Annotated in this window: 49 protein-coding genes, 1 tRNA gene and 2 pseudogenes (1 of these 52 cut by a window edge); 32 read left to right on the plus strand and 20 right to left on the minus strand. The window is 71.4% G+C overall.

The genetic code is table 11. The features are described 5' to 3' along the window. Positions 1-36: 36 nt before the first annotated feature. Together AB0F04_RS05915 and AB0F04_RS05920 are read right to left on the minus strand one after the other, a co-directional pair. Positions 37-840 (minus strand): sugar phosphate isomerase/epimerase family protein, encoded by an 804-nt coding sequence (locus AB0F04_RS05915; RefSeq protein ID WP_362038188.1) that lies wholly within the window; start codon positions 838-840, stop codon positions 37-39. Between the two features lie 11 nt (positions 841-851). Further along, positions 852-1,049 (minus strand): annotated as a pseudogene (locus AB0F04_RS05920) (MarR family transcriptional regulator); the annotation flags it as partial. A 127-nt stretch (positions 1,050-1,176) separates the two neighbouring features. Between AB0F04_RS05920 and AB0F04_RS05925 the strand changes: the two are divergent. Further along, positions 1,177-1,749: a dihydrofolate reductase family protein gene (locus tag AB0F04_RS05925; protein ID WP_362038190.1), complete on the plus strand. Its 573-nt coding sequence runs from the start codon at positions 1,177-1,179 to the stop codon at positions 1,747-1,749. A 112-nt stretch (positions 1,750-1,861) separates the two neighbouring features. On the opposite strand, the gene AB0F04_RS05930 is transcribed toward AB0F04_RS05925, so the two are convergent. After that, entirely contained in the window at positions 1,862-2,911 is a 1,050-nt protein-coding gene (locus AB0F04_RS05930; protein ID WP_362038191.1) for a LacI family DNA-binding transcriptional regulator, read from the minus strand. Positions 2,912-3,244: 333 nt separating this feature from the next. Between AB0F04_RS05930 and AB0F04_RS05935 the strand changes: the two genes are divergently transcribed. The 4 genes from AB0F04_RS05935 to AB0F04_RS05950 all read left to right on the plus strand — a co-directional run bounded on the left by AB0F04_RS05935 (position 3,245) and on the right by AB0F04_RS05950 (position 7,020). Further along, positions 3,245-4,396: a Gfo/Idh/MocA family oxidoreductase gene (locus AB0F04_RS05935; RefSeq protein ID WP_362038194.1), complete on the plus strand. Its 1,152-nt coding sequence runs from the start codon at positions 3,245-3,247 to the stop codon at positions 4,394-4,396. Continuing rightward, positions 4,393-5,544, plus strand: coding sequence for a dihydrodipicolinate synthase family protein (locus tag AB0F04_RS05940; protein ID WP_362038196.1), 1,152 nt, complete (start codon positions 4,393-4,395; stop codon positions 5,542-5,544). Before AB0F04_RS05935 ends, AB0F04_RS05940 begins: the two co-directional genes overlap by 4 nt. A gap of 32 nt (positions 5,545-5,576) precedes the next feature. Next, a complete protein-coding gene (locus tag AB0F04_RS05945) occupies positions 5,577-6,374 on the plus strand; it encodes a sugar phosphate isomerase/epimerase family protein (protein ID WP_362038682.1) in 798 nt (265 codons plus the stop codon). Positions 6,375-6,615: 241 nt separating this feature from the next. Further along, complete coding sequence (locus tag AB0F04_RS05950) at positions 6,616-7,020, plus strand: hypothetical protein (RefSeq protein WP_362038198.1); 405 nt, start codon at positions 6,616-6,618, stop codon at positions 7,018-7,020. Here AB0F04_RS05950 and AB0F04_RS05955 read toward each other — a convergent pair. Continuing rightward, positions 6,986-7,915, minus strand: a complete 930-nt coding sequence (locus AB0F04_RS05955) for an EamA family transporter (RefSeq protein WP_362038200.1) — start codon at positions 7,913-7,915, stop codon at positions 6,986-6,988. The two genes, AB0F04_RS05950 and AB0F04_RS05955, sit on opposite strands and share 35 nt — an antisense overlap. Positions 7,916-8,029: 114 nt before the next feature. Here AB0F04_RS05955 and AB0F04_RS05960 point away from each other — a divergent pair, with 114 nt between their 5' ends. The 3 genes from AB0F04_RS05960 to AB0F04_RS05970 all read left to right on the plus strand — a co-directional run bounded on the left by AB0F04_RS05960 (position 8,030) and on the right by AB0F04_RS05970 (position 11,879). Beyond that, positions 8,030-8,947 carry a LysR family transcriptional regulator gene (locus AB0F04_RS05960; RefSeq protein WP_362038203.1) on the plus strand — a complete coding sequence of 306 codons (918 nt, stop codon included), beginning with the start codon at positions 8,030-8,032 and terminating at the stop codon, positions 8,945-8,947. 332 nt (positions 8,948-9,279) lie between these two features. Then, positions 9,280-11,109: a glycoside hydrolase family 3 protein gene (locus AB0F04_RS05965; RefSeq protein ID WP_362038205.1), complete on the plus strand. Its 1,830-nt coding sequence runs from the start codon at positions 9,280-9,282 to the stop codon at positions 11,107-11,109. Positions 11,110-11,222: 113 nt separating this feature from the next. Further along, positions 11,223-11,879, plus strand: coding sequence for a hypothetical protein (locus AB0F04_RS05970; RefSeq protein ID WP_362038207.1), 657 nt, complete (start codon positions 11,223-11,225; stop codon positions 11,877-11,879). Positions 11,880-11,908: 29 nt separating this feature from the next. Here AB0F04_RS05970 and AB0F04_RS05975 read toward each other — a convergent pair whose 3' ends face one another. From AB0F04_RS05975 to AB0F04_RS05995, 5 genes are all read right to left on the minus strand, one after another. Next, positions 11,909-13,336: a S28 family serine protease gene (locus AB0F04_RS05975; RefSeq protein WP_362038209.1), complete on the minus strand. Its 1,428-nt coding sequence runs from the start codon at positions 13,334-13,336 to the stop codon at positions 11,909-11,911. Positions 13,337-13,430: 94 nt separating this feature from the next. Continuing rightward, positions 13,431-13,835, minus strand: coding sequence for a Rid family hydrolase (locus tag AB0F04_RS05980; protein WP_362038212.1), 405 nt, complete (start codon positions 13,833-13,835; stop codon positions 13,431-13,433). Between the two features lie 140 nt (positions 13,836-13,975). Next, a complete protein-coding gene (locus AB0F04_RS05985; RefSeq protein ID WP_362038214.1) occupies positions 13,976-14,368 on the minus strand; it encodes a hypothetical protein in 393 nt (130 codons plus the stop codon). Positions 14,369-14,477: 109 nt separating this feature from the next. Next, entirely contained in the window at positions 14,478-18,197 is a 3,720-nt protein-coding gene (locus AB0F04_RS05990; RefSeq protein ID WP_362038216.1) for an ABC transporter ATP-binding protein, read from the minus strand. A gap of 133 nt (positions 18,198-18,330) precedes the next feature. Further along, on the minus strand, positions 18,331-19,182 hold the full coding sequence (locus AB0F04_RS05995) for a serine hydrolase (protein ID WP_362038218.1): 852 nt from the start codon (positions 19,180-19,182) through the stop codon (positions 18,331-18,333). 429 nt (positions 19,183-19,611) lie between these two features. Here AB0F04_RS05995 and AB0F04_RS06000 point away from each other — a divergent pair, with 429 nt between their 5' ends. The 3 genes from AB0F04_RS06000 to AB0F04_RS06010 all read left to right on the plus strand — a co-directional run bounded on the left by AB0F04_RS06000 (position 19,612) and on the right by AB0F04_RS06010 (position 22,105). Further along, on the plus strand, positions 19,612-20,199 hold the full coding sequence (locus tag AB0F04_RS06000) for a hypothetical protein (RefSeq protein ID WP_362038220.1): 588 nt from the start codon (positions 19,612-19,614) through the stop codon (positions 20,197-20,199). 178 nt (positions 20,200-20,377) lie between these two features. Beyond that, positions 20,378-20,983 carry a hypothetical protein gene (locus tag AB0F04_RS06005; protein WP_362038222.1) on the plus strand — a complete coding sequence of 202 codons (606 nt, stop codon included), beginning with the start codon at positions 20,378-20,380 and terminating at the stop codon, positions 20,981-20,983. A 315-nt stretch (positions 20,984-21,298) separates the two neighbouring features. After that, positions 21,299-22,105, plus strand: a complete 807-nt coding sequence (locus AB0F04_RS06010) for an endonuclease (protein ID WP_362038224.1) — start codon at positions 21,299-21,301, stop codon at positions 22,103-22,105. Between the two features lie 40 nt (positions 22,106-22,145). Here the strand turns inward: AB0F04_RS06010 and AB0F04_RS06015 are convergent, their stop codons facing one another. The 3 genes from AB0F04_RS06015 to AB0F04_RS06025 all read right to left on the minus strand — a co-directional run bounded on the left by AB0F04_RS06015 (position 22,146) and on the right by AB0F04_RS06025 (position 25,030). Next, a complete protein-coding gene (locus tag AB0F04_RS06015) occupies positions 22,146-23,837 on the minus strand; it encodes a thiamine pyrophosphate-binding protein (protein ID WP_362038226.1) in 1,692 nt (563 codons plus the stop codon). Then, positions 23,834-24,814, minus strand: coding sequence for an agmatinase (speB, locus tag AB0F04_RS06020; RefSeq protein WP_362038228.1), 981 nt, complete (start codon positions 24,812-24,814; stop codon positions 23,834-23,836). Before speB ends, AB0F04_RS06015 begins: the two co-directional genes overlap by 4 nt. Before the next feature lie 66 nt (positions 24,815-24,880). Beyond that, positions 24,881-25,030, minus strand: a complete 150-nt coding sequence (locus tag AB0F04_RS06025) for a hypothetical protein (protein ID WP_362038714.1) — start codon at positions 25,028-25,030, stop codon at positions 24,881-24,883. 123 nt (positions 25,031-25,153) lie between these two features. On the opposite strand from AB0F04_RS06025, the gene AB0F04_RS06030 reads away from it, so the two are divergent. Together AB0F04_RS06030 and AB0F04_RS06035 are read left to right on the plus strand one after the other, a co-directional pair. After that, the gene (locus tag AB0F04_RS06030; RefSeq protein WP_362038230.1) at positions 25,154-26,644 is read left to right on the plus strand and encodes a helix-turn-helix domain-containing protein; all 1,491 of its coding nucleotides are present in this window, start codon (positions 25,154-25,156) and stop codon (positions 26,642-26,644) included. 117 nt (positions 26,645-26,761) lie between these two features. Next, complete coding sequence (locus AB0F04_RS06035; protein WP_362038232.1) at positions 26,762-27,550, plus strand: phosphatase; 789 nt, start codon at positions 26,762-26,764, stop codon at positions 27,548-27,550. Here the strand turns inward: AB0F04_RS06035 and tesB are convergent. From tesB to AB0F04_RS06050, 3 genes are all read right to left on the minus strand, one after another. Continuing rightward, positions 27,543-28,424 carry an acyl-CoA thioesterase II gene (gene tesB / locus AB0F04_RS06040; protein WP_362038234.1) on the minus strand — a complete coding sequence of 294 codons (882 nt, stop codon included), beginning with the start codon at positions 28,422-28,424 and terminating at the stop codon, positions 27,543-27,545. The two genes, AB0F04_RS06035 and tesB, sit on opposite strands and share 8 nt — an antisense overlap. Before the next feature lie 35 nt (positions 28,425-28,459). After that, on the minus strand, positions 28,460-29,617 hold the full coding sequence (locus tag AB0F04_RS06045; protein ID WP_362038236.1) for an acyl-CoA dehydrogenase family protein: 1,158 nt from the start codon (positions 29,615-29,617) through the stop codon (positions 28,460-28,462). A 216-nt stretch (positions 29,618-29,833) separates the two neighbouring features. Further along, positions 29,834-30,427, minus strand: coding sequence for a TetR/AcrR family transcriptional regulator (locus tag AB0F04_RS06050; RefSeq protein WP_362038238.1), 594 nt, complete (start codon positions 30,425-30,427; stop codon positions 29,834-29,836). A gap of 87 nt (positions 30,428-30,514) precedes the next feature. Between AB0F04_RS06050 and AB0F04_RS06055 the strand changes: the two genes are divergently transcribed. The 10 genes from AB0F04_RS06055 to AB0F04_RS06100 all read left to right on the plus strand — a co-directional run bounded on the left by AB0F04_RS06055 (position 30,515) and on the right by AB0F04_RS06100 (position 43,853). Beyond that, on the plus strand, positions 30,515-32,131 hold the full coding sequence (locus tag AB0F04_RS06055; RefSeq protein WP_362038241.1) for a carboxyl transferase domain-containing protein: 1,617 nt from the start codon (positions 30,515-30,517) through the stop codon (positions 32,129-32,131). Positions 32,132-32,145: 14 nt separating this feature from the next. Further along, complete coding sequence (locus AB0F04_RS06060) at positions 32,146-34,062, plus strand: acetyl/propionyl/methylcrotonyl-CoA carboxylase subunit alpha (protein ID WP_362038243.1); 1,917 nt, start codon at positions 32,146-32,148, stop codon at positions 34,060-34,062. Beyond that, positions 34,059-35,009 carry a hydroxymethylglutaryl-CoA lyase gene (locus tag AB0F04_RS06065; protein ID WP_362038245.1) on the plus strand — a complete coding sequence of 317 codons (951 nt, stop codon included), beginning with the start codon at positions 34,059-34,061 and terminating at the stop codon, positions 35,007-35,009. Before AB0F04_RS06060 ends, AB0F04_RS06065 begins: the two co-directional genes overlap by 4 nt. A gap of 5 nt (positions 35,010-35,014) precedes the next feature. Further along, positions 35,015-36,175, plus strand: coding sequence for an acyl-CoA dehydrogenase family protein (locus AB0F04_RS06070; protein WP_362038247.1), 1,161 nt, complete (start codon positions 35,015-35,017; stop codon positions 36,173-36,175). Positions 36,176-36,558: 383 nt separating this feature from the next. Further along, positions 36,559-37,602, plus strand: coding sequence for an ABC transporter substrate-binding protein (locus tag AB0F04_RS06075; protein ID WP_362038249.1), 1,044 nt, complete (start codon positions 36,559-36,561; stop codon positions 37,600-37,602). Between the two features lie 225 nt (positions 37,603-37,827). After that, a complete protein-coding gene (locus AB0F04_RS06080; RefSeq protein ID WP_362038251.1) occupies positions 37,828-38,682 on the plus strand; it encodes a siderophore-interacting protein in 855 nt (284 codons plus the stop codon). 153 nt (positions 38,683-38,835) lie between these two features. Next, positions 38,836-40,278, plus strand: a complete 1,443-nt coding sequence (desA, locus tag AB0F04_RS06085) for a lysine decarboxylase DesA (protein WP_362038684.1) — start codon at positions 38,836-38,838, stop codon at positions 40,276-40,278. Then, complete coding sequence (locus AB0F04_RS06090; RefSeq protein WP_362038253.1) at positions 40,262-41,539, plus strand: lysine N(6)-hydroxylase/L-ornithine N(5)-oxygenase family protein; 1,278 nt, start codon at positions 40,262-40,264, stop codon at positions 41,537-41,539. Before desA ends, AB0F04_RS06090 begins: the two co-directional genes overlap by 17 nt. Continuing rightward, complete coding sequence (locus AB0F04_RS06095; RefSeq protein WP_362038255.1) at positions 41,536-42,087, plus strand: GNAT family N-acetyltransferase; 552 nt, start codon at positions 41,536-41,538, stop codon at positions 42,085-42,087. The genes AB0F04_RS06090 and AB0F04_RS06095 overlap by 4 nt, the downstream gene beginning before the upstream one ends. After that, the gene (locus AB0F04_RS06100) at positions 42,084-43,853 is read left to right on the plus strand and encodes an IucA/IucC family siderophore biosynthesis protein (RefSeq protein ID WP_362038257.1); all 1,770 of its coding nucleotides are present in this window, start codon (positions 42,084-42,086) and stop codon (positions 43,851-43,853) included. The genes AB0F04_RS06095 and AB0F04_RS06100 overlap by 4 nt, the downstream gene beginning before the upstream one ends. A 154-nt stretch (positions 43,854-44,007) precedes the next feature. On the opposite strand, the gene AB0F04_RS06105 is transcribed toward AB0F04_RS06100, so the two are convergent. Next, positions 44,008-45,573 (minus strand): metallophosphoesterase family protein, encoded by a 1,566-nt coding sequence (locus AB0F04_RS06105; RefSeq protein WP_362038259.1) that lies wholly within the window; start codon positions 45,571-45,573, stop codon positions 44,008-44,010. A gap of 186 nt (positions 45,574-45,759) precedes the next feature. Between AB0F04_RS06105 and AB0F04_RS06110 the strand changes: the two genes are divergently transcribed. Together AB0F04_RS06110 and glmS are read left to right on the plus strand one after the other, a co-directional pair. After that, the gene (locus AB0F04_RS06110; protein ID WP_352098058.1) at positions 45,760-46,017 is read left to right on the plus strand and encodes a hypothetical protein; all 258 of its coding nucleotides are present in this window, start codon (positions 45,760-45,762) and stop codon (positions 46,015-46,017) included. A gap of 12 nt (positions 46,018-46,029) precedes the next feature. After that, positions 46,030-47,847: a glutamine--fructose-6-phosphate transaminase (isomerizing) gene (glmS, locus tag AB0F04_RS06115; RefSeq protein WP_362038262.1), complete on the plus strand. Its 1,818-nt coding sequence runs from the start codon at positions 46,030-46,032 to the stop codon at positions 47,845-47,847. A 178-nt stretch (positions 47,848-48,025) separates the two neighbouring features. Here the strand turns inward: glmS and AB0F04_RS06120 are convergent, their stop codons facing one another. Further along, positions 48,026-48,586, minus strand: a complete 561-nt coding sequence (locus tag AB0F04_RS06120; protein ID WP_362038264.1) for a GPR1/FUN34/YaaH family transporter — start codon at positions 48,584-48,586, stop codon at positions 48,026-48,028. A 115-nt stretch (positions 48,587-48,701) separates the two neighbouring features. Continuing rightward, positions 48,702-49,229 (minus strand): universal stress protein, encoded by a 528-nt coding sequence (locus AB0F04_RS06125; RefSeq protein WP_362038266.1) that lies wholly within the window; start codon positions 49,227-49,229, stop codon positions 48,702-48,704. 306 nt (positions 49,230-49,535) lie between these two features. On the opposite strand from AB0F04_RS06125, the gene AB0F04_RS06130 reads away from it, so the two are divergent. The 6 genes from AB0F04_RS06130 (at position 49,536) to AB0F04_RS06155 (ending at position 54,220) form a co-directional block, all read left to right on the plus strand. Then, on the plus strand, positions 49,536-49,868 hold the full coding sequence (locus AB0F04_RS06130) for a hypothetical protein (RefSeq protein WP_362038268.1): 333 nt from the start codon (positions 49,536-49,538) through the stop codon (positions 49,866-49,868). Positions 49,869-50,245: 377 nt separating this feature from the next. Continuing rightward, positions 50,246-51,490 (plus strand): helix-turn-helix domain-containing protein, encoded by a 1,245-nt coding sequence (locus AB0F04_RS06135; protein ID WP_362038270.1) that lies wholly within the window; start codon positions 50,246-50,248, stop codon positions 51,488-51,490. A 103-nt stretch (positions 51,491-51,593) separates the two neighbouring features. After that, positions 51,594-52,196 (plus strand): oligoribonuclease, encoded by a 603-nt coding sequence (gene orn, locus AB0F04_RS06140; protein ID WP_362038272.1) that lies wholly within the window; start codon positions 51,594-51,596, stop codon positions 52,194-52,196. Positions 52,197-52,312: 116 nt separating this feature from the next. After that, positions 52,313-52,385, plus strand: a tRNA-His gene (locus AB0F04_RS06145). Between the two features lie 96 nt (positions 52,386-52,481). Beyond that, entirely contained in the window at positions 52,482-53,672 is a 1,191-nt protein-coding gene (locus tag AB0F04_RS06150) for an MFS transporter (RefSeq protein WP_362038274.1), read from the plus strand. Positions 53,673-53,692: 20 nt separating this feature from the next. Continuing rightward, positions 53,693-54,220, plus strand: coding sequence for an NUDIX domain-containing protein (locus AB0F04_RS06155; RefSeq protein WP_362038276.1), 528 nt, complete (start codon positions 53,693-53,695; stop codon positions 54,218-54,220). Here AB0F04_RS06155 and AB0F04_RS06160 read toward each other — a convergent pair. Further along, positions 54,177-54,989: pseudogene (locus AB0F04_RS06160) on the minus strand (serine/threonine protein kinase); the annotation flags it as partial. The gene AB0F04_RS06155 and the pseudogene AB0F04_RS06160 sit on opposite strands and share 44 nt — an antisense overlap. Further along, the gene (locus tag AB0F04_RS06165; protein ID WP_362038278.1) at positions 54,986-56,041 is read right to left on the minus strand and encodes a LacI family DNA-binding transcriptional regulator; all 1,056 of its coding nucleotides are present in this window, start codon (positions 56,039-56,041) and stop codon (positions 54,986-54,988) included. The gene AB0F04_RS06165 and the pseudogene AB0F04_RS06160, both read right to left, overlap by 4 nt. A gap of 408 nt (positions 56,042-56,449) precedes the next feature. Between AB0F04_RS06165 and AB0F04_RS06170 the strand changes: the two genes are divergently transcribed. Beyond that, a protein-coding gene (locus tag AB0F04_RS06170; RefSeq protein WP_362038280.1) for an extracellular solute-binding protein crosses the window boundary here: on the plus strand, positions 56,450-56,509 show its 5' end (the start). It continues 1,263 nt past the right edge of the window; only the first 60 of its 1,323 coding nucleotides appear in the window; it begins with the start codon at positions 56,450-56,452; the stop codon falls past the right edge of the window.

A 56,509-nucleotide genomic window follows, 5' to 3' on the forward strand; every position in this document is an offset into this window, starting at 1 on the left:
TTCACCGTGATGGCCCGCTGACCCGGGGCCGGCGCCTCACGCCGAGTCGTTCAGCAGCCTGCTCAGGTGCTCACGCCCGGGTTCCAGGAGGCCGGGCAGCGGCGGCGCCGCCTCGTACCAGCGCTTCTCGTACTCCCAGCAGAGCCAGCCGTCCCAGTTGTGGCGGGAGAGGACCTCCACGCATTCGGCCAGGGGCAGCACGCCCGCGCCGAGCGGCAGGGGCGTGGTGTCCTCGACGGAGGCGATGTCCTTGACCTGGACGTAGCCGAGGTGGGGGGCGAGCGCCGCGTAGGTCTCGGAGGGCTGTTCGCCGCCGAGCCAGGTGTGCATCACGTCCCAGAGGGCGCCGACCTGGCGGTGGCCCACCAGGCCGAGGATCCGCATGGCGTCGGCGGCGGTGCGGTGGGAGTCGTGGGTTTCGAGGAGGATGCGCACGCCCAACTCGTTGGCGTACTCGGCGGCCGTGCCCAGGCGCCGGGCGGCCGTGGCGTCGGCCTCCTCGGGGGTCTGGACGTCCAGGTCGCCGCCGGGGAAGACCCGGACGTACGGGGCACCGAGGTCGCGGGCCAGATCGAGGAGGGAGCGGATCTCGGCCAGGACGGGCACGTCGTCGCCCGGTGCGGCGACCCGGGCGTAGCCCGCCAGGCCGAGGAGCTCTACGCCCGCTCCCTTGAACTCGGCCGCGACGTCCGCCCGTTCGGCGGGGCCGAGGCCGGTGTGGACCGGCTCCTCGGGGTGGGTGCGCAGTTCCACGCCGTGATAGCCGTGGGTGGTCGCGAGCCGCAGGACGTCGGCCAGGGGCAGGCCGGGGACACCGAGGGTGGAGAACGCCAGCTTCATGTGGACGGACCCTACCCGGCACCCCTGCCCGCGACTCCTCTCCGTCGCTCCTGTGTTGCGTCAAGATCCAGCCGCCGGTCCCGGCCGGTCAGGTCCCGGCCGGAGGAACGGTGCGGTTTCTCCGCCACCAGCACGAAACCGTGGCGCCGGCAGATGCGGCGGGCCGCGGCGAGGATGTCGTCGGTCCACAGGACGGCCTCGCGGTAGCCGGCCGCGAACGGGGGCCCAGGCAGGCGACAAGGCACATGATGATCGGGGCGGGAGACGGCCGATGAGTTTCTCCGTGTTCCGCAGTCAGAGGAAGAGAAACCCACACGAGAGACCGAGGAACCCAAGATGCGCACCCTGATCAGCACCGCTTTCATCTCGCTCGACGGCGTCGTGGAGGCCCCGGGCGGGGAGCCCGGTTACCGGAACTCCGGCTGGACCTTCAAGCACACCGAGTTCCTTCCCGAGGCCTTCGAGATCAAGGACCGGGAGCAGAAGGAGGCCACGGCGATGATGATGGGCCGCACCAGCTACGAGGCGTTCAGCGCGGTGTGGCCCGGCATGGAGGACTTCGCCGACTACAAGGTGATGCCCAAGTACGTCGTCTCCACCACCCTCGCCGAGGAGAACCTGGTGTCGAACTGGGGGGAGACGACGATCCTGCGCTCGCTCGACGACGTCGCCGCGCTGAAGGAGACCGAGGGCGGCCCGATCATCGTGCACGGCAGCGCCTCCCTGAACCAGTCCCTCTCCGACGCCGGCCTGATCGACCGCTACCACCTGCTCGTCTTCCCGCTCCTGCTCGGGGCGGGCAAGCGGCTCTTCAGCGCCACCGACAAGGACGCCCAGAAGCTGCGGCTCGTCGAGCACGAGGCCTACGCCAACGGCCTGCAGAAGAACGTCTTCGACGTCGTCCGCTGACGACGCCGATCAGCCGCGATCCGGCCCGTCCGGCCAGCGAGGGGCGAGGCCGCTCAGGCCGAGGCAGGGGTCTGGGGGCCGCAGCCCCGGCAAGGCCAGGACGGCAGTGCCCTCAGGAGGCCCGCGGCACCCCGGAGGACCCGCGCACCATCAACTCCCCCCGCACCGACGCGATCCCCCCGGGCGGTGCCTCCTCGCGCCCCATCGCGATCCGCCCGGCGCGGGCCCCGGCCTCGGCCAGCGGCAGCCGCACCGTCGTCAGCGAGGGCACCGCGTCGATGCTGAACGGCAGGTCGTCGAAGCCCGCCACCGACACGTCCTCCGGGATCCGCAGCCCCGAGTCCCGCAGCGCGGCGCACGCGCCCAGGGCCACGGAGTCGTTCGCCGCGACGACCGCCGTCAGCGACGGGTCACGCCGCATCAGCTCCAGCGTGGCCTCGTACCCGGAGCGCCGGTCGTAGCGTCCGTGCACCGTCCACCGCGGGTCCTCCTCGATGCCGTGCGCGGCCAGCGCGGCCCGGTGGCCCTCCAGCCGGTGCCGTGTGGTCGTCCGCTCCTCCGGGCCGGCGATGTACCCGAGCCGCCGGTGCCCGAGCCCGATGAGGTGCTCGGTCAGCTCCTGTCCGCCGCCGCGGTTGTCGAAGGTCAGCGCGATCGCCCCGGTGTCCGGCGCCTGCGGCCGCCCGCACAGCACGACCCGTGTCCCCGCGTCGGTCAGCTTGCGCACCTTCGCGTCCATGGCCGCCTTGTGCGGCGCGTCCTCGATCGCCCCGCCGGTCAGCACCACGGCCGCCGCCCGCTGCCGCTGCAGCAGTGTGAGGTACGTCAGCTCCCGCTCGGGAGAGCCGCCCGTGTTGCAGACGACCGCGAGTCTCTCCCCGCCCGCACGGCCGCCCGGCCCGCCGATCTCGCCCTGGATCGCGCTCGCCATGATCCCGAAGAAGGGGTCGGCGATGTCGTTCACCAGGATTCCGACCAGGTCGGAGGTGGCGGCGGCGAGGGCACTCGCGGGCCCGTTGAGCACGTAGTCCAGCTCGTCCACGGCCTTCAGCACCCGCTCGCGGGTGGAGGCCGCCACGGGGTAGTTCCCGTTCAGCACGCGCGACACCGTCGCGGGTGAGACCTGTGCGCGGGCCGCCACATCCGCCAGGGTCACCGTCATCTCGTCGTCCTCCGGTCGCGCATCTCGTCTCCGCCCTCGTACACACCCAGACCACCGGCCATGGTTCCGAGCGGAACAGCAGGTAGAGCGCCGCTGCCCCGACGAACCCATGGCCATGGTTCCGAGCAGACCTTAAGCCCCCGACCCCCTGTTGTTCGCCCCCTCGAACAACTCGTCCTGGTCACGGTCTTGTCCGGACCGCGGTTCAGAGGCTAGCTTCTTCCTGTATAGAAAGCGCTTGCTGCATCGCTCACCAGTCCACGGCCGACTCGACGGGCCGCCTGTGAAAGGTGAGGCGTACGCGGCGCGACGACCGCGTACGAAGGGAACGACGTGACACGCAAGACGGTGCGTATCGCCATGAACGGTGTGACCGGGCGCATGGGCTACCGCCAGCACCTGGTCCGCTCCATCCTCGCCCTCCGCGAACAGGGCGGCCTCGACCTCGGCGACGGCACCGTGCTGTGGCCCGAGCCGATCCTGGTCGGCCGCCGTGAGCACGCGCTGAAGGCCCTGGCCGAGCAGCACGGTCTTGAGCACGTCTCCACGGACCTGGACGCGGTCCTCGCCGACGAGACGGTCGACATCTACTTCGACGCGCAGGTCACCTCCGCCCGCGAGGACGCCCTGAAGAAGGCCATCGCGGCCGGCAAGCACATCTACACCGAGAAGCCCACCGCCACCGGCCTCGACGGCGCCCTGGACCTCGCCCGGCTGGCGAACGAGGCCGGCATCAAGCACGGCGTCGTCCAGGACAAGCTCTTCCTCCCGGGCCTGCTGAAGCTGAAGCGCCTCATCGACGGCGGCTTCTTCGGCCGGATCCTCTCGATCCGCGGCGAGTTCGGCTACTGGGTCTTCGAGGGCGACTGGCAGACCGCCCAGCGCCCGTCCTGGAACTACCGGGCCGAGGACGGCGGCGGCATCGTCGTCGACATGTTCCCGCACTGGGAGTACGTGCTGCACGAGCTGTTCGGCCGGGTGAGGTCCGTCCAGGCGCTCACCGCCACGCACATCCCGCAGCGCTGGGACGAGAACGGCAAGCCCTACGACGCGACGGCCGACGACGCCGCCTACGGTGTCTTCGAGCTGGAGGGCGGCGCGATCGCCCAGATCAACTCCTCCTGGGCCGTCCGCGTCAACCGCGACGAGCTGGTGGAGTTCCAGGTCGACGGCACCGAGGGCTCCGCGGTCGCGGGCCTGCGCAACTGCCGCGTCCAGCACCGCAGCGCCACCCCCAAGCCGGTCTGGAACCCGGACATCCCCGCCACGGAGGTCTTCCGCGACCAGTGGCAGGAGGTCCCGGACAACACCGAGTTCGACAACGGCTTCAAGGCCCAGTGGGAGCTGTTCCTCAAGCACGTCTACGCCGACGCCCCCTACCACTGGGACCTGCTGGCCGGTGCCCGCGGTGTGCAGCTCGCCGAGCTGGGCCTGAAGTCCTCGGCGGAGGGCCGCCGTCTCGACGTGCCGGAGATCTCGCTGTGACCATCCGACTTCCCGGTGCCGACGGGGCGTTGCGGACCTACGAGCCCCGCACCGAGCCCCTGGCCGTGACCCCCGGCACGCCCTTCACCTCCCGCACGGTCTTCTCGGCGGCGCACGTCGTCGCCGACCCGTTCGCGGACGTCTCCCCCGACTCGCCCGCCGCGGTCGACTGGGACGCCACCCTCGCCTTCCGCCGCCATCTGTGGTCCCACGGGCTGGGTGTCGCCGAGGCCATGGACACCGCCCAGCGCGGCATGGGCCTGGACTGGGCGGGCGCGGCCGAGCTGATCCGCCGCAGCGCCGCCGAGGCGAGGGCGGTCGGCGGCCGGATCGCGTGCGGAGTCGGCACCGACCAGATCGCCTCCGACTCCCTCGCGGAGGTCCGCGCGGCCTACGAGGAGCAGCTCGCCCTCGTCGAGGAGTCCGGCGCGCAGGCCATCCTGATGGCGTCCCGGGCGCTCGCGGCGGCGTCCTCCGGGCCGGAGGACTACCTGGAGGTCTACGGCCACCTGCTGCGCCAGGCCGCCGAGCCGGTTGTCCTGCACTGGCTGGGCCCGATGTTCGACCCGGCCCTGGAGGGCTACTGGGGCTCGGCCGACCTGGACGCGGCGACGGACACGTTCCTGGACGTGATCGCCGCCCACCCCGACAAGGTCGACGGCATCAAGGTCTCCCTGCTGGACGCCCGGCGGGAGATCGACATCCGCCGCCGGCTCCCGCAGGGCGTGCGCTGCTACACGGGCGACGACTTCAACTACCCCGAGCTGATCGCGGGCGACGAGCAGGGCTTCAGCCACGCGCTGCTCGGCATCTTCGACCCGCTGGGACCGCTGGCGGCGCAGGCGGTCCGGGTCCTGGACACGGGCGACGTGCGGGGCTTCCGCGATCTGCTCGACCCCACGGTCGGGCTCTCCCGGCACCTGTTCCAGACCCCGACCCGCTTCTACAAGACGGGCGTGGTCTTCCTGGCCTGGCTGGCGGGCCACCAGACGCACTTCACGATGGTCGGCGGCCTCCAGTCGGCACGCTCGCTGCCGCACTTCGCGACGGCGTACGAACTGGCCGACGGGCTCGGGCTGTTTCCCGACCCGAAGCTCGCGGAGGAACGGATGAAGACGCTGCTGAGCGTGTACGGGGTGAACCAGTGAGCGGGTCGCTGGAGCGCTTCTCCATCAATCAGATGACGGTGAAGCAGCTGTCGCTGCCGGAACTGGCCGACGGCTGCGCCCGGCTGGGCATCCGCAACGTGGGGCTCTGGCGCGAGCCGGTGCAGGCGCACGGCCTGGAGGCCACGGCGAAGCTGGTGCGGGACGCCGGGCTGACGGTGACGACGTTGTGCCGGGGCGGGTTCTTCACGGCGATCGACCCGCAGGAGCGTGCGCAGGCCCTGGCCGACAACCGCCGCGCGATCGACGAGGCGGCGACGCTGGGCACGGACACGCTGGTCCTGGTCTCGGGCGGTCTCCCCGCGGGCTCCAAGGACCTGCACGGCGCCCGCGAGCGCATCGCCGACGCCCTGGCGGAACTGGGCCCGTACGCGCAGCGGCACGGCGTCCGCCTGGCCATCGAGCCGCTGCACCCCATGTACGCCTCGGACCGCTGCGTGGTGTCGACCCTGGCGCAGGCCCTGGACCTCGCCGAGCGCTTCCCGGCGGACCAGGTCGGTGTCACGGTCGACACGTACCACATCTGGTGGGACGACACCGCGCCCGCGCAGATCGCCCGGGCCGGTGCGGGCGGCCGCATCCACTCCTTCCAGCTCGCCGACTGGACGACTCCTCTCCCGGAGGGCGTCCTCACCGGCCGCGGCCAGATCGGTGACGGGTCGATCGACATGCGGGAGTGGCAGGACCACGTCGAGGCGGCCGGCTACACGGGCCCCATCGAGGTGGAGCTGTTCAACGACGTCCTGTGGGCACGTGACGGCCAGGAGGTCCTGGCCGAGACGGCGAAGAGGTTCACCGAGCACACCCGCTGACCCGGCTCCCCGCCAGGCCGCTGCCCCGCCCCGCCGACCAGGGAGGTGGGGCAGCGGCACGTCCGGGCCCGCGTGCCTGGCGCCAAGTGCCTTGTCCGGACCCACGCGCCGCGGGGTCAGATGGCTTGCCTCGGACCCGCGCCCCGGGGCCAGGCGGCCTGCCCCGGACCCGCCTCCCCCCCGGGGTCAGGCGGCCTGCCCTGGCCCCGCGGGGCCCGGCCTGGGCAAACCGCAGACGACGGTGGCGGCGAGCATCTTCCAGCCGGACGGCACGGAGACCTTCGACATCACGGCCGGGAACCCCAGGGGCGTCACCCGGAGCTCCCCGGCCCTGTCCCGGCTGCCGAACGGACGCTTCCTGATGGCGTGGGTCGAGGAGAGCGCGGACACGCACGACACCGTGCCCACGGTGATGGCCAAGGTCTGCTCGGAGAGCCAGGGTTCACTCGGTGACCCGGTGCGGGTCAGCACGGCGGACCCCGGGCGGCGGTCCCACACCTGCGCCGCGACGGCCTTCGGCAACGGCCCCGAAAGCGTGCTGATCACCTGGGACGACGACAGCCACCCGGACGACGACACCGGCTTCGGCGTACGGGCCCGCACGTTCCACGTCAGCCCGCCCGGGATGCTGGTCGAGGCGTCCTAGGGACCGCCGCCGTCGGGTCCGAAGTCGCCTGCGGTGCGGCGCGGCGCGGGGTGAGGGACGCCAGTCCCACCCCGCCCACCAGAAGCGCCGCCGCGCACCACCGCAGCGGGCTCACCGGCTCGCCCAGGAACAGGAACGCCGACGACATGCCGAAGACCGGGACCAGCAGGGAGAACGGGGCCACCGTGGAGGCGGGGTGGTGGCGCAGGAGGAAACCCCACGCGCCGAAACCGAAGACGGTGGTGATCCAGGCGACGTAGAGGACGGTGCCCGCGCCCTGCCAGTCCAGGGCGCGCAGGGCCGCCAGGTCGCGTGTGGGGCCCTCCGTGAGGAGGGAGAGGGCCAGCAGGGGCAGGACCGGGACCGTGCTGACCCAGACCATGAAGTTCAGGGCGTCGGGCGGGGACGCCTTGCGGGTGAGGACGTTCGACGCGCCCCAGCACGCCGCCGCCCCGACGACCAGGGCGAACGCGCCGAGCGGGCCGGAGGTGCCCTCGTCCACGGCCGCCACGGCGATGCCGGCCAGGGCGATCAGCATGCCCAGCAGACGGACGCGGGAGGGCCGTTCGCCCAGGGTCAGGGCCGCGACGGCCGCCGTGAACACCGCCTGGATCTGCAGGACCAGGGAGGACAGGCCGGCCGGCATGCCCGCGTCCATGCCGACGAAGAGCAGGCCGAACTTCGCCACGCCGAGGACCAGGCCGACCGCCACGATCCACTTCCACGCCACCTTCGGGCGGCCCACGAGGAACACCGCCGGGAGCGCCGCCGCGAGGAAGCGCAGGGCGGAGAAGAGCAGGGGCGGGAAGTGGTCCAGGCCGATCTCGATGACCGTGAAGTTGACGCCCCAGACGGCGGCGACCAGGACGGCGAGAGCGAGGTGTGACGGGCGCATGCCGTGAGCATCACCCCGGGCGACCGTGAAGCACCAGCGATGATTGCTGCATGGTTGGATGAAGCGGCGCTTAGCAAATACCGGAGCGGCCCGCTCGACGGAAAGGGGCACCCCGTGCTCGACCTCCAGCGACTGCGTGCCCTGCACGCCGTCTCCGTGCACGGCACGGTCGGCGCCGCCGCGCTCGCGCTCGGGTACACGCCCTCCGCGGTGTCCCAGCAGATCGCCAAGCTGGAGCGGGAGACCCGGACCGTTCTGCTGGAGCGGGAGGGGCGGGGTGTCCGGCTCACCGACGAGGCCCGTCAACTGGTGTCGGCCGCGCAGGAGTTGCTGGCCATCGTGGAGCGCGCCGAGACCGAGCTGGAGGAGCGTCGGGGCCGGCCTTCGGGGCGGCTGACCGTCGCCGCGTTCGCGTCGGCGGCACGTGGACTGATGCCGGGGGTGCTGGCCGAGCTGGGCCGCCGGCATCCCGCCCTGGACGCCCGGCTCTCGGAGGTCGACCCGCACCTGTCCGTCGACCTGGTGGCGAAGGGGGCCGTCGACCTCGCCGTCGCGCACGACTGGGACATCGCGCCGCTGCCCGCCCCGCCGGGCCTGGAGCAGGCGGTCATCGGGAACGACCTGTGCGATCTGCTCGTCCCCGAGGGGCACCCCTTCGCCGGGCGGGCCGCCGTACGACGGGAGGAGCTGGGCGGGGAGCGGTGGATCTGCCAGCCGCCGGGGCGGGTCTGCCACGACTGGCTGCTGCGGACGCTGCGCACGGCCGGGCACGAGCCGGACATCGTCCACCAGGCCGACGAGAATCCCACCCTCGTCGCCCTGGTCGCGGCCGGGCTCGGGGTCGCGCTCATCCCCCGGCTGGGGCGCGGTCCGCTGCCCGCCGGCGTGGTGGAGGTGCCGCTCGACCCGATGCCGGTGCGGCGGCTGTACGCGCTGTGGCGGACGGGGGCGGCCCGGCGTCCGGCCATCGCGGAAACCGTACGGGTGCTCGGTGAGCAGTGGCCGGACGTGGCGGCTCATCCGCCCCGTTGACCTGCTGCTTCCCCCTGCGTCCCGACTTGCGGAAATCCGGGCCGAGCCGGGAACCCGGAGCGGACCGGCCCCGTCCCATCGCAGGCCTCCGGAGAGTCACCACGGTGCGGTGTCGGCCCTCGCCACTGGCTGCGATCGCCGACCACCCTCTCCGCCGTACCGCGGCCGGCGGCACCCGCCGCCATCGGCGCACCCCCCTCCACCGCGCCGGTGGCGGCCCCTTCCGCGGTTGCTGCGCGTTGTCTTGACTGGCAGAAACTTCCCGGATATTCGTGACTTCTTGGAAGTTTCCTTCAGTGGATCCGAGCGGATCACCTCCGGAAGGGGCGCACGTGCACGACACCGGCACGGGAAGCACGGGAAACACCGCTCAGCCCTCCAGACGTACCGTCCTCGCCGCCACGGCCGGCGTCACCGCCGCCCTCGCGGCCCCCGGGCCCGCGCAGGCCGCCCCGGACGACCGCCGACTGCGAGCCGCCATCTCCCGCATGACGCTCCAGGAGAAGGTCGGCCAGCTCTTCGTCATGCGGGTCTACGGCCACTCGGCCACCGCCCCCGACCAGGCCGACATCGACGCCAACCTCAAGGAGATCGGGGTCCGCACGGCGGCCGAGCTGGTGGGGAAGTACCGGGTCGGCGGCATCATCTACTTCACCTGGGCGCACAACACCCGCGACCCGCACCAGATCGCCGAGCTGTCCAACGGCATCCAGAAGGCCTCCCTCGAACTGCCCCGCGGGCTGCCGGTGCTCATCTCCACCGACCAGGAGCACGGCATCGTCGCCCGCGTGGGCGAGCCCGCGACGCTGTTCCCGGGCGCCATGGCCGTGGGCGCGGGCGGGTCACGCTCCGATGCGCGCACCCTCGGGCGGATCGCGGGCGCCGAGCTGCGGGCGATGGGCATCCGGCAGGACTACTCCCCCGTGGCCGACGTGAACGTCAACCCGGCCAACCCGGTCATCGGCGTACGGTCGTTCGGCGCCGATCCGCTGGCCGTGTCCGCGCTGGTGGCGGCCGAGGTCTCCGGGTACCAGAGGTCCGGGGTCGCCGCGACCGCCAAGCATTTCCCCGGGCACGGGGACACCAACGTCGACAGCCACACCGGCTTCCCCACCATCACGCACAGCCGGGAGCTGTGGGAGAGGCTCGACGCGCCGCCGTTCCGGGCGGCGATCGCCGCCGGCATCGACTCGATCATGACCGCGCACCTGATGGTCCCGGCCCTCGACGACTCCGGCGACCCGGCCACCCTCTCCCGCCCGATCATCACCGGCATCCTGCGCGAACGCCTCGGCTACGACGGGGTCGTGGTCACCGACTCCCTCGGCATGGAGGGCGTACGGACCAAGTACGGCGACGCCCGGGTGCCGGTGCTCGCGCTGAAGGCGGGCGTGGACCAGCTCCTCAACCCGCCCGACCTGGACCTCGCGTGGAACGCCGTCCTGACGGCCGTACGCGAGGGCGAGCTCACGGAGGCCCGGCTCGACGCATCGATCCTGCGGGTGCTGCGGCTGAAGTCCGGTCTCGGACTGTTCCGTTCGCCGTACGTGAGCCACGACGGGGTGGACCGGACCGTCGGGACCCGGGCGCATCGGGCCGCGGCCGACCAGATCGCCGAGCGCACGACCACACTGCTCGTCAACGAGGGACGGCTGCTGCCCCTGTCGCGGCGCCGGCACCCCACGCTACTGGTGGTCGGCGCTGATCCGGCCTCGCCGTCGGGCACGACCGGCCCGCCCACGGGCGTGCTCGCCGGCGCGCTGGGCGAACTCGGCTTCACCGCCACGGCCCTGTCGACCGGCACGGCCCCGTCCGCCGCGACCATCGCCAAGGCGGTCGCGGCGGCGCTGGAGGCGGACGCGGTGGTGGCCGCCACCTACAACGTCACCGCGAGCAGCAGCCAGAAGACGCTGGTGGAGCAGTTGGTGGCGACCGGGAGGCCGGTCGTGGCGGTGGCGATCCGCAATCCGTACGACGTGGCCCGGCTGCCGTCCGTGCGGGCCTGTCTGGCCGCCTACTCCTGGACCGACGTCGAACTGCGGGCCGTCGCACGGGTGATCGCCGGGCGGGTGAGGCCGCGCGGGAAGCTGCCGGTGCCGGTGCAACGGGCGGATGATCCGGAACAGGTGCTGTACCCCATCGGCTACGGGCTGTCGTACTAGACGTACGCCAAAAACCGTGCGCACCACCCCCAACGTGCGCAAACCGTCCAGTGTGCCTGGCGTGTGCCCGCTACGGCGGGTCACGCTGGGCGAGCACACTCGGGGGGTCGGCGATGCGTCAGCGAAGTCTTGTGGGGGTGGTCTGCGGGCTCCTGGTCCTGATCGGCGCGCTGCTGACCGGCTGCCAGAGTCCGTCGGGAGGCGTGGCGGAGGACGGCCGGCTGGGCGGACCGGCGGCCGGCAGGACCGCCACGGCGTCGCCGGTGCCCACCCGGCCCGCCGGGTACGGGGCGGTGTTCCTCGCGGTCGGCGAGTGCTCCTCGTTCGGTACGACGAGCTTCACCGAGGTGCCGTGCACCGGTGAGCGGGCGGCGGCCCGGGTCGCGGCGCGGCACGACGGCACGGTGCGGGACGGGCCGCGCTGCCCGTCGGACACCGACTTCGTGCTGCACATCAGCGAACAGCGGTCCGCGTCCGACGAGGACGGCGACGGGGTGGTCCCGCAGGGCTACGCCTGTATGCGCAACCTCCAGCCGCCGCACCCGGGTGACCCGGGCGGCGGGGGCGGACCCCGCACGATCGTCGGCGACTGCGTCTACGACTCCGGCGAAGGGCAGGTGCGCGAGACCGCCTGCGACGGCACGGGCGAACGACGGCCGCAGTACAAGGTGGTCCGGGCGGTCGCCGAGCGGGCCGACTGCCCCGGCCCGACGGCCCTGTACGTCCGGCTGGGCGGGAAGCGGCCCGTGGGGTGCGCCCGGCCGCTGTGAGCGGCCGGGCGCTGCGGCACGCGGGTGCCTTACGGGCGCAGCGTCATCTCACGCTGCACGTCCCGCTTGTCGAGCTTGGCGTCGAACTTCGCCAGCGGCTTGGCCGCCTGCGGGTCGGCCTGCACCGCGCCGGGGGCGACGCCGGCCCAGTCGAGGATGCGGGCGGTGGCGAGGGCCTTCTGCTCGGGCACGAGACCCGCGACGTTGGCGCCGTGGTTCATGCCGGGGGCGGTGAAGACGTAGGAGTCCTTCGCGCCCTTGCCGACGCGGAACGGCTCCGCGCTCCACGGGTCGTTCTGCCCGTTGACGAACAGCATGCGGCGGGCGTTGTGCCGGACCCAGGTGTCGATGTCCCGCATCGCCTGCGGCTGGAACCTCATGGGGATGTCCCGGGGGACGAAGTTGCGGGGCGGCTGGTAGCCGTAGCGGATGTACTGCTTCTCGACGTGCGGGAAGTGGATGGTGGGCGCGCCGAGCTGGGTGCCGGCCTGGTAGTAGTACGGCGTGTAGGTGGTCAGGCCCTGGTCGGCGTAGGCGGAGAAGCCGGCGATCGTGTCGACGGAGTCCCAGATCTCGTCGTCGGTGGCGTTCTTGGCGTCGGCCGGGATCTGGTCGCAGTCGGACAGCAGGCTGTACTGCCAGAAGCCCCACACGTAGTCGAGGACGGTGGCCTCGTAGGCCTTGTCCAGGCTGCCGATGGTGGTGAAGGTGAGGCCGTTCTCCTCGGCGTAGGCCGCGTACTTCTTCTCCAGCGGCTCGCGGCGCACCAGCGCCTCGCGCTGCACGGCGTTCAGCCGGTCGCGGCACTCCTTGGTGCCCACACGGGCGAAGAAGCGGTCGTAGGCCGAGTCCTCGTTGTTCACCACGTCGTTGGGGGCGACGTAGGCGACGACGCCGTCCATGTCCCGCGGGTAGAAGCGCTCGTAGTAGGTGGCGGTCATGCCGCCCTTGGAGCCGCCCGTGGAGATCCACTTCTTGCCGTAGATGCCCTTCAGCGCCTTGAAGACGCGGTGCTGGTCGCTGGCGGCCTGCCAGATGTCCAGCTTGGACCAGTCCGCCGGGGCGGGCCGGGACGGGGTGAAGAAGCGGTACTCCAGGGAGACCTGGTTGCCGTCCACGATCTGGGTGGGCTCGCTGCGGCGGGGCGTCGTGGAGACGTTGTAGCCGCTGGTGAAGAACACCGTCGGGCGCGAGACGTCCTTGTGCAGCACGGTGATGCGCTGCTGGAACGTGCCCTTGGAGGGCTTGTGGTGGTCGACCGGCTGCGTGTAGTTCAGGACGAAGAAGCGGTAGCCGGTGTACGGCTTCTCCTCCACCAGGCTCATGCCCGGTATGGAGAGCAGTCTCTCCTTGATGTCGGTGGTGCCGGCGGCGTCGGCGGCGGTGGCCGCTCCCGCCGTGCCCAGTGTGCCTATGAGCACCGTGAGCGCCAGCAGCCATCTGAGCGCCTTGCGCATGCGCACTCCCCTGTGAGACAGATGTGCGCCGGAAGCTAGCGGACCAACTCACCGGAGCACCAGGGGACATGGGGAAAACCCTGTGTGCGCCTGCCTAGGGGTGTGCGTCGAGACGCACGAGCGCGCCGATCTCCACGAGCTGGTCCGGCAGCGCCAGGTCGGAAACACCCATGACCGTGCCGGCAGGCCGGTGCTCCCCGAAGTACTCGGCGTGGAGACGCGCTGTCGTGTCGAAGTTATCCCGCAGGTTTCTCACCAGCACCGTGGTCTCCGCTGTCTGGCTACGCTCGGCCCCGAACTCCCGCAGCACCAGGTCCAAATTCTCCAGCGTGGTGCGGACCTGCAGTTCGAAGTCGCCTGCGCCCACGAAGTTGCCGTCGCGGTCATGGGACAACTGTCCCGACACGTAGACCGTGTCACCGACCCGGGTGGCCTGGCTGTAGCCGTACAACGACTCCCACGGCACACCGAAACCGAATGTCTCCATCTGCGAACCCATGACCCACTCCTCTGAAGACAGTGCGCGGGCCCGTCAGTTGCTGCCGGGCCCTCGCTCGCAGAAGTTACCGGTTCGTGCAGACGATGCTTGTCCGGCAGTGAAGTCGACGTGTTCTCCGCGCGCACGGAATGGAGCCTCGGTCAGCACAGGATCCAGCCGGAGCTGAACTTCCCCCGGCCGACCCGGCCCTTGAGCCAGACGCAGCGGCGCCCGGCGTGCACGATCACCGGGCCCGCGTGGTGGGCGTACGTGCCCTGGTCCACGACCGGCCGGTTGCCGCGCGCCTGCACGCTCACCGACATCGTGCGCCTGGCGCCGGGCTTCTTGGTGAGGGTGACGGCGCAGACGTAGCCGCCGCGCTTGTAGACGAGCACGGTCCCGGTGGAGAACGGCAGGGTGCGGACCTTGCGCCCCGGGCAGAGCGCGTACGTCGCGGCCTGTGCCTCGCCCGGGGCCGCGACGGCGAGCAGCCCGGAGGCGGTCAGCACGGCCAGCCCGAGCGCCAGCCGCCGGCGTATCGCTCCACTGTGCACTGTCGTCCTCCCGTACCGCGTCCCCTTGCGACCATCGGCGTACATCTGTACGGACGCATGACGTATGTCGGACGGTTGCACGAGCGTTATGAAAGCGCGCTCACCGCTCTCAGCGGGACGCGCCGACCGGCTCCTCCGGCTCGGCCGCGCCGATGAACGTCCGCCACAGCTCCGCGTACCGCCCGCCGCGCGCGAGCAGCTCGTCGTGCGTGCCGTCCTCGGCGACCCGGCCGTGGTCCATGACGACGACCCGGTCGGCGCGGGCTGCGGTGGTCAGACGGTGGGCGACGACGAGGGTGGTGCGGCGGCCGGCCAGCCGGTCGGTGGCCTGGTTGACCTGGGCCTCCGTGGCCAGGTCCAGGGCGGCCGTGGCCTCGTCGAGCAGCAGGACGTCCGGGTCGACCAGCTCGGCGCGGGCCAGGGCGATCAGCTGGCGCTGCCCGGCGGACAGGTTGCGGCCGCGCTCGGCGACCTCGTGGAGGTAGCCGCCCTCCAGGGTGGCGATCATGTCGTGCGCGCCGACCGCGCGGGCCGCCGCCTCGACCTCGGCGTCGGTGGCGTCGGGGCGGCCGTAGGCGATGGCGTCGCGGACGGTGCCCTGGAAGAGGTACGCCTCCTGCGGGACGACCCCCAGCCGGTGCCGGTACGAGGTGAGGTCGAGGGCCCGCAGGTCGGTGCCGTCGACGGTGACCCGGCCGCCGGTGGGGTCGTAGAAGCGGGCCACGAGCTTGACGAGGGTCGACTTGCCCGCGCCGGTCTCGCCGACGAAGGCGACGGTCTGTCCGGCCGGGATGCGCAGGTCGACCCCGCCGAGGGCCTCTTCGTCGGTCCCGTAGGCGAAGTGCACGTCCTCGAAGGCGATGTCACCGCGCAGCGACAGCACCTCCCGGGGTTCGTCGGCGGACTTCGTCGACGTCGGCTCCCTGAGCAGCTCCTGGATGCGGCCCAGCGACACGGTCGCCTGCTGGTAGCCGTCGAAGACCTGGGAGAGCTGCTGCACGGGCGCGAAGAACAGGTCGATGTAGAGCAGGTACGCCACCAGCGAGCCGATGGCGAGGGTCCCGTCGTCGACCCGGGCCCCGCCCACGATCAGCACGGCCGCGGCGGCCACCGACGACAGGAACTGCACGAACGGGAAGTACACCGAGATCAGCCACTGGCCCCGGATGCGGGCCGCACGGTAGTCGGCGCTGCGCTCGGTGAACCGCCGCCCGCCGTCCCGCTCGCGCCGGAAGGCCTGCACGATCCGCAGCCCGGAGACCGACTCCTGGAGGTCGGCGTTGACCACCGACACGCGCTCGCGGGCCAGCTCGTAGGCCTTCACGCTCGCCCGGCGGAAGAAGAACGTGGCGATGATCAGCGGCGGCAGCGTCGCGAAGACGACCAGCGCGAGCTGCACGTCGATCACCAGCAGCGCGACCATGATCCCGAAGAAGGTGACGACCGAGACGAAGGCCGTGACCAGGCCCGTCTGCAGGAACGTCGACAGCGCGTCGACGTCGGTCGTCATGCGGGTCATGATCCGGCCGGTCAGCTCGCGCTCGTAGTAGTCGAGCCCCAGCCGCTGCAGCTGGGCGAAGATCTTCAGCCGGAGCGAGTACAGGACGCGCTCGCCGGTGCGCCCGGTCATCCGGGTCTCGCCGATCTGGGCCGCCCACTGCACGACGACCGTCAGCAGCCCCAGCAGGGCCGCCGCCCACACGGCGCCGAGTGCGGCCTCGGTGACGCCCGAGTCGATGCCGTGCCGGATCAGCACCGGCAGCAGCAGGCCCATGCCGGCGTCGGTGGCCACCAGGGCGAGGCTGATCAGCAGCGGCAGCCCGAAGCCGCGCAGCAGCCGGCGCAGGCCGTAGGAGTCCTCCGGCTGGACGGCCTTCGCCTCGTCGACGTCGGGGACGTCGGTGGCCGGGGGCAGCGCCTCGACCTGGGCGAGCAGCTCGGGGGTGGCGGGGCTCTCCGCGAGGGCGGTGTCCTTGCGCTCGCGGTCGCCGGTCCACAGCCGCGGGGTGACCCCGCGCTCGGCGTCGAACTCGGCGTCCAGCTCGTCCCGGACGGAGGTGTCCTCCTGGGGGCAGGCCGGCTGGGTGTGGCCGGGGGAGACCGCGCCCAGCTCGTCGGGGTCGGTGAGCAGGCGACGGTAGAGGGCGGACCGCTCCTGGAGCTCCTCGTGGGTGCCGAGGTCGGCGAGGCGGCCGCCGTCCAGGACGGCGATGCGGTCGGCGAGGTTCAAAGTGGAGCGGCGGTGGGCGATCAGCAGGGTGGTGCGGCCCCGCATGACGCCCTTCAGTGCCTCGTGGATCTCGTGCTCGACGCGCGCGTCCACGGCGGAGGTGGCGTCGTCCAGGACCAGCAGGCGCGGGTCGCTGAGGATGGCGCGGGCGAGGGCGACGCGCTGGCGCTGTCCGCCGGAGAGGGTGAGGCCGTGCTCGCCGACGGTGGTGTCGTAGCCCTCGGGCAGCTCGGTGATGAAACGGTCCGCCTGGGCGGCGCGGGCGGCCTTCTCGATCTCCTCGAAGGTGGCGTCCGGGCGGCCGTAGGCGATGTTGTTGCGGACCGTGTCGGAGAAGAGGAACGAGTCCTCCGGGACCAGGCCGATCGCCGCCCGCAGGGACTCCAGGGACAGCTCGCGCACGTCGTGGCCGCCGATCAGGACGGCTCCGCGGCTGACGTCGTAGAAGCGCGGCAGCAGCAGGGAGACGGTGGACTTGCCGGAGCCGGAGGAGCCGACGACGGCGAGGGTCTCGCCCGGGCGGATCTCGAAGCTCAGACCGTCGAGGACCGGGTGGCCGTCGTCGTAGCCGAAGGAGACGTCGTCGAACTCGACCGTCGCGGGGGCGTCGGCGGGCAGGTCCTTGTGGCCGTCCTCGATCGACGGCTCGGTGTCGATCAGCTCCAGGACGCGCTCGGTGCCGGCCCGGGCCTGCTGGCCGACGGTGAGCACCACCGCGAGCATGCGGACCGGGCCGACCAGCTGGGCGAGGTAGGTGGAGAAGGCGACGAACGTGCCGAGCGTGATGTGCCCGCGCACCGCGAGCCAGCCGCCGAGGGCCAGCATCGCGACCTGGCCGAGCGCGGGGACGGCCTGTAGGGCCGGGGTGTAGACCGAGTTCAGGCGGATGGTGCGCAGCCGCCCCGCGAACAGGCGGCGGCCGACCTCGCGGAGCTTGCCGGTCTCCTGTTCCTCCTGGCCGAAGCCCTTCACCACGCGTACGCCGCTGACGGCACCGTCGACCACGCCCGCGACGGCGGCGGCCTGGGCCTGGGCGTACCAGGTGGAGGGGTGCAGCCGGGTGCGGCTGCGCTTGGCGATCCACCACAGGGCGGGGGCGACGGCCAGCGCGACCAGGGTGAGCGGCACGGACAGCCACGCCATGATCACCAGGGAGATCAGGAAGAGCATGAAGTTCCCGATGGTCATCGGGAGCATGAAGAGCAGGCCCTGGATCAGCTGGAGGTCGCTGGTGGCGCGGCCGACGACCTGGCCGGTGGACAGCTCGTCCTGGCGGCGGCCGTCGAGCCGGGTGATCGTGCCGTACATCTCCGTCCGCAGGTCGTGCTGGACGTCGAGGGCGAGGCGGCCGCCGTAGTAGCGGCGGATGTAGGTGAGGACGTAGACGACCAGGGCGGCGGCGATCAGGAGGCCGGCCCAGGTGGTCATGGACCGGGTGTGCTCGCTGATGACGTCGTCGATGATCACCTTGGTGATCAGCGGGACGAGGGCCATGACGGCCATGCCGGCCAGTGAGGAGCCGAGGGCGAGTACGACGTCCTTCGGGTGGCGCCACGCGTAGGCCCACAGTCGTCGTGCCCATCCCCGTTTCGGTGTCACGCCGGTACCTTCCAGTCGTCCTGCTCTGCCGGAAGGCACCAACGCGATCGGGAGCCGTTTTCATCCCGCCGTAACGTTTTCGATTCCTGTTCGAGTGTCGTGGGCGGCGCGGTGAGGGGCGGGCCGGACCCGGTCAGCTCGCCGCCAGGTCCTTGTGGATGACCTTGGCCACGGCCTGGATGGTGGCGATGCCGTAGTTCATCGTGCTGTTGCCGTGGGTCAGCACGGTCATCACGTAGTCGTGGCCGCCGCCCTTGAACGCGCCGACGCTGTGCACCCGCCACCCGTTGGTGGAGCGCTGCAGCCAGCCGTTCTTGACGGCCACCGTGACACCCGAGGGCACTCCGTACGGCGTGCCCCAGCGCTGGGACGACACGACCTGGCCCATCAGCTTGAGGATGTAGGCCCGGGAGTTGTCGCTCAGAACCGCGTTCTTGGCGGTGAGGAGCTTCAGCAGCTTCTGCTCGTCGGTGACGGTGATCTGGGTCAGGCCCCAGTAGCCGTTGGCGCCGGGCTTGGTCTGCGTCATGCCGGCGGCCGCGAGGAAGTTCTTGATCTTCGTCATGCCGAGCTGCCTCCACAGGGTGGAGGTCGCCGCGTTGTCCGACTTGGTGATCATCGCCTTGGCGAGGGTGTTCTCGCGGTCGGTGAGGTACCGGTTCGACTTCTTCGCGTCCCACAGCAGCGTGGCGAGGACGGTGACCTTGACGACGCTGGCCGAGTCGTAGGCGGAGCTCGCGCGCAGAGTGCAGGTGGTGTTGGTGCTGCGGTCGTAGAGGCCGACGGCGACCGTGCCCTTGCGGGTGGCCAGCGCGGCGGTGATGTCCTTCGTCAGCTTGGTGGCCAGCCCGGCCTTGGCCGACGTGCAGGTCACGGCCGGAGTGGCGGCGGAGGCGGGCGTGGCGGCGGCCGTGAGCGGTACGAGCACGCCGGTACCCACGGCCGCTGCCAGCACTCGCGCGCGGCGGGATATCCCAGAAGTCATGCACCCCTTGACTCGCGGAGGTGGCCGAAAGGTTGCACGGACGACGAGAGCTTGTACGAGTCGTTATCGGGAGCCGCCCGGCTTCACAGGCGGCGCACGGCTTCTGCACAACGGCTCACACCAGGACCCCGGCACGCCGCGGGGACCTCGGCCGCCGAACCCCGGCCGCCGACCGCCGGGTTGTGACCGGCCCGGCCCGAGGATGCCACCGCCGCGACGCGTAGTCCCCTGACCGCGCCGCCCGCGATCCTCACCGTGGCTGCGGTGCGCCACTCCTCAGCCGATCCGTCATAACCCCGCATGATCGAACGGCCCCCGACTTCCCGGCCGACGCCGTCCCCCCGTCCCCGATCATGGTCCCCGGTGTCCGGCGAACGGGTGAAGGGAAACGCAGCGGTGGGCTACTGCCTGGAGATGAGCACCGGCGACATGAGAACGGTGGTGCGGCTGCTCACGGCGGTGGAGCGGACCGAGCAGCAGGAGCGCACGCTCGCCCGGGTGCGCACGGAGTGCCGGCGGACCGACGCCCGCTTCCGGGAGCAGGGCATCACCTTGACCGTCTCCATCAGCCGGGCCCTGGACGAGCTGATCGACGGCACCCCGAGCACCGACCCCTGCCCGGCCTACAGCTACGCCTTCTATCAGACCGTGGCGGCGCACTTCTCCGACCCGGCCGACCTCGGCACCTGGCGCCGGCCGGCCTGGTTCCACGCCATGGACGACGAACTGGCCCGGCACGGCGTACCGTCCGACCTGCTCCCGGGTGCGTTCCTGTTCAGCGGTCCGCCGCTGCGGCTGCCGCACCCCGGCGACGCGGTGCCCTCGATCGGCACCCTGCCCGCCCCGCGGGCCGCCGCCCTGGCCGACGCCTACGCGCGCGTGCTCGACCGCCTCGACCCCGAATTCCGGGGCCCGGCCCGCCGGTTCGCGGACGCCCTGCGCTTCGAGGCGCGGGAGTGGGAGGGCGCGCGGCAGCTCGGGACGAATCCCGACACCCTGCTCTTCTGGCTCCACTGACCTCTGCCGGAACTCTTGACGCCGCCCTTCCCGCCGGGATACTTGCGGTCGACAGCGCGCCAACTGCCGCGTCGAACAAGGGCTTTGCGTGTACGGCGGCGCCGCTTGTCCGAGATCCCGAACGTCGTGCGAAGTTTCGCTGGTTTCGCGACGACCACCCCCACTGGAGGATCCGCACATGAGTCCACGCAAGATACTGGTGGCCGCACTCACCGCGGCCCTGCTGACCGGCCCCGGCGTCGTCGCGCAGGCCGCGACCCCCCAGGCGCCGCCCGCCCCCGCCCGGGAACGTACGGCGGCGGCCACCATCACCTGGTCCCTGGTCCGCGCGAGCAACCCCACTGCGGACCAGCGCTCGGCCTACGACCTCATCACGAAGGCCATGAACGCGGCCGTGGCCCGCTACAACAACCTCAGCGACCTGGGCAAAACCCTCACCGTGCGCTACGAACCGGGCGTCCCCACCGCCGACGGCAACCTCAACGGCACGATCCGCTTCGGCAGCAACCGCAGCTACATGAACGAGCGGACGGCCCTGCACGAGATCGCCCACACCATCGGCGTGGGGCTCAGCGGGGGCTGGTCCCGCCTCGGCGGCAGCGGCACCTGGACCGGCGGCCAGGCCACCGCGCTGGTCAAGCAGTACGACGGCTCGGGCGCCAAGATCTCCACCGGCGGCGGCCACTTCTGGCCCTACGGCTTGAACTACGACAACGAGTGGTCGGGCACGGCGGCCGACCGCCACGTCCGCATCGTCGCCGCGATGGTCCGCGACGGCCTGTAGGAGCCACCCCGCGGCGGCCGGCGCTCCGCCAGGGTGCGTCGGCGCGAACATCCGCGGCACGGCCGGGAGCAGGGCCACCGAGGGCCCGGGCGCGTCAAGCGCCTTCGCCGGGTCCTGCTCCAGTCGGCCGACCCGAACCGAACGGCCTCCGACCCACCCGTGGGGGACTGTTTTGGTACGTCAACTCGCGTAGAACACGCCCGACTTGCCGCTTTCCGTCATCTGATTGCCATGTCGGATTCATTTACACGGCCGCATGTCCATGTCACTCTCCCGATTGCCGCCCCCGATCAACCCGCGTAGATGGGACCCCACATGCTGGCGACAAGACGGATACGCCGATGGAAGCCCGTGGCTCTGGCCACGGCCGCCGCCCTGGCCGGCCTCACCGCGTCCACCCTGACCGCTACCCCGGCCGCGGCCACGACGACCGCGTACGACACGACGTACTACAAGAACGCGGTCGGCAAGACGGGCACCAGCCTCAAGTCCTCCCTGCACACCATCATCAGCAGCCAGACGAAGATCTCGTACTCCGCGGTCTGGAACGCCCTCAAGGTCACCGACCAGGACCCGAACAACAGCAACAACGTGATCCTGCTGTACAGCGGTGTCTCACGCAGCAAGTCCCTCAACGGCGGCGACCTCGGCGACTGGAACCGCGAGCACACATGGGCCAAGTCCCACGGCGACTTCGGCGAGGTGACCGGCCCCGGCACCGACCTGCACCACCTGCGCCCCGCGGACGTGCAGGTCAACAGCATCCGCGGCAACAAGGACTTCGACAACGGCGGCAGCACGGTCAGCGGCGGGGGCGGCAGCCTCACGGACTCCGACTCCTTCGAACCGCGCGACGCCGACAAGGGCGACGTGGCCCGCATGATCCTGTACATGGCCGTGCGCTACGACGGCGGCGACGGCTTCGCCGACCTCGAGCCGAACGAGAAGGTCGACAACGGCAGCGCCCCTTACATGGGCAAGCTCTCCGTCCTCAAGCAGTGGAACGAGCAGGACCCGCCGAGCGCCTTCGAGGAGAAGCGCAACCAGGCCATCTACGACACCTACCAGCACAACCGCAACCCGTTCATCGACCACCCGGAGTGGGTCGAGGCGATCTGGTAGCGATCACTGTGAAGGTTGTCGCGCCCGGCCGACCCGGTGATCAGTCCGAGCCCAGGTGCGTCGGCGCGAACATCCGCAGCACGGCCGGGAGCAGGACCACCGAAGGCCCGGGCGCCTCGAGCGCCTTCGCCAGGTCCTGCTCCAGGTTCTCCGGGGTCGTCCGCACCCCGGGGACGCCGAAGGACTCCGCCAGGGCCACGTAGTTGGGCCGGGACAGTTCCGTCGCCGTCGCCTCGCCGAACGCGTCGGTCATGTACTCGCGCAGGATGCCGTAACCGCCGTCGTCGACGATCAGCCAGGTGACGTTCAGGTCGTACTGGCGGGCCGTGGCCAGCTCGGCGATGGAGTACAGGGCCCCGCCGTCACCGGAGACGGCGAGGACCGGTCGGGTCGGGTCGGCCGCCGCCGCGCCGAGGGCGGCGGGGAAGGCGTAACCGAGGCCGCCGGCGCCCTGCGCGGAGTGCATGTGGTTGGGGCCCTTGGCGTCGAAGGCCGACCAGGCCCAGTACGCGAGGATCGTCATGTCCCAGAACGACGGGGAGTCGGCGGGCAGCGCCCTGCGGACCGAGGCCAGCACGTCCTGTTCGAGGGTGAGTTCCTGGGCGGCGATGCGCTCGCCGACCTTCGCGAGCACGTCCCGTACCCGCTCCGGGGCCGCCGGGTCCTGTCGTTCGGTCACCGTCTCCAGCAGCGCCTGCAGCGCGAGGCGGGCATCCGCGTGGATGCCCAGCGCGGGGTGGTTGGACTCCAGCTTGCCGAGGTCCGCCTCGATCTGGACGACCCGGCCGCGCGGCTTGAACGTGTGGTAGTTCGAGGAGAGTTCGCCGAGCCCCGAGCCGACGACCAGCAGGACGTCGGCGTCCTCCAGGAAGTCCGTGGTGTGCCGGTCCTCGATCCACGACTGGAGCGACAGCGGGTGCTTCCAGGGGAACGCGCCCTTGCCGCCGGGCGTGGTGACGACCGGGGCCCGGAGCCGTTCAGCCAGCTGCTTCAGCTTGCCGGAGGCGTCCGCGCGGACCACTCCCCCGCCCGCGATGATCGCCGGGCGGGCCGCCCTCGACAGCAGATCGGCGGCCACGGCGGTCAGTTCGGGGCGCGGCGGCAGCTCCTCGGGGAAGGCGTCGCCGCCGGTGACGACCGGGATCGCCGTCTCGGCGAGCAGCACGTCCTGCGGGATCTCCACCCACACCGGACCGTGCGGGGCGCTCAGTGCCGACGTCCAGGCGGCCTCGATCGCGGAGGGGATCTGCGACTGGGTGCGGACGGTGTGCACGGACTTGACCACGCCCCGGAACGAGGCGGCCTGGTCCGGCAGTTCGTGGAGGTAGCCGTGCCGGCCACCGCCGAGGCCGGCCGTCGGGACCTGGCTGCTGACGGCCAGCACGGGCGCGGAGGCCGCCGCCGCCTCCTGGAGAGCGGCCAGGGAGGTCAGGGCGCCCGGCCCGGTGGACAGCAGCAGCGGCGCGGCCTCACCGGTGATCCGGCCGTAGGCGTCCGCCGCGAACCCGGCGTTGTTCTCCACCCGCAGGCCGATGTACCTCAGGTCCGAGCGGCGCAGGGCGTCGAACATGCCGAGCGCGTGCTGGCCGGGCAGCCCGAAGACGGTGGTGGCGCCGAGCCCGGCCAGCGTCTCCACGACCAGGTCTCCGCCGGTGCGGCCGGGAGGAGGGTTGAGGGCGGCCTCCGTCTGGGCGGGCGTGGGGCGGAGCACCAGGTCGTGGTCGTGAGTCACTTGGTTTCCGAGTCCTTCCGGGCCGCGGCGATCTGGCGGGACATGATCGTGGTCAGTTCGTACGCCGTGTGGGACGCGGCCACCGACGTGATCTCGGCGTGATCGTACGCGGGGGCCACCTCGACCACGTCCGCGGAGACCAGGTTGCAGGAGGCCAGCCCGCGCAGGATCTCCAGCAGTTCGCGCGAGGTCATGCCGCCGGCCTCGGGGGTGCCGGTGCCGGGGGCGTGGGCCGGGTCGAGGCAGTCGATGTCGATGGAGATGTACAGCGGCCGGTCGCCGATGCGCTGGCGCAGCTGGTCGGCGACCTCGTCGGCGCCGCGCCGGTAGACGTCGGCCGAGGTGACGATGCCGAAGCCCATCTTCTCGTCGTCGGTGAGGTCCTGCTTGCCGTAGAGCGGGCCGCGGGTGCCGACGTGGGACAGGGCGGAGGTGTCGAGGATGCCCTCCTCGACCGCGCGGCGGAACGGGGTGCCGTGGGTGTACTCGGCGCCGAAGTAGGTGTCCCAGGTGTCCAGATGGGCGTCGAAGTGCAGCAGCGCCACCGGACCGTGCTTCTTCGCGACCGAGCGCAGCAGGGGCAGCGCGATGGTGTGGTCGCCGCCGAGCGTCATCAGGCGGGCACCGGTGCCGAGCAGGTCGTCCGCGGCGGCCTCGACGGTCTCCACGGCCTCGTTGATGTTGAACGGGTTGACCGCGATGTCGCCTCCGTCCGCGACCTGGGCGAGGGCGAAGGGGGAGGCGTCCTGCGCCGGGTTGTACGGCCGCAGCAGCCGGGACGCCTCGCGGATCGCGTTGCCGCCGAAGCGGGCACCCGGCCGGTACGAGACGCCCGAGTCGAACGGCACGCCCACGACCGCGACATCGGCCCGGCCGACCTCGTCCAGCCGGGGCAGCCGGGCGAAGGTCGCGGGTCCGGCGTACCGCGGGACGCGGGAGGAGTCGACGGGCCCGCGCGGAGTCTCGTTGCTGCTCATGAAGTAATGCCTTCTTTCCTACGCTTCATCGCGTGTGTACTGCTATGCACTGCTTGTTCTATGACTCTACTGGGGAGCCGGGACCGGTTCGGACGCGAGTTCGGGAGATCGTCCGGCGAGGCGCTCGCGCCAGGCGGCGAGGACGGCGGTGTCGGTGGCCGGGGTGACCAGGGAGACGGCCAGGTGCACGACGATGACGGCGTAGTCGACGGCCATGAGGGCCTCCTTCGGTCGGTGTCGCCGGCGGGTGACGAGGACCGACCTTAGGTGGCCGGAAAGGGACTGCGAAGTGTACGTTTCATCCATTCGAGCCGGTGCCGGATGGAGGGAACGCACACCATGCCGGACCCCGGGGTTCCGCCCACCCCACCCGTCCCGCTGACCGCGCTGCTGGCCCGCGAGGACCTGGGCCTGCGGCAGCTCGCCGGACCGCCCGCCGAGGCGGTCGTCCTGCACTGGGTGCACACCTCGGAGATGGCGGACCCGTATCCGTATCTGCTGGGCGGCGAGCTGCTGCTCAGCGCCGGCGTGCACATCCCCGGGGCGGCTGACTCGGGTGACTCGGGGACCTCCTACTTCGACGACTACGTCTCCCGGATCGTCGCGGCGGGCGGCGCGGCCCTCGGCTTCGGGGTGGCGCCGGTGCACGACACCGTGCCGGAGGCCCTGGTCGCGGCCTGCGGCGCGCACGGCCTGCCGCTGCTGGAGGTGCCGCCCCGCACCACCTTCTCGGGCGTGGCCCGGGCGGTCTGGCAGCTCATGGCCGAGGCCCGTCTGGCCGAACTGCGCCGCGTGACCGAGGCCCAGCGCAGCCTCGCCGCCGCCGCGTCCCGCCCGGACCCGGTCCCCTCGGTGCTCCGTCAGCTGGCGCAGCGGCTGGGCGGGCGGGCGGCGCTGTACGGGCCCGAGGGGGCGGAGATCGCGGGGGCGGGCCGGGAGCCCGGGGACGAGGTGCGTGCGGCTCTGGCACGGCTGGCCCAGGTGGTACGGCCGGCCGGCGGCCCGGGTGAGCGCCCCGCTCCCGCCTCCGCCACCGACTCCGCCGCCGGTGTCCACCTCGCCGCCTACGGCCTGGGCACCGGGCACGGCTTCGTCCTCGGGGTCGCCGCCCACCGGCGTGCCCCCGGCGACCACACCGTCGCCTCCGTCGCGGCCGTGCTGCTGTCGCTGCTCACCGGCGAACAGCAGAGCGGCACCGGAGCCGCCCGGTCCTCAGCGCTCGTGCGGCTGCTGCTGGGCGCGCCGCCCGAGGAGGTCGCGGGGTTGCTGGGCGACGGGCCGTGGCTCGTGGTGCACGCCCGGCCGGACGGGGACGGCGCCCCCGACCCCGTCGCGGGCTCCGCGCTGGGCGCCGCGCTCGGATCCGCCCTGGTCGACGCGGCGGGCGACGTCGTGCGGGTCCTGGTCCCGGCCGGCCGGGCACCGGACCCGCTGCCGGGCTGGACCCTGGGCGTCAGCGCCGCCGTCGCCCCGCACGACTGGCCCGCGGCCGACACCCAGGCCGCCCGCGCCCTGGCCCGGGCCCGCGCCACCCGCTCCCCGCTGCTGCGGCACAGCGCGCGCCCCGCCCTGGCGGACCTGGTCCCGACCGGGGAGGCGGCGGCGCACGCCCGCGCCGTCCTCGCCCCCGTCACGGCCCACCCCGCGCTCACCGAGACCCTGCGCACCTGGCTGTCCCTGCACGGCAGCTGGGACCGTACGGCCGTCGCCCTGTCGGTGCACCGCAACACCGTGCGCCAGCGCGTCGCCCGCTGCGCGACGCTGCTGGAGACGGACCTCGACGACCCGGACGTACGGATGGAACTCTGGTTCGCGCTGCGGCACGTCTGAGTACGTGAGCGGGGGTCCCGCTGAGCATGTGAGCGGGGTCCCGCCGAGTACGTGACGCACGTCCCAGCGCTCGATACGCCAGGGACGCCCCCTGTCGGCTGCCTCACAATGGATGCCATGCCGATACCCGGGACACCCAGCCGCGCCGAACTCGTCGAACACCTCGTCAGGACGCGCATCGCGGGCGACGTCGCCACCCCCCGCGAGAACAACCTCTCCCACTACCGCAAGCTGGCGAACAGCGACCGCCACTACTGGCTCGGGCTGGAACTCGGCGACCGGTGGAACGACGAGCAGGACGTCCTCGCGGTGATGGCGGAGCGGGTCGGCGTGAACGACGACCCCGAACACCGGTACGGCCAGGACACCATCGACCCGGAGCTGACCGTCGACGGTCTGGAGCGGATGGCCGGGCGGCTGCGCAAGGCGGCGGACGGCCGGCAGCGCGTCCTCTTCGCCACCGGCCACCCCGGCGGCCTCCTCGACGTGCACCGCGCGACCGCGGCGGCGCTGCGCGCGGCGGGCTGCGAGATCGTCGTCATCCCGGACGGACTGACGACCGAGGAGGGCTACGTCATGCAGTTCGCGGACGTGGCGGTCCTGGAGCACGGCGCCACCCTGTGGCACACCCACTCGGGCGAACCGATGAAGGCGATCCTGACGGCCCTGGAGCGCGCGGGGCGCCCGCTGCCCGACCTGGTCGTCGCCGACCACGGCTGGGCCGGCTACGCGGGACAGCACGGCGTGGACTCCGTCGGCTACGCCGACTGCAACGACCCGGCCCTCTTCATCGCCGAGGCCGAGGGCACCGTGCAGGTGACGGTTCCCCTCGACGACCACGTGATCAGCCCCCGCCACTACGACCCGATGACGGCGTACCTCCTCGCGGAGGCGGGCCTCAGCTAGGGCCCCGCCCGCGCGGGACGCGGACCACGCCCTCCTGGATCACGGTGATGGCCAGCCGCCCGTCCTGCGTGTAGATCCGCGCCTGCCCCAGTCCCCGGCCGCCGTACGCGGACGGGGACTCCTGGTCGTACAGCAGCCACTCGTCGGCGCGGAACGGCCGGTGGAACCACATCGCGTGGTCGAGCGAGGCCCCGACGACGTCCCCGACGGCCCAGCCGCCGCGCCCGTGCGCGAGCAGCACCGAGTCGAGCAGCGTCATGTCGGAGACGTAGGTGGCCAGGACGACGTGCAGCAGCGGATCGTCCGCGAGCTTGCCGTTGGTGCGGAACCACACCTGCGAGTGCGGCTCGCGCGGCTCGCCGAACCGGCCGTAGGGCGGCTCGTCGACGTACCGGAGATCGACCGCGGCCCGGGCCTCGAGGAACTTCTCCACCACACCGGGGTCGAGGTGCCGGTACTCACGCAGCCGCTCCGCACCGGTCGGGAGGCTCTCGGGGTCGGGCGAGGCGGGCATCGGCTCCTGGTGGTCCAGCCCGTCCTCGTACGTCTGGAAGGACGCCGAGAGGTGGAAGATCGGCTTGCCGTGCTGGACGGCGACCACCCGGCGGGTGGTGAAGGAGCGGCCGTCGCGTATCCGGTCGACGGTGTAGACGATGGGCGCGCCGGGGTCGCCGGGGCGCAGGAAGTACGCGTGCAGCGAATGCGCGGGCCGGTCCTCGGGGACCGTGCGCCCGGCGGCGACGAGCGCCTGGGCCGCGACCTGCCCGCCGAAGACCCGGGGGACGACGGCGGACCGGGACCTGCCGCGGAAGATGTCCTCCTCGATCTGCTCGAGGTCGAGCAGATCGAGGAGGCTCTGGAGTGCATTGCTCATGGCAACTGTTGTACCGGCCAATGACTACGGTCGGCTTACAGGCCCATGTTCTTCGCGATGATCGACTTCATGATCTCGCTGGTGCCGCCGTAGATGCGGTTGACGCGGTTGTCCGCGTACAGGCGGGCGATGGGGTACTCGTTCATGAAGCCGTAGCCGCCGTGCAGCTGGAGGCAGCGGTCGATGACGCGGTGGGCGACCTCGGTGCAGAACAGCTTCGCGGAGGCGGCCTCGGCGGGGGTGAGCTCCCCGGCGTCCAGGGCCTCGGTCGCGCGGTCGGCGACGGCCTCGGCGGCGTCCACCTCGGCCTGGCAGGCGGCCAGTTCGAACTTGGTGTTCTGGAAGGACGCGACCGTCTTGCCGAAGACGGTGCGGTCCTGGACGTACTGCTTGGCGAACCGCACGGCGGCCTTGGCCTGGGCGTAGGCGCCGAAGGCGATGCCCCAGCGCTCGGAGGCGAGGTTGTGGCCGAGGTAGTAGAAGCCCTTGTTCTCCTCGCCGAGGAGGTCCTCGACGGGCACCTTGACGTCGACGAAGGCCAGCTCGGCGGTGTCGGAGGTCTTCAGGCCGAGCTTGTCGAGCTTGCGGCCGACGGAGTAGCCCTCGGACTTGGTGTCGACGGCGAAGAGGGAGATGCCGTGGCGGCGGTCCTCGGCGGTCGGGGCGGAGGTGCGGGCGCAGACGATCATGCGGTCGGCGTGGACGCCGCCGGTGATGAAGGTCTTGGCGCCGTTGAGGACGTAGTGCGTGCCGTCCTCGCTGAGCTTGGCGGTGGACTTCATGCCCGCGAGGTCGGAACCGGTGCCCGGCTCCGTCATCGCGATGGCCCACATCTCCTCGCCGGAGACGAACTTCGGCAGGAACCGCTTCTTCTGCTCGTCGGTGGCGAGCATCTTGATGTAGGGCAGGGCGAGCAGCACGTGCACACCGGAGCCGCCGAAGGCGACGCCCGCACGGGCGGTCTCCTCGTACAGCACGGCCTCGAACTTGTGGCTCTCCAGGCCGGCGCCGCCGAACTCCTCGGGCACGTTGATGCCGAAGATGCCCAGCTCACCGAGCTTGTAGTAGAAGTCGCGGGGCGCCTGGCCCGCCGCGAACCACTCGTCGTACACGGGTACGACCTCGGCCTCGATGAAGGCGCGAAGGGTCTCCCGGAACGCCTCGTGATCCTCGTTGAACACCGTACGGCGCACGCCGCCACCTCCAGGACTCCGCATGTCTAAGCGCTTGCTCAGCCCAAGATACCGGCGGGTATCGACGAGCGTCCAGGGTGGGGGTGGGGAGACGCTCGTCACGCCGTTGGGGGGTGAGGGAGGGGGCGAAGCCCCCGCCGGAGTCCGAGGCGAAGCCCCGCGGCGAGCCGGGCCCCTTGCCCGACAGTCACGCGCGGGCGGGTGGGCAAAGGCCCGTCAAACCCCCGCCGCCGCGAACGCCCCCCGAGCCATCCGGTGCAGCAACTCCGCCGTAGCCCCGCGCCCGGGCAACGACCCACCCCTCCCCAGATGCGGAGTGGAGTTCAGCAGCCCGAACACCGAGTGCACCGCCGACCGGGCCGCCGGCTCCCCCAGCCCGGGGTACACCTCCCTGACCACCCCCACCCACAGCTCCACGTACTGCCGCTGCAACTGCCGCACCATCTTCCGGTCACTGTCCCGGAGGCGATCCAGCTCCCGGTCGTGCAGGGTGATCAGAGGCCGGTCATCGAGCGCGAAGTCGATATGCCCCTCGATCAGCGAGTCGAGCACCTGCTCCGCCCCACCCCCGTCCACCTCCGCCAGCCTCCGCTTCGCCCCCGTCAGCAACTGCCCACTGATCCCCACCAGCAGCTCCGCGAGCATCGCGTCCTTGCCCGCGAAGTGCCGGTACAGCCCGGGCCCGCTGATCCCGACAGCGGCACCTATCTCGTCGACTCCGACCCCATGGAAGCCCCGCTCGGCGAACAGCCGCGCGGCCTCCTTGAGGATCTGCTCACGGCGGGTGGGGGCGTCGGTTCTGGTGGCCATGAAAACAATTCTAGACAGGGAGGTTAGCGGTCGTTAACCTGAAGGAAATGCGTTAACGCTCATTAACAAGGTGAGGGGACCCGCAGGATGCACGAGGCACCGGAGCTCACGAGCGCGGCAGACCCCGCGTCGGAGGCCTTTCGGGCCAACGAGGAGGCGCACCACGCCCTCGTCGAGGAGCTGCGCACCAAGCTCGCCACCGCCGCACAGGGCGGTGGCGAGAAAGCCCGCGCGCGCCACACCGCGCGCGGCAAGCTGCTCCCCCGCGACCGCGTCGACACCCTCCTCGACCCGGGCTCGCCGTTCCTGGAGCTGGCCCCGCTCGCGGCCGACGGGATGTACGAGGGCCAGGCCCCGGCCGCCGGCGTCATCGCCGGCATCGGCAGGGTCAGCGGCCGCGAGACGGTGGTCATCGCCAACGACGCCACAGTCAAGGGCGGCACCTACTACCCGATGACCGTGAAGAAGCACCTCCGCGCCCAGGAGGTCGCCCTCGACAACCGCCTCCCCTGCGTCTACCTGGTGGACTCCGGCGGCGCCTTCCTCCCCATGCAGGACGAGGTCTTCCCCGACCGGGACCACTTCGGCCGCATCTTCTACAACCAGGCCCGCATGTCCGGCGCCGGCATCCCCCAGATCGCCGCCGTCCTCGGCTCGTGCACGGCCGGCGGGGCGTACGTCCCGGCGATGAGCGACGAGGCGGTGATCGTCCGCAACCAGGGCACGATCTTCCTGGGCGGCCCGCCCCTGGTGAAGGCGGCCACCGGCGAGGTCGTCACGGCGGAGGAGCTCGGAGGCGGCGAGGTCCACTCCCGCGTCTCGGGCGTCACGGACCACCTCGCGGAGAACGACGCGCACGCACTCCGCATCGTCCGCACCATCGTCTCCACCCTCCCCACCCGAGGCCCCCTCCCCTGGGAGGTCACCGAGGCGACGGAACCCAAGGTCGACCCGCACGGCCTCTACGGCGCGGTCCCGGTCGACTCCCGCACGCCGTACGACGTGCGCGAGATCATCGCCCGGGTGGTCGACGGCTCCCGCTTCGCCGAGTTCAAGTCCGAGTTCGGCCAGACCCTGGTCACCGGTTTCGCCCGGATCCACGGCCACCCGGTGGGCATCGTCGCCAACAACGGCATCCTGTTCGCCGAGTCCGCCCAGAAGGGCGCCCACTTCATCGAGCTGTGCGACCAGCGCGGCATCCCCCTCGTCTTCCTCCAGAACATCTCCGGCTTCATGGTCGGCAAGGACTACGAGGCGGGCGGCATCGCCAAGCACGGCGCCAAGATGGTCACGGCGGTGGCCTGCACCCGCGTACCGAAGCTGACGGTCGTGGTCGGCGGCTCCTACGGCGCGGGCAACTACTCCATGTGCGGCAGGGCCTACTCCCCCCGCTTCCTGTGGATGTGGCCGAACGCCAAGATCTCGGTCATGGGCGGCGAGCAGGCCGCCTCGGTCCTCGCGACCGTCAAGCGGGACCAGCTGGAGGGCCGTGGGGAGTCCTGGCCGGCCGAGGACGAGGACGCCTTCAAGGCCCCGATCCGCGCCCAGTACGAGCGCCAGGGCAACGCCTACTACGCCTCGGCCCGCCTCTGGGACGACGGAGTGATCGACCCGCTGGACACCCGTCAGGTCCTGGGACTGGCCCTGACCGCGTGCGCCAACGCGCCTCTGGGTGACCCCCAGTTCGGCGTCTTCCGGATGTGAGGGGACGGACGACGATGTTCGAGACAGTACTGGTGGCCAACCGGGGCGAGATCGCCGTACGCGTCATCCGGACGCTGCGGTCGATGGGCGTGCGCTCGGTGGCCGTCTTCTCCGACGCGGACGCCGACGCCCGGCACGTCCGCGAGGCGGACACGGCGGTCAGGATCGGCCCGGCCCCCGCGTCCGAGAGCTACCTCTCGGTGGAGCGCCTGCTTCAGGCAGCGGCCCGCACGGGCGCGCAGGCCGTCCACCCCGGCTACGGCTTCCTCGCCGAGAACGCCGCCTTCGCGCGCGCCTGCGCCGAGGCCGGACTGGTCTTCATCGGCCCCCCGGCGGACGCGATCGCGCTGATGGGCGACAAGATCCGCGCCAAGGAGACGGTCCAGGAGGCCGGAGTACCGGTCGTGCCCGGCGGGCGCGACCCCGGCCTGGCCGAGGCGGCCCGCGAGCTCGGTGCGCCCGTCCTGCTGAAGCCCAGCGCGGGCGGCGGCGGCAAGGGCATGCGCCTGGTGCGGGACCTCACCCGGCTGGAGGACGAGATCGCCTCGGCCCGCCGCGAGGCCCGTGCCTCCTTCGGCGACGACACGCTCCTGGTGGAACGCTGGATCGACCGCCCCCGCCACATCGAGATCCAGGTCCTGGCCGACGGCCACGGCAACGTGGTCCACCTCGGCGAGCGCGAGTGCTCCCTCCAGCGCCGCCACCAGAAGATCATCGAGGAGGCGCCGAGCGTGCTCCTCGACGAGGAGACGCGTGCCGCGATGGGCGAGGCGGCGGTCCAGGCGGCCCGCTCCTGCGGTTACCGGGGCGCGGGCACCGTGGAGTTCATCGTCCCCGGTAACGACCCGTCGTCGTACTACTTCATGGAGATGAACACCCGCCTCCAGGTGGAACACCCGGTCACGGAGCTGATCACCGGCCTGGACCTGGTCGAGTGGCAGCTGCGCGTGGCGGCCGGGGAGCCGCTCGGCTTCACCCAGACGGACGTACGGCTGACCGGTCACGCGGTGGAGGCGCGCATCTGCGCCGAGGACCCGGCGCGCGGTTTCCTCCCCTCGGGCGGCACGGTGCTGAGGCTGCGCGAGCCGCAGGGCGACGGCGTCCGCACCGACTCGGGCCTCACCGAGGGCACGGAGGTCGGCAGCCTCTACGACCCGATGCTCTCCAAGGTCATCGCGTACGGCCCCGACCGTGCGACGGCCCTGCGCAAGCTCCGCGCGGCCCTGGCGGAGACGGTCACGCTCGGCGTGCAGACGAACGCCGGGTTCCTGCGGCGCCTGCTCGCCCACCCGGCGGTGGTCTCCGGCGACATGGACACCGGCCTGGTCGAGCGCGAGGTGGAGGACCTGGTCCCGACGGACGTGCCGGAGGAGGTGTACGAGGCGGCGGCGGCCGTACGCCTGGAGGCCCTGAAGCCCGAACCGGGCGGCTGGACGGACCCCTTCTCGGTCCCGAGCGGCTGGCGCCTGGGCGGCGAGCCGAAGCCGCCGGTCTTCCCCCTGCGGGTGCAGGAGCCCCTGGAGTACACCCCGCGGGGCACGGCCACGGTCACCGCCGACCGGGTCTGCGTCACGCTGGACGGCGTCCGCCACACCTTCCACCGCGCCGCCGACTGGCTCGGCCGCGACGGCGACGCCTGGCACGTACGCGACCACGACCCGGTCGCCGCGTCCCTCACCCGCGCCGCCCACGCGGGCGCCGACTCGCTGACCGCCCCGATGCCCGGCACGGTGACGGTGGTGAAGGTCGCGGTCGGCGACGAGGTGAGCGCCGGTCAGAGCCTGCTGGTGGTGGAGGCGATGAAGATGGAGCACGTCATCTCCGCGCCGCACGCCGGAAAGGTCACCGAACTGGACGTGGCCCCGGGCACCACGGTCGCCATGGACCAGGTGCTGGCGGTCATCGCACCGCGAGAGGAGGCGGCGGAATGACAGTCCCCGGACTTCCGATGGTCGTCCCGAGCAGGGACCTGCCCACCCGGGTCCGCATCCACGAGGTCGGCGCCCGGGACGGCCTGCAGAACGAGAAGGCGACGGTCCCCACGGAGGTCAAGGCGCGGTTCATCCACCGCCTGGCCGAGGCCGGCCTGACGACGATCGAGGCGACGAGCTTCGTCCACCCCAAGTGGGTCCCCCAACTGGCGGACGCGGAAGCGCTGTTCCCGATGGTCGCCGACCTGCCCGTCGCGCTCCCGGTCCTCGTCCCGAACGAGCGAGGCCTGAACCGCGCGCTGGCGCTCGGCGCCCGCCGGGTGGCCGTCTTCGCCAGTGCCACGGAGTCCTTCGCCAAGGCCAACCTCAACCGCACGGTGGACGAGGCGCTGGCGATGTTCGAGCCGGTGGTGGCCCGCGCGAAGGCCGATGCGGTCCATGTCCGCGGTTACCTCTCGATGTGCTTCGGCGACCCCTGGGAGGGCGGGGTCCCGATCGACCGGGTGGTGCGGGTCTGCCGCGCCCTGCTGGACATGGGCTGCGACGAGCTGAGCCTGGGCGACACGATCGGTGTGGCGACCCCGGGCCACGTGGTCGCACTCCTGGCCGCCCTGGATGAGGCGGGCGTCCCGGTGTCCGCCCTCGGCGTCCACTTCCACGACACCTACGGCCAGGCCCTCGCCAACACCCTCGCGGCGCTGCAGCAGGGCGTCACGACGATCGACGCCTCCGCGGGCGGCCTGGGCGGCTGCCCCTACGCCAAGTCGGCCACCGGCAACCTCGCCACCGAAGACCTCGTGTGGATGCTGCGGGGGCTCGGCATCGACACCGGAATCGACCTCGGCCGCCTCGTCGCCACAAGCGCGTGGATGGCCGCCCACCTGGGCCGACCCAGCCCGTCCCGCACCGTCCGAGCCCTGTCCCACGAGGACACCGAGGAGCACTGATCACGATGGACTACCGTCTCTCCCCCGAACTGGAGGAACTCCGCCGTACGGTCGAGGAGTTCGCGCACGAGGTGGTGGCGCCGAAGATCGGCGACTTCTACGAGCGGCACGAGTTCCCCTACGAGATCGTCCGCGAGATGGGCCGTATGGGCCTGTTCGGCCTGCCGTTCCCCGAGGAGTACGGCGGCATGGGCGGTGACTACCTGGCGCTCGGCGTGGCCCTGGAGGAACTGGCGCGGGTCGACTCCTCGATCGCCATCACCCTGGAGGCCGGCGTCTCGCTGGGCGCGATGCCGATCCACCTCTACGGCACCGAGGCGCAGAAGCGGGAGTGGCTCCCCCGCCTCTGCTCGGGCGAGGTCCTGGGCGCGTTCGGCCTGACGGAGCCGGACGGCGGCAGCGACGCGGGCGCGACCCGCACGACGGCCCGCCTCGACTCCGCCACGAACGAATGGGTGATCAACGGCACGAAGTGCTTCATCACCAACTCGGGGACGGACATCACGGGCCTGGTGACGGTCACGGCGGTCACCGGCCGCAAGCCCGACGGCAGGCCGCAGATCTCCTCGATCATCGTCCCGTCCGGCACGCCCGGCTTCACGGTGGCGGCCCCTTACTCGAAGGTCGGCTGGAACGCCTCGGACACCCGCGAGCTGTCCTTCACGGACGTCCGCGTCCCGGCGGAGAACCTCCTGGGCGAGGAGGGCCGCGGCTACGCCCAGTTCCTGCGCATCCTCGACGAGGGCCGCATCGCGATCGCGGCCCTGGCGACGGGTCTGGCGCAGGGCTGCGTCGACGAGTCGGTCAAGTACGCCAAGGAACGCCACGCGTTCGGCAAGCCGATCGCGGCGAACCAGGCCATCCAGTTCAAGATCGCGGACATGGAGATGAAGGCCCACACGGCCCGCCTGGCCTGGCGCGACGCGGCGGCCCGCCTGGTCTCCGGCGCCTCCTTCAAGAAGGAAGCGGCCCTGGCGAAACTCCACTCCTCCACGGTCGCGGTGGACAACGCCCGCGAGGCCACCCAGATCCACGGCGGCTACGGCTTCATGAACGAGTACCCGGTCGCCCGCATGTGGCGCGACTCCAAGATCCTGGAGATCGGCGAGGGCACGAGCGAGGTCCAGCGCATGCTGATCGCGCGGGAGTTGGGGTTGGCGGGCTGATTCAACGCATCGAGCACCGAAAGCCCCACCGGCTTCTGGCCGGTGGGGCTTTCGAAACGCTCGCAGGCCGAGGTCGCGGCGTCGGCAGAACGCGCCGGACGGACTCGTCGGCCAGCCACTCGTCAGACCCGTGCTACTCGACGGGTTCGCCCATCTCCTACCGCGTGGACGCCGCTCGCCTCATAGCCGGCGCGCCGAGCGGGAGGCCGGCCTCCCGGTGACGGGGATCACCGCACCCCAGGGCATTCCCACCCCGCCCCCGGGCACACACCCCAGGACCCCCTGGACAGATCCTCAGGTTAGGCTAACCTAAGCATGATCTCAGCCACGGGGCTGTCGGCCATGCCTGCAGTGGCTCCGTACGCACGAAAGCAGACCCAGTCATGTCGAACGCCAGAACCGCCCGTCTCTCCCGCCGCGGCCTGCTCGCCGCCGGTGGCGCTCTCGGGCTCGGCGCCCTCGTGACCGCGTGTGGCAGTGAGGACTCCAAGGACGGCGGCTCGGACGCGAAGGGTGCCGCCAAGTCCGGCCCCTGGTCCTTCAAGGACGACCGCGGCAAGTCCGTGAGCCTGGACCAGGTCCCCACGAAGATCGTCGCGTTCACCGGTGTCGCCGCCGCCCTGTACGACTACGGCATCGAGGTCAAGGGCGTCTTCGGCCCGACGAAGACCGAGGATGGCAAGGCCGATGTCCAGGCCGGCGACATGGACGTCAGCAAGCTGACCGTCTTCGGCAACCGCTACGACGAGTTCAACGTCGAGAAGTACGCGGCCTTCCAGCCCGAGGTGCTCATCACCACCACCTTCGACGCCGCCGGCACCCTCTGGTACGTCCCGGAGGCGTCCAAGGACAAGATCGCCAAGCTCGCCCCGAGCGTGGCCGTCTCGGTCTTCGACCGTCAGATGCCGAAGCCGCTGCAGCGCATGGCCGAGCTCGCCGGGTCGCTCGGCGCCGACCTGAAGGACGCGAAGGTCGTCGAGGCGAAGAAGCGGTTCGAGGCCGCCTCCGAGCGTCTGCGCAAGGCCGCCAAGTCCCGCCCCGAGATCAAGGTGATGGCCGGGTCCGCCTCGGACGCCATCTTCTACGTCTCCGGCTCCAACTTCTCCATCGACCTGGAGTACTTCAAGGCCCTCGGCGTGAACTTCGTCGAGCCCCCGAAGAAGGCCATGGAGGCCAACGGCGGCTGGTTCGAGAACCTCAGCTGGGAGAACGTCGACAAGTACCCGGCCGACATCATCATGATGGACGACCGCGCCTCGACCATCCAGCCGGCCGACATCACCGAGGCCACCTGGAAGAAGCTCCCGGCGGTCAAGGCCGGCCAGGTCATCGCGCGTTCGCCCGAGCCGATCCTGTCGTACGACAAGTGCACCCCTCTGGTCGAGAACCTCGCCAAGGCGATCGAGAGCGCCAAGAAGGTCGCCTGACGCCTCCGCCAGGGCGCGCCGAGCCTCCGGGGGCGCGTACGGGCCTGCTGCGGCCTCCGCGTACGCCGAGCCTTCGGGGGCGCGTTCGGCCCGTCGCGGCCTCCGCGCGCACCGAGCCTCCGGGCGCGCGTACGGGCCCCGTCGCGGCCGCCCGGCCCTCGCCCCTCCCCCGCACCCCCGAGCAGGCCGGCATCCCCCCTGCCCGACCCCGACTCAGGAGTCGACATGACCACCGCCGTAGCCGCCCCGTTCCGTTTCTTCTCCCTCCAGGTCCTGCGGACGAGGCGGCTCGGTCCGTCCCTGGTCCGCGTCACCTTCGGGGGTCCGGATCTGCACGCGTTCCACTCCGACGGCCAGGACCAGTCCCTGTCCCTGTTCCTGCCGCACCCGGGTCAGCCCGAGCCGGTCGTCCCGCTCGAGCTCGGGGACGGCTGGTGGCAAGGCTGGCGTGAACTCCCGGACGACGTGCGGGCCGTGATGCGCTCGTACACCCTGCGCGGCCTGCGCCGGGACCCGGACGAGATCGACATCGACTTCGCCCTGCACGGCATCGGACCGGACGCCTCCGTCCAGGCCGGCCCAGCCTCCCGCTGGGCCGCCCGCGCCACCGCCGGGGACCGGGTCCTGCTGCTCGGCCCGGCCGTCGCCGACAACCGGGCGATCCGCTTCCGGCCGCCCGGGGACACCGATCTGGTCGTCGTCTGGGGCGACGAGACCGCCGTCCCGGCCGCCTCCGCCATCGTCGAGTCGCTCCCGGCCGGCACCCGCGCCCGGGTCTGGCTGGAGGTCCCGCACGCCGGCGACATCCAGGACCTGGTGACCCTGGCCGACGCCGACATCACCTGGCTGGTCAAGGAGGAGGGGACCGTCGAGGGGTCCCCCATGGCCCTCCGCGCCCTGCGCGAGACCCCGCTGCCGTCGGCCGAGCGGCCGTACGTCTGGATCGCCGGCGAGTCCGGATGCGTGAAGGAGTTGCGCCGGCACTTCGTGCGCGAACTCGGGATCGACCGGCGCAGGGTGACGTTCGTCGGTTATTGGCGCCGCGGCATGAGCGAGGAGCAGCTGCGCGCCGAGGCGTAACCGCGGCCCCCGTCCGACCGACGTGCCCCACGTGACCACAGTCACGGCAGGGCGAACGCCGAGACTGATCGACTTAGGTTAGGCTTGCCTAAGTTGGACGGAGACCAGCCCACCCTGTCCCGCACCGGACTGTCCCCACCGGAGGACCCGCACATGCGCTCGCACCTGCTCAACGACGCCACCGCGGAGCAGTACCGCCGCTCCGTGACCGAAGGAGTCGAGCGGGTGGCCGCCAAACTCGCCGCCACCGACCGGCCGTTCACCGGCATCAGCGTCGACGCCCTCTCCCCCCGCATCGACGAGATCGACCTCGACCAGCCGCTGCACGACACCACCGCGGTGCTCGACGAACTGGAGGACGTCTACCTCCGGGACGCGATCTACTTCCACCACCCCCGCTACCTGGCCCACCTGAACTGCCCGGTCGTCATCCCGGCCGTGCTCGGCGAGGCCGTCCTGTCCGCCGTGAACTCCTCCCTGGACACCTGGGACCAGTCGGCCGGCGGCACGCTCATCGAGCGGAAGCTGATCGACTGGACGACCGAACGGATCGGCCTCGGCCCGGCCGCCGACGGCGTGTTCACCTCCGGCGGCACCCAGTCCAACCTCCAGGCGCTGCTGCTGGCCCGCGAGGAGGCCAAGAGCAACGACCTCGGCCGGCTGCGCATCTTCGCCTCCGAGGTCAGCCACTTCAGCGTGAAGAAGTCCGCGAAGCTGCTCGGCCTCGGCCAGGACGCCGTGGTCTCCATACCCGTCGACCACGACAAGCGCATGCAGACCGTCGCCCTCGCCCGCGAACTGGAGCGCTGCGCGCAGGACGGTCTCGTCCCCATGGCCGTCGTCGCCACCGCCGGCACCACCGACTTCGGCTCCATCGACCCGCTGCCCGAGATCGCCGAGCTGTGCGAGCAGTTCGGCACCTGGATGCACGTCGACGCCGCGTACGGCTGCGGCCTGCTGGCCTCACTGAAGCACCGGGACCGCATCAGCGGCATCGAGCGCGCCGACTCGGTCACCGTCGACTACCACAAGTCCTTCTTCCAGCCGGTGAGTTCCTCGGCGGTGCTGGTGCGGGACGCCGCCACGCTGCGCCACGCCACCTACCACGCCGAGTACCTCAACCCGCGCCGCATGGTCGAGGAGCGCATCCCCAACCAGGTCGACAAGTCCCTGCAGACCACCCGCCGCTTCGACGCCCTCAAGCTGTGGATGACCCTGCGGACCATGGGCGCCGACGGCATCGGGCAGCTCTTCGACGAGGTGTGCGACCTGGCCCGGGAAGGCTGGCGGATGATCGCCGCCGACCCGCGCTTCGACGTCGTCGTCGAGCCGAGCCTGTCGACGCTGGTCTTCCGCTACATCCCGGCGGCCGTCACCGACCCCGCCGAGATCGACCGCGCCAACCTCTACGCCCGCAAGGCCCTGTTCGCCTCCGGTGACGCCATCGTCGCGGGCACCAAGGTCGGCGGCCGCCACTACCTGAAGTTCACCCTGCTCAACCCCGAGACGCAGGCGTCCGACATCGCCGCCGTCCTCGATCTGATCGCCGGCCACGCCGAGCAGTACCTGGGAGAGTCCCTTGACCGCGCGTCCTGACAACCCGACCAGAACCCACGACTTCGTGGGGATCGGGCTCGGCCCCTTCAACCTCGGCCTGGCCTGCCTGACCGAGCCGATCGACGAACTCGACGGCGTCTTCCTGGAGTCGAAGCCCGACTTCGAATGGCACGCCGGCATGTTCCTGGACGGTGCCCACCTCCAGACCCCGTTCATGTCGGACCTGGTCACCCTCGCCGACCCGACGTCCCCGTACTCCTTCCTGAACTACCTGAAGGAGAAGGGCCGGCTCTACTCGTTCTACATCCGCGAGAACTTCTACCCGCTGCGCGTCGAGTACGACGACTACTGCCGCTGGGCCGCGGGCAAACTGAGCAGCATCCGCTTCGGCACGACGGTCGCCGAGGTGACGTACGAGGACGAGCTCTACGTCGTGCGGACCACCGCCGGAGACACCTACCGGGCCCGTCACCTGGTCCTCGGCACCGGCACCCCGCCCTACATACCCGAGGCCTGCCAAGGCCTGGGCGGCGACTTCATCCACAACTCCCGCTACCTGGCCGGCAAGGCGGAGCTGCAGAAGAAGGACTCGATCACCCTGGTCGGCTCGGGCCAGTCGGCGGCCGAGATCTACTACGACCTGCTCAGCGAGATCGACGTCCACGGCTACCGGCTGAACTGGGTCACCCGCTCCCCGCGCTTCTTCCCGCTGGAGTACACCAAGCTCACGCTGGAGATGACGTCCCCGGAGTACGTCGACTACTTCCGCGAGCTGCCCGAGGCGACCCGCTACCGCCTCACGGCCGAGCAGAAGGGTCTGTTCAAGGGCATCGACGGCGACCTCATCAACGAGATCTTCGACCTGCTCTACCAGAAGAACCTCTCCGGCCCCGTCCCCACCCGGCTGCTCACCAACTCCGCGCTGAACAGCGCGCGCTACGAGAACGGCACCTACACCCTCGGTTTCCGCCAGGAGGAGCAGGGCAAGGACTTCGAGCTGGAGTCGCAGGGCCTGGTCCTGGCCACGGGCTACAAGTACGCCGAACCCGAGTTCCTCGCGCCGGTCAAGGACCGCCTGGTCTACGACTCGCAGGGCAACTTCGACGTCGCCCGCAACTACGCGATCGACGTCACCGGCCGCGGGATCTTCCTGCAGAACGCCGGGGTCCACACGCACAGCATCACCAGCCCCGACCTCGGCATGGGCCCCTACCGGAACGCGTACATCATCCGCGAGCTGCTCGGCAGCGAGTACTACCCGGTGGAGAAGACGATCGCGTTCCAGGAGTTCGCCGTATGAGCGCCGCCCCCGGTATCGGAACGCTCACCGTCCGCCCCCTCGACCCGCTGAAGGACGCCGGGCTGCTGCACTCCTGGGTCACCCACCCCAAGGCGGCCTACTGGATGATGCAGGACGCCGAACTCCAGGACGTCGAGCGCGAGTACATGCGGATCGCCGCGCACGAGCACCACGACGCCTACCTCGGTCTGCACGAGGGCCGGCCGGCGTTCCTGATGGAGAAGTACGACCCCCGGTACGTCGAGCTGGCCGGCCTGTACGAGCCGGAGCCCGGCGACGTCGGCATGCACTTCCTGGTCGCGCCGACCGACCGGCCGATCCACGGCTTCACCCGGGCCGTCATCACCACCGTGATGGACGAGCTGTTCGCCGACCCGCGCACCCGCCGGGTCGTGGTGGAGCCCGACGTGAGCAACAAGGCAGTGCACGCGCTCAACGAGGCCGTCGGCTTCGTGGCCGAGCGTGAGATCGACAAGCCGGAGAAGCGCGCGCTGCTGAGCTTCTGCACGCGCGCACAGTTCCTGGCCGCCCGAGGAGTAGCCGTATGACCCTGTCCGACGCCGTAGCGCATCTGTCCCCCCACCGCTGGGCGCGGGCCAACCGCCTCCTGATCCGCAAAGCGCTCGCCGAGTTCGCGCACGAGCGGCTGATCACCCCCGAGCAGGACGGGGAGAGTTACGTCGTCCGCAGCGACGACGGCCTGACGAGCTACCGCTTCTCCTCGACCCGCCGCGCCCTGGACCACTGGCAGGTCGACGCCGAGTCGATCACCCGCCACCGGGACGGCACCGAGGTCCCGCTGGCCGCGCTGGACTTCTTCATCGAACTGCAGAAGTCCCTCGGCCTGAGTGACGACATCCTGCCGGTCTACCTGGAGGAGATCTCCTCCACCCTCTCCGGCACCTGCTACAAGCTCACCAAGCCGAAGACCACGGCGGCCGAACTGGCCCGCGCCGGCTTCCAGGCCATCGAGACGGGGATGACCGAGGGCCACCCCTGCTTCGTCGCCAACAACGGCCGGCTCGGCTTCGGCATCCACGAGTACCTGTCGTACGCGCCGGAGACGGCGAGCCCGGTCCGCCTGGTGTGGCTGGCCGCGCACCGGTCGCGTGCCGCGTTCACGGCCGGTGTCGGCATCGAGTACGAGTCGTTCCTGCGCGAGGAACTGGGCGCGGAGACCGTCGAGCGCTTCCACGGCGTCCTGCGCGAGCAGGACCTCGACCCGGCCGACTACCTGTTCATCCCGGTCCACCCCTGGCAGTGGTGGAACAAGCTCAGCGTCACCTTCGCGGCCGAGGTGGCCCGCCGGCACCTGGTGTGCCTGGGCGAGGGTGACGACGAGTACCTGGCCCAGCAGTCCATCCGGACGTTCTTCAACCGGACCAGCCCCGAGAAGCACTACGTCAAGACAGCCCTGTCGGTCATCAACATGGGCTTCATGCGCGGGCTGTCGGCGGCCTACATGGAGGCGACGCCGGCGATCAACGACTGGCTGGCCCAGCTCATCGAGGGCGACCCGGTGCTCCGGTCCACCGGCCTGTCGATCATCCGGGAGCGCGCGGCCGTCGGTTACCGGCACCTGGAGTACGAGCAGGCGACGGACCGCTACTCGCCGTACCGCAAGATGCTCGCCGCGCTGTGGCGGGAGAGCCCCGTGCCGTCGCTGGGTGAGGGCGAGTCCCTGGCCACCATGGCGTCCCTGGTCCACGTCGACCACGACGGTGCGTCCGTCGCGGGCGCGCTGATCGAGCAGTCGGGCCTCGCCCCGAAGGAGTGGCTGCGCCGCTACCTCCAGGCCTACTTCACGCCCCTCCTGCACAGCTTCTACGCCTACGACCTGGTGTTCATGCCGCACGGCGAGAACGTCATCCTGGTGCTGAAGGACGGGGTGGTGCAGCGCGCGATCTACAAGGACATCGCCGAGGAGATCGCGGTCATGGACCCGGACGCGGTACTGCCGCCGGCGGTGGAGCGGCTGCGGGTGGAGGTCCCGGAGGACAAGAAACTCCTGTCGATCTTCACGGACGTCTTCGACTGCTTCTTCCGCTTCCTCGCGGCGAACCTCGCCTCGGAGGGGGTTCTGGCGGAGGACGACTTCTGGCGCACGGTCGCGGAGGTCACCCGCGCCTACCAGGAGTCGAAGCCCGAACTCGCCGAGCGGTTCGAGCAGTACGACATGTTCGCCCCCGAGTTCGCCCTCTCCTGCCTCAACCGCCTCCAGCTCCGCAACAACGAGCAGATGGTGGACCTGTCCGACCCGTCGGGCGCCCTCCAGCTGGTGGGCAACCTGAAGAACCCGATCGCGGGCTTCTGACCCGGAGACGGACGGGCACCCCGGGGTACGGTCCTCCGGGGTGCCCGTCATCGTTCCGTCAGGAGGCGCCCCCTCGGGGGCGCGGGGAACTGCGCGACAAGCCCCCACCGGAGCCGCCTTCCGCTCCGGTCGCGTCCGCCGAGGCCGCTCGCGGTTACTTGGCCCGGCGCGCCACCGTGAAGTGGTCGACCTGGTCACCGCTCTCCGCGATGCCGCGCACCGTCAGCGTGGCCAGGCGTCCCTTCGGCGCGGGGGTGACGTCCACGCGCAGGAAGGAGTAGTCGAGGTAGCGCACCCGGGACCAGGCGACGGTCTCGTTCTGCTTGCCGCCCTTGACGTTGACGAACGAGGCGACGGAGTCGACGTCGTGTTCGTTGCCCTCGTAGGACAGCGGGGCGCTGAACGCGTAGAGGCTGCGTCCGGCCGCACCGGCGGTCACGTAGACCACGCCGTCGGTCTCGGGGTAGGCCGTGCCGCCGATCGGGAGCTTCTTGGCGACCTTGTTCCCCTTGATCACGTCGGTGCGCTCGTACTGGTGGTTGTGGCCGTTGATGACCAGGTCCACGGTGTACTTCTCGAACAGCGGCACCCACTCCTGCCGGACCCCGCCCTCGGAGGCGTGGGAGGTGGAGGTGCAGTAGGCGCAGTGGTGGAAGAACACGACGATGAAGTCGATGTCGTGGGAGGCCCGGTACTTCTTCAGCTGGGCCTCCAGCCATTTCGTCTGGGTGCCGCCGGAGATGCCGAGGTTGGCCGGGATCTCGAAGGAGATGTCGTTGGCGTCGAGCGAGATGATCGCCGTGTTGCCGTGGACGAAGGAGTAGACGCCCGGCAGGTTCTTCTTGTCGGGGCCGTTGTCGGGCAGTGTCCAGCGGGCTTCTTCGCCGCCGTAGCCGTTGGGCGAGTACCAGGCCTCCATGTCGTGGTTGCCGTAGGCGGGCATCCAGGGGACCGACTTGGCGACGGATTCGGTCTGGGCGAGGAACTGGTCCCAGACGCGGGAGTCGAAGCCGGTGTCGTCGGTCCTGCCCTGGCCGGTCGGGTCGCCGTACGCGATGTCACCGGCGTGCAGGTGGAAGGCCGGGTTCTGGCCGAGCAGCAGGCTGTTGTTGGCGAGTGCGTGGTAGCTGACGCCCTCGTCGCCGAAGGCCGTGAAGGTGAACGGCTCCTTGTGCGCGGGGGCGGTGGTGAAGGTGCCGAGGGTGCCCAGCAGGTGCGGTGCGGCCGGGTCGAAGCCCTGGTGGCCGACGCCGTAGTAGTACGTCCGCCCCGGCTTCAGACGGCTCAGCCTGGCGTGGACGTAGTACTGGGTGTGGTTGCCGCTCGCGCCGACTCCGGCGGGCGTGAAGAGGGTGCGGACCTCGGCGTCGATCTTGCGGGAGAGGTCCCAGGGGTGGGCGCCGATCCGGATGAACGGCTTCTTGACGGCGACGGGAACCTGCCAGGAGACGGTCATCTCCGTGCGCGGGTCGGTGCCGTAGGCGAGGTGGCGGCCGAAGGGGGCGACGAGAGCGCCGTCGACGGATGCGGTCGCCGGGGCGGTGCGGGCCGTCGGCACGGCGGCCCGGGCGGTGGCGCCGGGCACGAACGCGCCACCCACGACGGCGCCGAGCGTGACGGCTCCGCCTCTGATCATCGTGCGCCGGGAGAACTTCGTGCGCAGGTACTCGTGCTGCTCGGCCATGCTCATGCGCTCGGCGAGCCGCTCGGGTACGCCCATACGAGGAGTGTCCATGGCGTCCAAAAATCGACGCCTCGGGCAACGGGATACCGGACGCCCGGTGGACGGATCACGAACAGGCACTCATGACACGTTCAACGTTCCCCCAAAAGCCCCCCACGGAGGCCTGCCCGAAATCGGGCAGATTTCTTGCGAAAGCGCCGCCGGTGGCCCAAGATCTAGCGAGTGCACGACGAACTCGTTGATCATCTGACGCGGTCCACCGCCCTCGGCCGGGGCGAGGCGCTGCGTGTGATCCAGGACGTGCTCGCCTACTTCGACGAGACGACCGAGGAATACGTCCGTCGCCGCCACCGCGAGCTCCAGGCCCAGGGCCTGGTCAACGCGGAGATCTTCGAACGGATCGGGGCGGACCTCAAGTACCGCGCGGTGGCCCCGCCGGAGCTCTCGCTCCGGCAGCTGCGGCGCATCGTCTACGGCTAGGAATACGTATACATGTGCGGAATCGTCGGTTACATCGGCAAGCGTGACGTCGCGCCCCTCCTCCTGGAGGGCCTCCAGCGCCTGGAGTACCGGGGCTACGACTCCGCGGGCATCGTCGTCACGTCCCCGAAGACGTCCGGCCTGAAGATGGTCAAGGCCAAGGGCCGCGTCCGCGACCTGGAGGCCAGGGTCCCGGCCCGATTCAAGGGCACGACCGGCATCGCCCACACCCGCTGGGCCACCCACGGCGCCCCGTCCGACGTGAACGCGCACCCGCACCTGGACGCCGAGGGCAAGGTCGCCGTCGTCCACAACGGCATCATCGACAACGCCTCCGACCTGCGCCGCAAGCTGGAGGCGGACGGTGTCGAGTTCCTGTCCGAGACCGACACCGAGGTCCTGGTCCACCTCATCGCCCGCTCGCAGGCGCCCAAGCTGGAGGACAAGGTCCGCGAGACCCTCCGGGTGATCGAGGGCACGTACGGCATCGCCGTCATGCACGCCGACTTCTCCGACCGGATCGTCGTCGCCCGCAACGGCTCCCCGGTCGTCCTCGGCATCGGCGAGAAGGAGATGTTCGTCGCCTCCGACATCGCCGCGCTGGTCTCCCACACACGGCAGATCGTCACCCTCGACGACGGCGAGATGGCCACCCTCAAGGCCGACGACTTCCGCACCTACACCACCGAGGGCACCCGCACCACGGCGGAGCCGACCACCGTGGAGTGGGAGGCCGCGTCCTACGACATGGGCGGCCACGACACGTACATGCACAAGGAGATCCACGAGCAGGCCGACGCCGTGGACCGCGTGCTGCGCGGCCGCATCGACGACCGCTTCTCCACCGTGCACCTGGGCGGCCTGAACCTGGACGCCCGCGAGGCCCGGCGGATCCGCCGGGTGAAGATCCTCGGCTGCGGCACCTCGTACCACGCGGGCATGATCGGCGCCCAGATGATCGAGCAGCTGGCGCGCATCCCCGCCGACGCGGAGCCGGCCTCGGAGTTCCGCTACCGCAACGCGGTCGTCGACCCCGACACCCTCTACGTCGCGGTCTCCCAGTCCGGCGAGACCTACGACGTGCTGGCCGCCGTGCAGGAGCTCAAGCGCAAGGGCGCGCGCGTCCTGGGTGTGGTGAACGTGGTCGGCTCGGCCATCGCCCGTGAGGCGGACGGCGGCATCTACGTGCACGCCGGCCCCGAGGTCTGCGTGGTCTCCACCAAGTGCTTCACCAACACCACGGTGGCCTTCGCCCTCCTCGCCCTCCACCTCGGCCGCACCCGCGACCTGTCGGTCCGGGACGGCAAGCGGATCATCGAGGGCCTGCGCAAGCTGCCCGCGCAGATCGCCGAGGTCATGGAGCTGGAGGAGGACGTCAAGAAGCTGGCCCAGCAGTTCGCCGACGCCCGCTCGATGCTCTTCATCGGCCGTGTCCGGGGCTACCCCGTGGCCCGCGAGGCCTCCCTGAAGCTCAAGGAGATCTCCTACATCCACGCCGAGGCCTACCCCGCCTCGGAGCTCAAGCACGGCCCGCTGGCCCTGATCGAGCCGGCCCTGCCGACGGTCGCGATCGTCCCCGACGACGACCTGCTGGAGAAGAACCGCGCCGCCATGGAGGAGATCAAGGCCCGCAGCGGCAAGATCCTCGCCGTGGCCCACCAGCCCCAGGAGAAGGCCGACGAGACGATCGTCGTCCCCAAGAACGAGGACGAGCTGGACCCGATCCTCATGGGCATCCCGCTCCAGCTCCTGGCGTACCACGTCGCTCTGGTCCTGGGCCGCGACATCGACAAGCCGCGGAACCTGGCCAAGTCGGTGACGGTGGAGTAAGTGACCCTCTTTTAGGGGCGCGGGCCTGCATCGATGTGCGGCTCCGCCGCGGGGGCGCGAGCAACCACAAACGCACCCGCACAGGCCGACGAACGAAAACGGACCCCCACGTGCTGCCACCCTGCACGGGGGGTCCGTCTCATCGCCGGGAAGCCGCCCAACTCCCCGGCCCGCGCAGCTACCCGGTGGCCGTCACGCCCCGGCCGGCAGCGCGTCGCGGAAGAACGGTCGGCCAGTGCGCCAACGTGGCCGTGGCCGCATACCAGGCCACCGCCCCCGCGGCCACCGCGAACCACCCGCCCACCTTCACGAGCCCCTCGCTCCCGGCGAACTCGGCGACCGCCATGAGCAACAGCGCGACGAAGAACAGCCCGTGCACGCCCTGCCCCAGCTGATCCCCGCCCGCGAGGGTCAGGGACAGCGCCACCAGGGCGAACAACAGCAGGAACAACCCTGCCCCGTTGCCGGAGGCGGTCTCGGACACGGCCCATGTGAACCACAGCGCCCCGAGCACCGAGAACGCCGTACCACCGGCAGCGTCACCCTCGCGCAGGGCCACGAGCCCGGCGACGAAGAGCGCAATGCCCCCCACGTACTCGGCGATTGATGCCGCGTCAGCGGCTGACACGCCGTCGATCACGGCGGCATGTCCCAGCCCGAAGGCCAACAGGGTGATGGACAGGGCGAGTCGACCGGCCACGGTTGTGATTCCGCTTCCCGCGGAGACGTCTTTGTCCACGGCGGGCTCCCTTCGTGCAGGTGCAGTGGTGCGGTGTTCCGTATATGCCCTTCACAAAGGCACAAACACCTCTGCGCGCCAGTGGATTCGCGCGTGACACCAAGGGAGTCGAAGCTCAGGGGATGACGATGACGGGCCGCTGCGCCCGCTTGGCGAGCCGCCCGGCGACGGAGCCGAAGATGCGCCCCACGAGACCGTGGGTGGAGCCGACGACGATCGCGTCGGCCTCGTACTCCCGGCCGACCTCTTCGAGTTCGTGGCAGATGTCACCGCCGCGCTCGACCAGGATCCAGGGCACCTCGGCGAGATAGTCCGCACAGGCCAGCTCGAGTCCGAGCACCTCGGTGCGGTGGTCCGGCACGTCCACGAACACCGGCGGCTCGCAGCCGGCCCACACCGTGGTCGGCAGCCGGTTGGCGACATGGACGATGATCAGGCCCGACCCGGAACGGTGGGCCATGCCGATGGCGTAGGCCAGGGCGCGCTCGCTGGAGGTGGAGCCGTCGAAGCCGACGACGACCCCGTGCTTGAAGGCGGGATCGCAGGAATGGCGTGGCTCGTTCGCCGCCAGGGGCTCGGCCGCCGTGGGATCGGCGACGGGCCGCTTGCGGTCCGCGGGTTCGGAGAATTCGTGACCGGCCATGGCTGTCTCGGCGTTGTGATCCTTGTCCGGGAGGGATGACAGGGTGCGGCGGAGCTGTGTCCGGGAATGGTCTTCCCAACCCCATACCCTCAAGGGTACGGCGCCACGCCTCCTTAGCCCAGATCCCGCTCACGGTGCGTGCGGGTTCCAGGGAGCATGCACGAGGCACCGCCCGTAACGCAATGGTTGCTGCGCTGTACAGGCGGTTTGCACGGGATTCACTGACCTGCGGGGCGACGGGGGCAGCCAGTGACCGACGGCCCGGCCGCGCGTTGAACCCCGTGAGTCACGCCACAGGGAGCACGCATGTCCGCACCACGCCCCGCCGCCGAGGCGGACCGCGCGGCCCCGCCGCCGCGGGACACCGCGACGGATGTGGTTCGCTGGGCCGGCTTCAGCTGCCTGCTCGTCCCGGTGGTACTCCTCGGCTACGGAACCTCGCTCGCCGGCGCGGCCGGCACAGCCCTCGGGCTCGCCGCCGTCACGGGCGCCTGCCGGGTCCTGCTGCGCCAGTCCGAACGCGGCGCGGCCCGGCTCGCGGCCGAGGACCGGGCACCCCACCGGGGCCGGCGGCACCGCACCGGAACGGGGTCACACCGTGGCGGACGGCACACCGGGGGAGATACACCGGTCAGCTGACCGGTTTCCGCGCACGCACACGGCACTTTTCAGCCAACTTCTCGTACCTGTGCATCACCCCGTCCGACCACCCCCCAACCCCCGTTCGACCTGCACGGAAAGGGCCTCGGGGGGTCCGCGCACCCTACGTGGATTGGCCACCGCGACGAGGCGCACTTCCCTGCACGGCCCACGAGTGCAACGCTTCGTGATCGAATGCTTCACGCCAAGTTGCCAAGTCGACAATCTGCCGAGTGGTGAACCGGCCACTTCGGCACAACGGCACACAGTAGATTCGATCTTGACTGTCTACGGCGGGGGACTCGTGCAGGACCGAGGGGAAACGTGCAGGAGCGACACAACCGAGGAGCCGCGACCAACGAGGGGGGCTTAGCAGTATGAGCCACGACTCCACTGCCGCGCCGGAAGCCGCGGCCCGGAAGCTTTCCGGGCGACGCCGCAAGGAGATCGTCGCGGTGCTGCTGTTCAGCGGCGGCCCCATCTTCGAGAGTTCCATACCGCTGTCGGTGTTCGGGGTTGACCGCCAGGACGCCGGCGTACCGCGCTACCGCCTCTTGGTGTGCGGTGGCGAGGAAGGTCCGCTACGGACCACCGGGGGACTCGAACTCACCGCACCACATGGCCTGGAAGCGATCTCGCGCGCGGGCACGGTCGTCGTACCGGCCTGGCGTTCGATCACCTCTCCGCCACCGGAGGAGGCACTCGACGCGCTGCGCCGCGCCCACGAGGAGGGCGCCCGCATCGTCGGGTTGTGCACCGGCGCCTTCGTGCTCGCCGCGGCCGGCCTGCTGGACGGCCGTCCCGCGACGACCCACTGGATGTACGCGCCGACGCTGGCCAAGCGCTATCCGTCGGTACACGTGGATCCGCGTGAGCTGTTCGTCGACGACGGAGACGTGCTGACGTCGGCGGGCACCGCGGCGGGCATCGATCTGTGTCTGCACATCGTGCGCACGGACCACGGGAACGAGGCGGCCGGAGCCCTGGCCAGGCGGCTCGTCGTGCCGCCGCGCCGCAGCGGCGGGCAGGAGCGCTACCTCGACAGGTCTTTACCCGAGGAGATCGGCGCCGACCCGCTCGCCGAGGTCGTCGCCTGGGCGCTGGAGCACCTCCACGAACAGTTCGACGTGGAGACGCTGGCGGCACGCGCGTACATGAGCCGCCGTACGTTCGACCGCCGCTTCCGCTCGCTGACCGGGAGCGCTCCGCTGCAGTGGCTGATCACGCAGCGGGTCCTCCAGGCGCAGCGCCTGCTGGAGACGTCGGACTACTCGGTGGACGAGGTGGCGGGGCGCTGCGGCTTCCGGTCGCCGGTCGCCCTGCGCGGGCACTTCCGCCGCCAGCTGGGTTCGTCCCCGGCCGCGTACCGGGCGGCGTACCGCGCCCGGCGTCCGCAGGGCGAGCGCCCTCAGGAGACCGAGAGCGCACCGGGCGGCCCCGGTTCCGGCATGCCGGGCCACCAAGGCCACACCGGGCACCCGGGCCAGTCCGGCCAGGCACCGGCCGCGCTGCACCCGGAGCACCCGGTGCCGCTGCAGTCCCGCCGTACGGCGGCGGCGAGCGCGGTCGGCCAGTCCCCGGCCCTGTCGGCGAGCCTGCCCGGGCAGCGCAGCGCGCCGTGAACCGGTAGCCGCAGGGCCCGCGAGGAGCATGCCTCCCGCGGGCCCTGCGGCTTTCGCGGTACGGGCGGCCCGGCCGGAGGCAGCGGGCCGTAAGGTTAGACACATGAACGATCGCATGGTGTGGATCGACTGCGAGATGACCGGCCTCTCGCTGTCGGACGACGCGCTCATCGAGGTGGCCGCCCTCGTGACCGACTCCGAGCTGAACGTGCTCGGGGACGGCGTGGACATCGTCATCCGGCCGCCGGACCAGGCGCTGGAGACGATGCCGGACGTGGTGCGTCAGATGCACACCGCCTCCGGGCTGCTCGAGGAGCTCGCCGCGGGGACCACCCTGAAGGACGCCGAGGACCAGGTCCTGACGTACGTGAGGGAGTTCGTCAAGGAGCCGGGCAAGGCGCCGCTGTGCGGGAACTCCGTCGGCACGGACCGCGGTTTCCTGCTGCGCGACATGCCGAGGCTGGAGAACTACCTCCACTACCGGATCGTCGACGTGTCCTCGGTCAAGGAGCTGGCGCGCCGCTGGTATCCGCGGGCCTACTTCAACAGCCCGCAGAAGAACGGCAACCACCGAGCGCTCGCCGACATCCGCGAGTCGATCGCGGAGCTGCGGTACTACCGCGAGGCCGTGTTCGTCCCGCAGCCCGGGCCCGACTCGGACACCGCGAAGACGATCGCGGCGAAGCACGTTCTGCCCGCTCAGTAGGCGCTGCGGGGGCCCGTCGGGGCGGCGCGGCGAAAGCCGTGCGCGAGCACCCCTTCGGACCCTGTACACTTTTTCTCGGCCGGTCAGGGAAGTCACTGACCTCCAAGCCGGTCATGGTGGGTGTAGCTCAGCTGGTAGAGCACCTGGTTGTGGTCCAGGATGCCGCGGGTTCAAGTCCCGTCACTCACCCTGAGTAATCAGCCGGTGGCTTCGGAAGAAGCCACCGGCTGAAGCTTTTTGCGCGCCTGCCTGGGGCGGCGCGGCCGGCTGGCTACCGTCGGCGCCATGGACGGTCGACGCCCGGGGTGGCGCGCGTGTGTGCTCAGCGGGGCGGTGTTCGCCGTCTGCATGGCCGGCACCACGCTGCCGACTCCCCTCTACCCCCTCTACCAGGACAAGTTCGGCTTCTCCGAGCTGACGGTGACCGTGGTGTACGCCCTGTACGCCTTCGCCGTGATCGGTGTGCTGCTGCTGGTCGGCAACGCCTCGGACGCCGTGGGCAGGCGCCCGGTGCTGCTGTGCGGCCTGGCCTTCGCGGCGTTGAGCGCCGTCTGCTTCCTGAGTGCCGGCGGTCTCGGCTGGCTCTACGCGGGGCGGCTGCTGTCGGGGCTGTCCGCCGGGCTGTTCACCGGGGCCGCCACGGCGTACGTGATGGAGCTGGCACCCGAGGGCGGTGGCTCCCGGGCCACGTTCGTGGCGACCGCGGCCAACATGGGCGGGCTCGGCTGCGGTCCCCTGCTCTCGGGGCTTCTCGCCGAGTACGCACCCTGGCCGCTTCATCTGCCGTTCGTCACCCACCTCGCCCTGGTGGCCGCCTCGGCCCTCGTCCTGCTGCGGCTCGCGGAGACCGTCCGGGAGCGGCAGCCGCTGCGCGCCGTACGGCCGCAGCGGCCGGCGCTGCCCCCGCAGGTGCGGTCGGTGTTCGGGCCCGCCGCCACCGCCTCCTTCGTCGGATTCGCCCTGTTCGGGGTGTTCACCTCGGTCAGCCCGGCCTTCCTCGCGGAGTCCCTGGACGTGGACGACCATGCCGTGAGCGGGCTGATCGTCGCGCTGGCCTTCTTCTCGTCGACGGCCGGGCAACTGGCGGTCGGCCGGTTCGGTGCCCGGCGTTCCCTGCCGCTGGGGTGTGCCGGGCTGCTCGCCGGTCTCGCCCTGCTCGCCGCCGCGCTGCGGTGGGACCAGATGGCCCTGCTGGTCGCGAGCGCGTTCGTCGGCGGGACCGGCCAGGGTCTGGCGTTCCGCGGTGCGCTGGCCGACGTGGCCGGGGCCTCTCCCGCACACCAGCGCGCGGCGGTGATCTCGGCCCTGTTCGTGGTGGCCTACGCGGGCATCTCCCTGCCGGTGATCGGCGTCGGCCTGCTGACCGGTCCGATCGGCCTGGAGGGGGCGGGGCTGGTGTTCATCGCGTGCATGGTGGTGCTGGTCGTGACGGCGGCGGTGTACCTGGTGCGCCGGGCGGCACCGGCCCGGGTGTGAACGCGTGCGATCGTGAGGCCATGGGTGAGCTGGTGGAACGGGTCGACGAGCAGGACCGGGTCGTCGGGGTGGTCGACCGGGACGAGGCGATCCGCAACGGCTGGCTGCACCGGGTCGCCACGACGGTCTGCCGCGACACGCGGGGGCGCGTGCTGGTGCACCGCAGGCCGGAGCACCTGTCCCGCTTCCCTGGCCACCACGACTGGCTGATCGGCGGGGGCGTCGCGGTCGGCGAGTCGTACGAGGAGGCGGCGGCCCGCGAGCTGGCGGAGGAGCTGGGCGTCCGGGCACGGGTGCGGTTCGTGTTCTCGTTCCTGTGCCGTGGGGCGATCAGCCCGTACTGGCTCGGAGTGCACGAGGCCGTCGTGCCGGAGCGCCTCACCCCCGACCCGTCCGAGATCGCCTGGCACGGCTGGTTCAGCGAGGCGGAGTTCCGGGAGGCGATCCGGGAGCGGCTGTTCGTGCCCGACGGTCTGGATGCCCTGCGCCGTCACCCCGGCCTCGGCTCGCCGACCGCCACGCCGCCGCCAACTCCGCCACACCGCTGAAGCGTTCACGCGGATCGGCCCGCACGGCCCGTTCGACGACCGCCAGTTGCTCCGCCGTGCCGCGCCAGGCGCGCTCCTCGTCGCCCGCGTCCAGCAGGAGGCGGAGGGCACGGCCCAGGGCGTGGACCGTCGTGCGGGTGTCGATGCGAGAGCCGCGCCGCCACTCCTCCGGGGCCATGAAACGCCGCGAGCCGGGCAGCCGGCCGGCCTCCAGGGTGAACGGGCCCTGGCGGTACTCGTCGAGGTCGATCAGACGGAGCGCACCGGTTGCGAAGTCGTACAGGAACGCCCCGTCGTAGAGGTCCACGGCGACGAAACCCGCGGCCTCCACCGCCAGATGGGCGTCCAGGAGGCCGTCGACGGCGTGCAGGACCTGGGCGAGGGGCTGGGCACGGAAGCGGGCCACGGGATGGTCCGGGTGGGCGCGGCCGCCTCGGTGGCGGAGGGTGGAGTGGTAGAGGACCTCGCCACCGCGCCAGGGCATCACCACGGCCGGACCGCCGGAACCGGCCCGGAAGCGGTGCACCTGGGGGACGATCACCGGGTGACGCACCGCGCGGTGGAAGGCCCAGGCCCGGTCGAGCGAGTGCCGGGCGGCGGCCGTCGTCGCCTCCTTCACGAACCAGCGCTCGCCGTCCGCCAGGCGCACCCCGTACGACACGCAGCCCGAGTCCTGGTCACGGAAGGCGCGGAACACCTCCCCCACCGTCCGCAGGTAGGGCTCGGTCCGGGCGACCTCGGCGACATCCAGGAGCGGATGACCCCTCACGACGACGACCGGGACACCAGCTCCGTGGCCAGGACCATCTGCCGGCGCTCCAGGCCCCGGGACGCCGGCGGGCGGCGGTCGGCGACCTCGGTGAGCAGGAGGTCCGTCATCCGGCGGCCCATCTCCTCGATGGGCTGGCGGACGCTGGTCAGGGGTGGCTCCATGTGGCGGGCGATGGCGGAGTCGTCGTAACCGACGAGCGCCACGTCCTCCGGGATGCGGCGGCCCGCATCGCGCAGTGCCCGGCGGGCGCCGGACGCGGTGACGTCGGAGGCGGCGAAGACCGCGTCGATGTCGGGGTGGCGCTCCAGCAGGGCCGCCATGGCCCGGTGCCCGCCCTCCTCCGTGAAGTCCCCCGCCTCGATCAGCCCCTCGTCGGCCCCGAGGCCGGCGTCGCGCATGGCCTCGCGGTAGCCGTCGACGCGGCGCTGGGCGCCGTAGACGTCGAGACGGCCGGTGATGTGGGCGATCCGGCTGCGGCCCCGGGACAGCAGGTGCTCGACGGCCTGGCGGGCACCGCCGTAGTTGTCCGAGTCGACCGACGGCAGGGTCTCCGCCGCCGAGCGCGGGCCGCTGATCACCGCCGGGATCTCCAGCTGGGCGAGCAGGTCGGGCAGGGGGTCGTCGGCGTGCACCGAGACGAGCAGGACGCCGTCCACGCGGTGGGCCGCCAGGTACTGGGCGAGCCGGGCGCGTTCGCGGTCGCTGCCCGCGAAGATCAGCAGCAGCTGCATCTCCGTGTCGGACAGCGCCGCCCCGACGCCCTTCAGCATGTCCGAGAAGTACGGCTCCGCGAAGAACCGGGTCTCCGGCTCGGGCACGACCAGTGCGATCGCGTCCGTGCGGTTGGCGGCCAGGGCGCGGGCAGCGGTGTTGGGGACGTAGCCGAGCTCGGCGACCGCCGCCTCGACGGCGGCGCGGGTCGCGTCGCTGACCCGGGGCGAGCCGTTGATCACCCGCGAGACGGTGCCGCGGCCGACACCGGCGCGCGCCGCCACCTCTTCGAGGGTGGGCCGGCCACCACTTCGGCCCCGCGCTCCGTGGGTTGCCATGGGCTCCGCCTTCCCGTTCACACCCGCACTCTGCGACTGGCCTGGAATTTAACAGGCCCGTCAGCCGTGACGACCGAAGCCGGGGGCTCGCCGCCCCGGGCTTCCGCTTCGGCCGGACGAGCCGTGCCACCGGCGGTCCGACTGGCTCGATTCAACCGGCCCGGGATCCAACCGCGTCCGTCCCGGGTCCAGTTAACAGCCCGATAACTGAACGCATCTCTCCCTGTCCGGTCCCTTGACACCCCCGCCGCGACCGGGGACTCTTCAACACATCACTCGTGGGAGCGCTCCCACACTACCTGACACATACACAACCCGCACGTTCCCCGCCCGAGCCTTAAGCGCGTAGAACGGTCCGACACAGCAGTTGGCCGGGGGGTCGGCACGTCAGGGCAACAGGAGGACGACATGCGAGCACGCATCCGAACCGCCCGCAAGGCGATGGTCGTCGCAGCCGTCGCATCGCTG

This window comes from Streptomyces sp. NPDC029041, from assembly GCF_040637515.1.
Taxonomy (GTDB): domain Bacteria; phylum Actinomycetota; class Actinomycetes; order Streptomycetales; family Streptomycetaceae; genus Streptomyces.

Bases quoted from the DNA above. Each gene is read 5' to 3' on its own strand.
- AB0F04_RS05915 (WP_362038188.1), bottom strand. From the start codon at position 840: ATGAAGCTGGCGTTCTCCACCCTCGGTGTCCCCGGCCTGCCCCTGGCC.
- AB0F04_RS05925 (WP_362038190.1), top strand. From the start codon at position 1,177: ATGCGCACCCTGATCAGCACCGCTTTCATCTCGCTCGACGGCGTCGTG.
- AB0F04_RS05930 (WP_362038191.1), bottom strand. From the start codon at position 2,911: ATGACGGTGACCCTGGCGGATGTGGCGGCCCGCGCACAGGTCTCACCC.
- AB0F04_RS05945 (WP_362038682.1), top strand. From the start codon at position 5,577: ATGACGGTGAAGCAGCTGTCGCTGCCGGAACTGGCCGACGGCTGCGCC.
- AB0F04_RS05955 (WP_362038200.1), bottom strand. From the start codon at position 7,915: ATGCGCCCGTCACACCTCGCTCTCGCCGTCCTGGTCGCCGCCGTCTGG.
- AB0F04_RS05970 (WP_362038207.1), top strand. From the start codon at position 11,223: ATGCGTCAGCGAAGTCTTGTGGGGGTGGTCTGCGGGCTCCTGGTCCTG.
- AB0F04_RS05975 (WP_362038209.1), bottom strand. From the start codon at position 13,336: ATGCGCAAGGCGCTCAGATGGCTGCTGGCGCTCACGGTGCTCATAGGC.
- AB0F04_RS05980 (WP_362038212.1), bottom strand. From the start codon at position 13,835: ATGGGTTCGCAGATGGAGACATTCGGTTTCGGTGTGCCGTGGGAGTCG.
- AB0F04_RS05995 (WP_362038218.1), bottom strand. From the start codon at position 19,182: ATGACTTCTGGGATATCCCGCCGCGCGCGAGTGCTGGCAGCGGCCGTG.
- AB0F04_RS06000 (WP_362038220.1), top strand. From the start codon at position 19,612: ATGAGAACGGTGGTGCGGCTGCTCACGGCGGTGGAGCGGACCGAGCAG.
- AB0F04_RS06005 (WP_362038222.1), top strand. From the start codon at position 20,378: ATGAGTCCACGCAAGATACTGGTGGCCGCACTCACCGCGGCCCTGCTG.
- AB0F04_RS06010 (WP_362038224.1), top strand. From the start codon at position 21,299: ATGCTGGCGACAAGACGGATACGCCGATGGAAGCCCGTGGCTCTGGCC.
- speB (WP_362038228.1), bottom strand. From the start codon at position 24,814: ATGAGCAGCAACGAGACTCCGCGCGGGCCCGTCGACTCCTCCCGCGTC.
- AB0F04_RS06025 (WP_362038714.1), bottom strand. From the start codon at position 25,030: ATGGCCGTCGACTACGCCGTCATCGTCGTGCACCTGGCCGTCTCCCTG.
- AB0F04_RS06030 (WP_362038230.1), top strand. From the start codon at position 25,154: ATGCCGGACCCCGGGGTTCCGCCCACCCCACCCGTCCCGCTGACCGCG.
- AB0F04_RS06035 (WP_362038232.1), top strand. From the start codon at position 26,762: ATGCCGATACCCGGGACACCCAGCCGCGCCGAACTCGTCGAACACCTC.
- tesB (WP_362038234.1), bottom strand. From the start codon at position 28,424: ATGAGCAATGCACTCCAGAGCCTCCTCGATCTGCTCGACCTCGAGCAG.
- AB0F04_RS06050 (WP_362038238.1), bottom strand. From the start codon at position 30,427: ATGGCCACCAGAACCGACGCCCCCACCCGCCGTGAGCAGATCCTCAAG.
- AB0F04_RS06055 (WP_362038241.1), top strand. From the start codon at position 30,515: ATGCACGAGGCACCGGAGCTCACGAGCGCGGCAGACCCCGCGTCGGAG.
- AB0F04_RS06060 (WP_362038243.1), top strand. From the start codon at position 32,146: ATGTTCGAGACAGTACTGGTGGCCAACCGGGGCGAGATCGCCGTACGC.
- AB0F04_RS06065 (WP_362038245.1), top strand. From the start codon at position 34,059: ATGACAGTCCCCGGACTTCCGATGGTCGTCCCGAGCAGGGACCTGCCC.
- AB0F04_RS06070 (WP_362038247.1), top strand. From the start codon at position 35,015: ATGGACTACCGTCTCTCCCCCGAACTGGAGGAACTCCGCCGTACGGTC.
- AB0F04_RS06075 (WP_362038249.1), top strand. From the start codon at position 36,559: ATGTCGAACGCCAGAACCGCCCGTCTCTCCCGCCGCGGCCTGCTCGCC.
- AB0F04_RS06080 (WP_362038251.1), top strand. From the start codon at position 37,828: ATGACCACCGCCGTAGCCGCCCCGTTCCGTTTCTTCTCCCTCCAGGTC.
- desA (WP_362038684.1), top strand. From the start codon at position 38,836: ATGCGCTCGCACCTGCTCAACGACGCCACCGCGGAGCAGTACCGCCGC.
- AB0F04_RS06095 (WP_362038255.1), top strand. From the start codon at position 41,536: ATGAGCGCCGCCCCCGGTATCGGAACGCTCACCGTCCGCCCCCTCGAC.
- AB0F04_RS06100 (WP_362038257.1), top strand. From the start codon at position 42,084: ATGACCCTGTCCGACGCCGTAGCGCATCTGTCCCCCCACCGCTGGGCG.
- AB0F04_RS06105 (WP_362038259.1), bottom strand. From the start codon at position 45,573: ATGGGCGTACCCGAGCGGCTCGCCGAGCGCATGAGCATGGCCGAGCAG.
- glmS (WP_362038262.1), top strand. From the start codon at position 46,030: ATGTGCGGAATCGTCGGTTACATCGGCAAGCGTGACGTCGCGCCCCTC.
- AB0F04_RS06125 (WP_362038266.1), bottom strand. From the start codon at position 49,229: ATGGCCGGTCACGAATTCTCCGAACCCGCGGACCGCAAGCGGCCCGTC.
- AB0F04_RS06130 (WP_362038268.1), top strand. From the start codon at position 49,536: ATGTCCGCACCACGCCCCGCCGCCGAGGCGGACCGCGCGGCCCCGCCG.
- AB0F04_RS06135 (WP_362038270.1), top strand. From the start codon at position 50,246: ATGAGCCACGACTCCACTGCCGCGCCGGAAGCCGCGGCCCGGAAGCTT.
- orn (WP_362038272.1), top strand. From the start codon at position 51,594: ATGAACGATCGCATGGTGTGGATCGACTGCGAGATGACCGGCCTCTCG.
- AB0F04_RS06150 (WP_362038274.1), top strand. From the start codon at position 52,482: ATGGACGGTCGACGCCCGGGGTGGCGCGCGTGTGTGCTCAGCGGGGCG.
- AB0F04_RS06155 (WP_362038276.1), top strand. From the start codon at position 53,693: ATGGGTGAGCTGGTGGAACGGGTCGACGAGCAGGACCGGGTCGTCGGG.
- AB0F04_RS06165 (WP_362038278.1), bottom strand. From the start codon at position 56,041: ATGGCAACCCACGGAGCGCGGGGCCGAAGTGGTGGCCGGCCCACCCTC.